The 56,552-nt window shown below is 72.7% G+C and carries 44 protein-coding genes and 8 pseudogenes (1 of these 52 running past the window's edge); 22 read left to right on the top strand and 30 right to left on the bottom strand.

Going from position 1 to position 56,552, the window contains the following annotated elements; all coding sequences use genetic code 11:
• The 6 genes and pseudogenes from ACIQWA_RS19240 to ACIQWA_RS19215 form a co-directional block, all read right to left on the bottom strand.
• Nucleotides 1–123, bottom strand: partial view of a ricin-type beta-trefoil lectin domain protein gene (locus ACIQWA_RS19240; RefSeq protein ID WP_402483942.1) — the beginning only. It extends 2,691 nt beyond the left edge of the window; 123 of the gene's 2,814 nt are visible here — the first part of the coding sequence; the start codon lies at nt 121–123; the stop codon falls past the left edge of the window.
• 465 nt (nt 124–588) lie between these two features.
• A complete protein-coding gene (locus tag ACIQWA_RS19235; protein WP_402483941.1) occupies nt 589–1,581 on the bottom strand; it encodes a phosphotransferase in 993 nt (330 codons plus the stop codon).
• Between the two features lie 325 nt (nt 1,582–1,906).
• Nucleotides 1,907–2,626 carry a hypothetical protein gene (locus ACIQWA_RS19230; protein WP_402483940.1) on the bottom strand — a complete coding sequence of 240 codons (720 nt, stop codon included), beginning with the start codon at nt 2,624–2,626 and terminating at the stop codon, nt 1,907–1,909.
• Nucleotides 2,623–3,807 (bottom strand): NAD(P)/FAD-dependent oxidoreductase, encoded by a 1,185-nt coding sequence (locus ACIQWA_RS19225; protein ID WP_402483938.1) that lies wholly within the window; start codon nt 3,805–3,807, stop codon nt 2,623–2,625. The genes ACIQWA_RS19230 and ACIQWA_RS19225 overlap by 4 nt, the downstream gene beginning before the upstream one ends.
• Nucleotides 3,807–5,747, bottom strand: a complete 1,941-nt coding sequence (locus ACIQWA_RS19220; RefSeq protein ID WP_402483937.1) for a LodA/GoxA family CTQ-dependent oxidase — start codon at nt 5,745–5,747, stop codon at nt 3,807–3,809. The genes ACIQWA_RS19225 and ACIQWA_RS19220 overlap by 1 nt, the downstream gene beginning before the upstream one ends.
• A gap of 186 nt (nt 5,748–5,933) precedes the next feature.
• A pseudogene (locus ACIQWA_RS19215) lies at nt 5,934–6,200 on the bottom strand (Lrp/AsnC family transcriptional regulator); the annotation flags it as partial.
• 147 nt (nt 6,201–6,347) lie between these two features.
• On the opposite strand from ACIQWA_RS19215, the gene ACIQWA_RS19210 reads away from it, so the two are divergent.
• The 3 genes and pseudogenes from ACIQWA_RS19210 to ACIQWA_RS19200 all read left to right on the top strand — a co-directional run.
• On the top strand, nt 6,348–6,839 hold the full coding sequence (locus ACIQWA_RS19210) for a DUF2975 domain-containing protein (RefSeq protein ID WP_402483935.1): 492 nt from the start codon (nt 6,348–6,350) through the stop codon (nt 6,837–6,839).
• Nucleotides 6,839–7,060, top strand: coding sequence for a helix-turn-helix domain-containing protein (locus tag ACIQWA_RS19205; protein ID WP_402483933.1), 222 nt, complete (start codon nt 6,839–6,841; stop codon nt 7,058–7,060). Before ACIQWA_RS19210 ends, ACIQWA_RS19205 begins: the two co-directional genes overlap by 1 nt.
• Nucleotides 7,061–7,094: 34 nt before the next feature.
• Nucleotides 7,095–7,727, top strand: a pseudogene (locus ACIQWA_RS19200) (nitric oxide synthase oxygenase); the annotation flags it as partial.
• A gap of 259 nt (nt 7,728–7,986) precedes the next feature.
• On the opposite strand, the gene ACIQWA_RS19195 reads toward ACIQWA_RS19200, so the two are convergent.
• The gene (locus ACIQWA_RS19195; RefSeq protein ID WP_402483932.1) at nt 7,987–9,726 is read right to left on the bottom strand and encodes an ABC transporter ATP-binding protein; all 1,740 of its coding nucleotides are present in this window, start codon (nt 9,724–9,726) and stop codon (nt 7,987–7,989) included.
• A complete protein-coding gene (locus tag ACIQWA_RS19190) occupies nt 9,723–11,507 on the bottom strand; it encodes an ABC transporter ATP-binding protein (RefSeq protein WP_402483930.1) in 1,785 nt (594 codons plus the stop codon). Before ACIQWA_RS19190 ends, ACIQWA_RS19195 begins: the two co-directional genes overlap by 4 nt.
• 274 nt (nt 11,508–11,781) lie before the next feature.
• Between ACIQWA_RS19190 and ACIQWA_RS19185 the strand changes: the two genes are divergently transcribed.
• The 9 genes and pseudogenes from ACIQWA_RS19185 to ACIQWA_RS19145 form a co-directional block, all read left to right on the top strand.
• The gene (locus tag ACIQWA_RS19185) at nt 11,782–11,940 is read left to right on the top strand and encodes a hypothetical protein (protein ID WP_360240007.1); all 159 of its coding nucleotides are present in this window, start codon (nt 11,782–11,784) and stop codon (nt 11,938–11,940) included.
• Nucleotides 11,941–12,056: 116 nt separating this feature from the next.
• On the top strand, nt 12,057–12,866 hold the full coding sequence (locus tag ACIQWA_RS19180; protein ID WP_360240004.1) for a hypothetical protein: 810 nt from the start codon (nt 12,057–12,059) through the stop codon (nt 12,864–12,866).
• A 52-nt stretch (nt 12,867–12,918) separates the two neighbouring features.
• Complete coding sequence (locus ACIQWA_RS19175; RefSeq protein WP_402483928.1) at nt 12,919–13,713, top strand: hypothetical protein; 795 nt, start codon at nt 12,919–12,921, stop codon at nt 13,711–13,713.
• A complete protein-coding gene (locus tag ACIQWA_RS19170) occupies nt 13,710–14,840 on the top strand; it encodes an insulinase family protein (RefSeq protein WP_402483926.1) in 1,131 nt (376 codons plus the stop codon). The genes ACIQWA_RS19175 and ACIQWA_RS19170 overlap by 4 nt, the downstream gene beginning before the upstream one ends.
• Complete coding sequence (locus tag ACIQWA_RS19165; RefSeq protein ID WP_402483924.1) at nt 14,831–16,033, top strand: hypothetical protein; 1,203 nt, start codon at nt 14,831–14,833, stop codon at nt 16,031–16,033. Before ACIQWA_RS19170 ends, ACIQWA_RS19165 begins: the two co-directional genes overlap by 10 nt.
• A 121-nt stretch (nt 16,034–16,154) precedes the next feature.
• A complete protein-coding gene (locus tag ACIQWA_RS19160; protein ID WP_402483922.1) occupies nt 16,155–17,375 on the top strand; it encodes a cytochrome P450 in 1,221 nt (406 codons plus the stop codon).
• A 1-nt stretch (nt 17,376) separates the two neighbouring features.
• Nucleotides 17,377–20,139 (top strand): class IV lanthionine synthetase LanL, encoded by a 2,763-nt coding sequence (gene lanL / locus ACIQWA_RS19155; protein ID WP_402483921.1) that lies wholly within the window; start codon nt 17,377–17,379, stop codon nt 20,137–20,139.
• An 8-nt stretch (nt 20,140–20,147) separates the two neighbouring features.
• Entirely contained in the window at nt 20,148–21,134 is a 987-nt protein-coding gene (locus tag ACIQWA_RS19150) for an LLM class flavin-dependent oxidoreductase (RefSeq protein ID WP_402483920.1), read from the top strand.
• Nucleotides 21,135–21,274: 140 nt separating this feature from the next.
• Nucleotides 21,275–21,643, top strand: a pseudogene (locus ACIQWA_RS19145) (tannase/feruloyl esterase family alpha/beta hydrolase); the annotation flags it as partial.
• Between the two features lie 78 nt (nt 21,644–21,721).
• On the opposite strand, the gene ACIQWA_RS19140 reads toward ACIQWA_RS19145, so the two are convergent.
• A complete protein-coding gene (locus ACIQWA_RS19140; protein WP_402483918.1) occupies nt 21,722–22,231 on the bottom strand; it encodes a hypothetical protein in 510 nt (169 codons plus the stop codon).
• 187 nt (nt 22,232–22,418) lie between these two features.
• Between ACIQWA_RS19140 and ACIQWA_RS19135 the strand changes: the two genes are divergently transcribed.
• Nucleotides 22,419–23,759, top strand: a complete 1,341-nt coding sequence (locus ACIQWA_RS19135; protein WP_402483916.1) for a GH1 family beta-glucosidase — start codon at nt 22,419–22,421, stop codon at nt 23,757–23,759.
• A gap of 217 nt (nt 23,760–23,976) precedes the next feature.
• On the opposite strand, the gene ACIQWA_RS19130 is transcribed toward ACIQWA_RS19135, so the two are convergent.
• The 7 genes and pseudogenes from ACIQWA_RS19130 to ACIQWA_RS19100 all read right to left on the bottom strand — a co-directional run.
• Nucleotides 23,977–24,249, bottom strand: coding sequence for a hypothetical protein (locus ACIQWA_RS19130; RefSeq protein WP_402484306.1), 273 nt, complete (start codon nt 24,247–24,249; stop codon nt 23,977–23,979).
• A 58-nt stretch (nt 24,250–24,307) separates the two neighbouring features.
• Nucleotides 24,308–24,469, bottom strand: a pseudogene (locus ACIQWA_RS19125) (histidine kinase); the annotation flags it as partial.
• A gap of 365 nt (nt 24,470–24,834) precedes the next feature.
• Nucleotides 24,835–26,031 (bottom strand): alpha/beta hydrolase family protein, encoded by a 1,197-nt coding sequence (locus tag ACIQWA_RS19120; protein WP_402483914.1) that lies wholly within the window; start codon nt 26,029–26,031, stop codon nt 24,835–24,837.
• Between the two features lie 70 nt (nt 26,032–26,101).
• Nucleotides 26,102–26,464 carry a hypothetical protein gene (locus ACIQWA_RS19115; protein WP_402483912.1) on the bottom strand — a complete coding sequence of 121 codons (363 nt, stop codon included), beginning with the start codon at nt 26,462–26,464 and terminating at the stop codon, nt 26,102–26,104.
• 171 nt (nt 26,465–26,635) lie between these two features.
• Nucleotides 26,636–27,568, bottom strand: a complete 933-nt coding sequence (locus ACIQWA_RS19110) for an amino acid ABC transporter permease (RefSeq protein WP_402483910.1) — start codon at nt 27,566–27,568, stop codon at nt 26,636–26,638.
• Nucleotides 27,565–28,230: an amino acid ABC transporter permease gene (locus tag ACIQWA_RS19105; RefSeq protein WP_402483908.1), complete on the bottom strand. Its 666-nt coding sequence runs from the start codon at nt 28,228–28,230 to the stop codon at nt 27,565–27,567. The genes ACIQWA_RS19110 and ACIQWA_RS19105 overlap by 4 nt, the downstream gene beginning before the upstream one ends.
• A 79-nt stretch (nt 28,231–28,309) precedes the next feature.
• Nucleotides 28,310–28,798 (bottom strand): annotated as a pseudogene (locus tag ACIQWA_RS19100) (transporter substrate-binding domain-containing protein); the annotation flags it as partial.
• Nucleotides 28,799–28,965: 167 nt separating this feature from the next.
• Here ACIQWA_RS19100 and ACIQWA_RS19095 point away from each other — a divergent pair.
• Complete coding sequence (locus ACIQWA_RS19095; protein WP_402483906.1) at nt 28,966–29,484, top strand: J domain-containing protein; 519 nt, start codon at nt 28,966–28,968, stop codon at nt 29,482–29,484.
• Nucleotides 29,485–29,634: 150 nt separating this feature from the next.
• On the opposite strand, the gene ACIQWA_RS19090 is transcribed toward ACIQWA_RS19095, so the two are convergent.
• Complete coding sequence (locus ACIQWA_RS19090; protein ID WP_402483904.1) at nt 29,635–31,110, bottom strand: NF041680 family putative transposase; 1,476 nt, start codon at nt 31,108–31,110, stop codon at nt 29,635–29,637.
• Nucleotides 31,111–31,293: 183 nt separating this feature from the next.
• On the bottom strand, nt 31,294–32,316 hold the full coding sequence (locus tag ACIQWA_RS19085) for a hypothetical protein (RefSeq protein WP_402483902.1): 1,023 nt from the start codon (nt 32,314–32,316) through the stop codon (nt 31,294–31,296).
• Nucleotides 32,317–33,023: 707 nt separating this feature from the next.
• On the opposite strand from ACIQWA_RS19085, the pseudogene ACIQWA_RS19080 reads away from it, so the two are divergent.
• From ACIQWA_RS19080 to ACIQWA_RS19070, 3 genes and pseudogenes are all read left to right on the top strand, one after another.
• Nucleotides 33,024–34,034 (top strand): annotated as a pseudogene (locus tag ACIQWA_RS19080) (DUF6192 family protein).
• A gap of 3 nt (nt 34,035–34,037) precedes the next feature.
• On the top strand, nt 34,038–34,466 hold the full coding sequence (locus tag ACIQWA_RS19075) for a RacP protein (RefSeq protein ID WP_402483900.1): 429 nt from the start codon (nt 34,038–34,040) through the stop codon (nt 34,464–34,466).
• An 81-nt stretch (nt 34,467–34,547) separates the two neighbouring features.
• Nucleotides 34,548–35,356, top strand: a pseudogene (locus ACIQWA_RS19070) (IS5 family transposase); the annotation flags it as partial.
• 452 nt (nt 35,357–35,808) lie between these two features.
• On the opposite strand, the gene ACIQWA_RS19065 reads toward ACIQWA_RS19070, so the two are convergent.
• The gene (locus ACIQWA_RS19065) at nt 35,809–36,927 is read right to left on the bottom strand and encodes an FAD-dependent oxidoreductase (protein WP_402483898.1); all 1,119 of its coding nucleotides are present in this window, start codon (nt 36,925–36,927) and stop codon (nt 35,809–35,811) included.
• 53 nt (nt 36,928–36,980) lie between these two features.
• Here ACIQWA_RS19065 and ACIQWA_RS19060 point away from each other — a divergent pair, with 53 nt between their 5' ends.
• Together ACIQWA_RS19060 and ACIQWA_RS19055 are read left to right on the top strand one after the other, a co-directional pair.
• Complete coding sequence (locus ACIQWA_RS19060; protein WP_402483896.1) at nt 36,981–37,673, top strand: TetR/AcrR family transcriptional regulator; 693 nt, start codon at nt 36,981–36,983, stop codon at nt 37,671–37,673.
• Nucleotides 37,674–38,047: 374 nt separating this feature from the next.
• Nucleotides 38,048–38,887, top strand: a complete 840-nt coding sequence (locus tag ACIQWA_RS19055; RefSeq protein ID WP_402483894.1) for an IS5 family transposase — start codon at nt 38,048–38,050, stop codon at nt 38,885–38,887.
• Between the two features lie 80 nt (nt 38,888–38,967).
• Here the strand turns inward: ACIQWA_RS19055 and ACIQWA_RS19050 are convergent, their stop codons facing one another.
• Nucleotides 38,968–39,399 carry a hypothetical protein gene (locus tag ACIQWA_RS19050; RefSeq protein WP_402483892.1) on the bottom strand — a complete coding sequence of 144 codons (432 nt, stop codon included), beginning with the start codon at nt 39,397–39,399 and terminating at the stop codon, nt 38,968–38,970.
• A gap of 97 nt (nt 39,400–39,496) precedes the next feature.
• Here ACIQWA_RS19050 and ACIQWA_RS19045 point away from each other — a divergent pair.
• Both ACIQWA_RS19045 and ACIQWA_RS19040 read left to right on the top strand, forming a co-directional pair.
• Nucleotides 39,497–39,601: pseudogene (locus ACIQWA_RS19045) on the top strand (Hsp20/alpha crystallin family protein); the annotation flags it as partial.
• A gap of 132 nt (nt 39,602–39,733) precedes the next feature.
• Nucleotides 39,734–40,291, top strand: a complete 558-nt coding sequence (locus ACIQWA_RS19040; RefSeq protein ID WP_402483890.1) for a GNAT family N-acetyltransferase — start codon at nt 39,734–39,736, stop codon at nt 40,289–40,291.
• A gap of 39 nt (nt 40,292–40,330) precedes the next feature.
• Here ACIQWA_RS19040 and ACIQWA_RS19035 read toward each other — a convergent pair whose 3' ends face one another.
• The 9 genes from ACIQWA_RS19035 to ACIQWA_RS18995 all read right to left on the bottom strand — a co-directional run bounded on the left by ACIQWA_RS19035 (nt 40,331) and on the right by ACIQWA_RS18995 (nt 54,445).
• Complete coding sequence (locus ACIQWA_RS19035; RefSeq protein ID WP_402484282.1) at nt 40,331–42,913, bottom strand: acyl-CoA reductase; 2,583 nt, start codon at nt 42,911–42,913, stop codon at nt 40,331–40,333.
• 11 nt (nt 42,914–42,924) lie between these two features.
• On the bottom strand, nt 42,925–44,091 hold the full coding sequence (locus ACIQWA_RS19030) for an acyl-protein synthase (protein ID WP_360240150.1): 1,167 nt from the start codon (nt 44,089–44,091) through the stop codon (nt 42,925–42,927).
• 71 nt (nt 44,092–44,162) lie between these two features.
• Complete coding sequence (locus ACIQWA_RS19025) at nt 44,163–45,308, bottom strand: GNAT family N-acetyltransferase (RefSeq protein ID WP_402483888.1); 1,146 nt, start codon at nt 45,306–45,308, stop codon at nt 44,163–44,165.
• The gene (locus ACIQWA_RS19020) at nt 45,305–46,759 is read right to left on the bottom strand and encodes an MFS transporter (RefSeq protein WP_402483886.1); all 1,455 of its coding nucleotides are present in this window, start codon (nt 46,757–46,759) and stop codon (nt 45,305–45,307) included. The genes ACIQWA_RS19025 and ACIQWA_RS19020 overlap by 4 nt, the downstream gene beginning before the upstream one ends.
• Nucleotides 46,756–48,018 carry a phenylacetate--CoA ligase family protein gene (locus tag ACIQWA_RS19015; protein WP_402483884.1) on the bottom strand — a complete coding sequence of 421 codons (1,263 nt, stop codon included), beginning with the start codon at nt 48,016–48,018 and terminating at the stop codon, nt 46,756–46,758. Before ACIQWA_RS19015 ends, ACIQWA_RS19020 begins: the two co-directional genes overlap by 4 nt.
• 572 nt (nt 48,019–48,590) lie before the next feature.
• Nucleotides 48,591–49,754: an alpha-hydroxy-acid oxidizing protein gene (locus tag ACIQWA_RS19010; RefSeq protein WP_402483882.1), complete on the bottom strand. Its 1,164-nt coding sequence runs from the start codon at nt 49,752–49,754 to the stop codon at nt 48,591–48,593.
• 277 nt (nt 49,755–50,031) lie between these two features.
• Nucleotides 50,032–52,224 carry a trehalose-6-phosphate synthase gene (locus ACIQWA_RS19005; protein WP_402483880.1) on the bottom strand — a complete coding sequence of 731 codons (2,193 nt, stop codon included), beginning with the start codon at nt 52,222–52,224 and terminating at the stop codon, nt 50,032–50,034.
• A 40-nt stretch (nt 52,225–52,264) separates the two neighbouring features.
• Nucleotides 52,265–53,242, bottom strand: a complete 978-nt coding sequence (locus tag ACIQWA_RS19000) for a carbohydrate kinase family protein (RefSeq protein WP_402483879.1) — start codon at nt 53,240–53,242, stop codon at nt 52,265–52,267.
• 75 nt (nt 53,243–53,317) lie between these two features.
• Nucleotides 53,318–54,445, bottom strand: coding sequence for an NADH:flavin oxidoreductase (locus ACIQWA_RS18995; protein WP_402483877.1), 1,128 nt, complete (start codon nt 54,443–54,445; stop codon nt 53,318–53,320).
• A gap of 219 nt (nt 54,446–54,664) precedes the next feature.
• Between ACIQWA_RS18995 and ACIQWA_RS18990 the strand changes: the two genes are divergently transcribed.
• A complete protein-coding gene (locus ACIQWA_RS18990; RefSeq protein ID WP_402483875.1) occupies nt 54,665–55,291 on the top strand; it encodes a hypothetical protein in 627 nt (208 codons plus the stop codon).
• Between the two features lie 34 nt (nt 55,292–55,325).
• Here ACIQWA_RS18990 and ACIQWA_RS18985 read toward each other — a convergent pair whose 3' ends face one another.
• Complete coding sequence (locus tag ACIQWA_RS18985) at nt 55,326–56,084, bottom strand: G1 family glutamic endopeptidase (protein WP_402483873.1); 759 nt, start codon at nt 56,082–56,084, stop codon at nt 55,326–55,328.
• Nucleotides 56,085–56,552 lie beyond the last annotated feature (468 nt).

The raw sequence follows: 56,552 nt of genomic DNA, 5'->3' as shown, positions 1-56,552 counted from the left end.
GCCGCCGGACCAGGCGGTGGTCGTGGTCGAGGAGGAGGCGGTTGCCGTGGTGGGTGACCAGGCGGCGGCGGTGGTACCAAGGGCCAGGGCGACTATCGCCCTGACCACCGGTGCACTTCGCATGGTGCGGCCCTTCGGTGGGGGTGGGTGGGGGAGCCATCAGTGGTCGTGCACAGACCGGAGTCCCGTCGTCCCGTTCTCGCGGTGGCTGCCGGTCAGTGATCGGATGTCCTGTGGGTCACGAGGACCATACGAGCCTGACATCTGACTGACAAGAGGGAGCCCCGGGTCATTCCCCACCGTGACGTCAGGTTTCCGCTCCCCATCACGGGTGGCGCGTGATACCCGGTCTGAGCCGCGTAATTGATGACTCGTCGGAGGGTGCGCGATCCGATGTGGCCGACAGCCGTCGGAGGACTTCTGGTGGCGGTGCGACTGGGGCTCGCATGGCCGGGTTTCACAGATTCATCCGATGTATTCGGCCAGTGAAGAGCCCAGGTCGCAGACCTATGACGGGGGTCAAGCCATGAAGCTACTGCGGATCGGACCGGCAGGAGAAGAGGTTCCGGCAGTCCTCGGAGAGCGGGGCTACACCGACGGCAGGAGCGCCAGCGCCTCTTTCGCGTTGTACTCGGCGATCTCCTGCATGAACGCCCGGTCGGGGAAGTCCCCATCGAGGAGGCGCAGCGGACCGGCCACCAGCGACAGGCGCATCGCGAGCATGTAGAGGTCGAGCCGCCGCGGATCGAGACCGGGCCGGGCCAGTGCGGCGTACCGCTCTCCGAAGCGGATCCGGAGGAACACGTGCTCCCACTCGACGTCGAAGTACATCAGCCCCTCGATGTCGATCAGGACGGGGCGCCCGTCGGCATCAACCAGGACGTGGTCGGGTCCGAGTTCTCCGTGGATCAGCCCGTAGGCGGTGCGAGGACTCACCCGATCGGCCAGCTCCCGCAGACGGTCGCGCAGTGCGGCATCGGCCGCCGCGATGCGACCGTCGCGCCCCGCCGCCTCCTCAAGGTCCCGCAGGGCACGGTCGAGGACCCGTCGCTCGCACGAGACCTCGGACACGGATCCGCCCCGCTCCAGCAGATCCACCCTGCCGTAGCGCTCGCCCTGGTGCCGGTGCATCACCTCGAGCATCCCGGCGAGGTCGCCCAGGGTTGCCGCAGCGCGCGTCGGATCGGTTTCGAAGAGTGCTTCGAGCGTACCGCCGGAGACGTCCTCGACCACGGCGACGTCCGCCGGATAGTGGCGCCGGCTGTCATCCGCCAGGAGTATCTGCGGAACCCGTGCCCCGAGGCTGTCCAAGCTCCGCTGCGCGGCCAGGAACGGGACCAGTCCGGAGGCGGGCGCGAACGGGTCAGCCGGATCGGCCTCTCGCGCGCCTGGCCAGAAGTTCTCGGCATCGGCCCAGCTGTAGACGATCACACTCGCCGTACGGGTTCCGTCAAGGCGGACCCGGTACACCCCTTTCTTGCTCCCCCCGCGCAACCGGTCCACCGCGACGACGCGGCATCCCGATCCGAGCGCGTCACGCACAAGCCCCGACAGGTCTTCGATCTCCGCGAATTGCCGCATCCGCGGAACCTACTGGAGGCGGCGCCGCGCGTGCCACGGGATATCTCCCTCAGCCCCGACTGCCGACGAACGAACGACGCACGTCCCAGCTGCCGCCAACCGCACCGAGGCAATGACGCCTGCCCTCGACGCACAACTTGCACGGACGGTCTCCGGAGCCCGGAAGTCCACGCCGGCGTTGGGGAGGCGCTGGTCCCGGTCCGCCGGATCGGGTGGTGGTGCCCGATCCGGCGGCCGGCAGTTCCACTGGGGAGTCAGCCGGTCAGGAGCGGGCGAGCACGTCGAGGAACCGGGACAGCGGATCGATGTGCACGGCCCTGCCTCGTCAGGCGTTGAGCGTGGTGATGTTCCACCAGCGTTCGTCACCGAGGTCGAGTGTGATCGGCGTGGGGGCCGCCTTGCCGCGGTGGAGCATGGCCGGGTAGCTGCCGTCGGGCAGCGGCCTGGTGGTCCACGGCCGGCCGTCGTGCCCGTTGTCGGGCACCGAGGGGATGGTGATCTCGACGGCGTTCGCCAGATCGTCGGCCGTGACGCCGTCGGGCACCTGCCGGAGGGTGAAGATCTGCTCGAAGTGGGGGCGCTGGACCAGGCGGTGGGCGATGTGAGCCTCTTTGCCCCGGCCGTAGAGCAGGTAGGTGAGGTGCGCGGGGAAGGGCTCCTCACTGAACCGGCGGAAGTTCAGCACCCGCTTGACCCGTGCGGTGAAGCCGCCCGAGATGGGCTCCCAGATCCGGTCCTCGCCGTTGCCGGTCTGGGTGACCCGGTCGAGCCGGGCCGGGTACTCGGTGACCGAGCCGTCGCCGATCGGGGGCAGCACCATGTCCTCGGTGTTGCGCACCGCGTGCCAGCTGGCCGGGCGGTCCGCCTGGTCCTTGAGGTAGATGTCGACGATGTCGGTGGGCAGGTCGTACTCGACCACGACCTGGTAGCGGTGCTCGGCCATGCCGAACATGGCCAGGTGGTAGCCGAAGACCGTGTCCCGGCCGGACAGGATGAAGGAGTGGACCGAAGGGTCCTCGTGATCGTGGTCGTGACGGGTGGTCATGCGAGCTCCTTCTGGACGCTGTGCTGTGGTGCGGAGGGATGCGGTAGGGACGTGTGCCGGCGCTGCCAGAAGACCCGGTCGCTCCAGCGGCCTTCCAGGCTGTACACCGCGTGGTGGTTGCGCCGGTAGGCGGTGAGGATCGCGGCGACCTGGGCGCGGTAGGCCTCCAGCGCCCGGTCGTCGCCGTCGAGGTGGGCGGCCAGGGCCGAGGCTCCGGTCATGCCGGTGTGCAGGGCGGTGAGGATGCCCTGGGAGGAGATCGGATCGAAGGCGGCGGCGGCGTCACCGACGGCGATCCAGCCGTCGCCGGTGGGAGTGTCGAGGTGCGAGGAGTGGGCGGGGGCCCGCCGAGGAGTCGCGTCGGTGGGCAGCGGGTGGGCGCCGGCCCGGACCGCGACGTGCCGGGTCTGCCGCAGCAGCCGGGCGAAGTCCGAGCGGGTGCGCGGTGCGGGCGGGGCGAGGTCGGCGTCGGTGAAGTAGGCCGCCAGGCGGCGGCCGGTGGGCAGCAGCGCGGTGTACCACCAGCCGTCCTGGGCGGATTCGACCAGCGAGCAGGTCTCGCCCGCTCGGCCCGTGGGGTCGGGTGCCAGGTCGAGGCAGGTGGCGACCAGCCCGTCCATGCGGTGAGCGGCGGCGCGGCCGACGGAGGCCACCGCCCGCCGGCGGCCGCTGGCGTCCACCAGCCAGGTGCACCGGACCATCCGCTGCTCGCTTGGTCCGCGCAGTGCGACCGCCCAACTTCCGTCTGCGGAACGGGACCTCGGGCGCGCCGTGGTGCGCTCCGCCACTTCGGCGCCGGCCGAGCCGGCCGCTTCGCGCAGGCACCGGTCGAATCGGGCCCGGTCCAGGTGCCAGCCGGGACCGTTCGGGTCGTTGATGAAGTCCGTGCGACGCAGGGCGGTCGATCCCCAGGCGGAGAGGTTGGCGTAGCAGGTCAGGTGGCCGGCCAGGACGGGCCGTTGACCGGCGCCCAGGTCGCCGAGCAGGACCTTGGCCACCGACGGCAGGGCCTCGCCCAGCCTGGGCGGGCCGTTCCCGGCGTCCGTGAGCAGGACGGTCCGGCCCGCGCGCGCCAGGGTCAGGGCGGCGGCGGCGCCCGCCGGGCCGCCGCCGGCGACCACCACGTCGTAGTGGTCGCCCGCGGCGGTGCGCCGACCGGTCATCAGGCGTCGACCGGTCATCAGGCGTTGTCGCGGAAGGGCGCGACCTTGTCGATGAAGCCGGCCGTCACCTCTTCGGCGGTGTAACCGCTGACCGAGATCGCCTGGTTGACCGCCACCGACGCGAGGGCCGGGTCTGCGGCCTGGGGCACGTGCAGCGTCACCAGGTTCTGGGTGAGCGGAACGCCTTCGAGGTCGATGGAGGGCCTGGACTCCACCTGGATCCGGTCGGGGAAGTCCTTGGCGCCCTCGCGCACTTCGACGATGCCGAGCCGGTACCAGTCGTCGATCATCTGGTTGAGCTGCTCGGTGTTCTGCCCGCGCAGCCCACGCAGCCACACGGCCCGCCGCTCGAACGCCTCGGTGCGTTCGGCCAGCGGCCGGGTCTCGTCCACGACCACCTGGTAGTCGTCCTCGGTGAGGACGTGGTTGGGGACCCGGGCCGGCCAGAACGTCGGCAGGTACGGGTCGTGGCGCGGACCGAGGGACAGCTCGTAGCCGGAACGGCAGCTGGCGGTGTCGCTCTGCCACGGGACGGCCATCCACCGGGAGAGGTCACCCGGCGCCTGGGCGTACAGCGGTCCGTTCACCGACAGCGCGGTCTCGGGAGTGAGGACCGTGCCGTACGAGGGCTCGGGCTGGTCGGCCGGGCGGTGGCGGATCCGGAACGGCGCCATGTACATCGAGGGGTGCCGGATCGGCCAGGTGACCTCGCAGCCGGGGTGGAAGGCGTCGGCGAGGCAGAAGTCCAGTGCGGCTCGGTCGAGCGCGGCCGGCTGCTCGGCGAGGCGCACCTCGGCAAGTGTCCGGGGCGGCGGGGTGGCCCCGAGGGTGCCCCAGTCGTCCTCGAAGTCACCGTCGGCCCAGTACTGGAACATCCGGTACTGGGTCGGGGAGAACGCCATGTGGTGCAGCGGCGAGCGCGGCGGGATGGCCATCGCATCCCCGTACAGCCAGGGCCAGGGGACGGGCGAGGCGTCGTCGCGCCCGAAGTCGCGCAGCGCGTTGAACACCTGCCGGCGCAGCGCGCGCCGGGTGGGGGCGTTGCTGCTGAGCCGGGCCAGCATCTGCGGGGTGGTGAACTGGCCGAGACCGTCGTGCCCGTAGTACCCGGCGAAGCCGTGGTTGACCCACTGATGATCGGTGAAGCGCTGGAGCACCGGTGCGATGTGGCGGGTGAAGGAGACCCTGTCCGGGAACGGCAGTGATCCGGCGCAGACGAACACGTCGTACAGCAGGTCGTAGAGGGTGCGGATGCCCTTCAGCGCGGGGGCGTAGTTGGGCGGGGCGACCAGGACCCAGGCGGGGTCGACCGGCAGAACGCGGCCGCCGACGGTGACGGTCGCCGTGACCGGGCCGTCGCCGATGTCGTCGTGCCAGCCGTCGTTGTTGGCGTAGGTGGTGATCGGCTTGCCGTTGTAGGAGGCTGACTGGCCGAAGCCGCCGAGCACCAGCAGGTGCCCGTCCTCGTCGGTGCGCAGTTCCCCGAGATAGACCTCCTTCCCCATGAACTTGCCCTCGCGGAAGTGGAAGTCGGGGCCTGAGAGGTTTCTCCCGCTGATGCCGATCGGGCCCGGGTCGATGATCAGGTCTTTTCGGAGGTCGCCGGTGATCTCCTTGTTGCGCAGCTCGGACGCTTTGGCGCTCGCCGCGTCGGGAATGTCGAGAGCGAGCTGGAACTGGTACCAGGCGGCCTTCTTGTTCGCCAGGTGCGCGCTCCAGCGGATGTCGGCGTTGTCCGCCGTCAGCTCGGTCACCACCTCGCCCAGGGCGTTGTACCCGTAGACCCGAAAGCGCGCCGCCTCGCGTTTGATCGCGCCGGCGGAGTCCTTGTAGAAGCCCGGGTCCTGCGGCGCGGGGTCGGGTACCTCGGGTGCGATGTAGTACTCATCGAGTGAGTTTCCGACTCTGGCGATTCCGATGGCAGGGTGGATCGCAGCACGGACGATCTCGTCGGTCATCTGGCTCGGTGCCTCCAATTCCGGGGATGCGGCTACGAGCTGACAGTTCGTTTGCAGAACACTATGGGGGGAGGATCTGCTCCGATTGGAGGGACACGCATGACCACTCGGGAGGGTGAGGCGGGAATCCTGTGCCGTCCGGAAACCGGTCGCTGCCGGTCAGGCCGCGTATGCGTACTCGTCGATGATCACGGCGTAGGGCGGGTGGTCGCCGGAGATCTGCGCCAGCCGCTGGACGTGGGGAAGGTCACGCAGCCGCTCCAGGACCGCCAGCGGGGTCTCGCCGGCGGTGTCCAGGAAGACGTGGACCGGCATCGCGGTGGAGTGCAGGCCCCAGTCCGCCTGCCCGACCACGCGCACCGTGCGGGCCTTGTGCAGCCGGTCGTAGCGGCGTTTGAGGGTGCCCGCGTCGGCGGACAGGATCGCGCCGATGTCGTCCCAGGTGGCCCGGGGGCCCGGGGACGCAGAAGACCATCGAGGTGCAGAGCCTGCTCAGCACATTCATCTGGACCCGCGGTGCGGGCGGTGCGGTGGAGAGAGACTTGCCCGCCCTATCGAGATTCGATAGATTCCCATCGCAACTCGATGGAAGGATGGGTCTTGGGGAAGCTGACAGTGCGCGCGCTGCGCGCCGTGCTCGCGGTGGTGCTCACCGGCAGCGTGCTCGTACAGGGCTTGATGGTGTGGGCGCTGGTCAGCGGGAAGGACCCGGAGGGCAGCACGCTCCCGCTGACCGCGCTGCGCGTGATCACGATCCTGGGCATCGGCGCCGTCCAGGTCGCCATGGGCTGCGTCTGGCGGCTGGTGACGATGGTGCGACGCGGAACCGTGTTCTCCCACGCCGCCTTCCGCTACGTGGACGGCATCATCGGCGCCGTCGTCGCGGCCGCGCTCGCCTGGTTCGCGGTCACCGCCGTGAACGCGCCCGGCCAGCGCGACGACCCGGGCGTCACCGGCATCATGGCCGGGATCGGCCTGGCCATCCTGGGCGTCGCGCTCATCGTGCTGGTGCTGCGCACCCTGCTCGCCCAGGCCGTCGCCCGCGACGGCGAGGCGACCCGGATGCGGGCCGAGCTGGACGAGGTGATCTGATGCCGATCGCCGTCGACATCGACGTGATGCTGGCCCGGCGGAAGATGTCGGTGGGCGAACTCGCCGACCGGGTGGGGATCACTCCCGCCAACCTCGCGGTGCTCAAGAACGGCCGCGCCAAGGCGGTGCGCTTCACGACGCTCGCCGCGCTGTGCGAGGTGCTGGACTGCCAACCCGGCGACCTGCTGCGCTGGGAGGCCGAGGACGCCGCGGGCGCATGAACCGCGGCTGCCGACAGGTCATCGCCGACCCCGCTTGTTCGAAGCCCTGGTGGAGCACCTGCGGTTGGCCTGGAACGGTGGCAAGGTGCGGCTGCTGCTGAGCGTGTTCGCCCCGAGCCGGCCCGATCGACCCGGCCCGCGGGTCTGGAACGGCCAGCTCATCCGCTACGCCGGTTACCTGCAGCACGACGGGTCCGTCGTCGGTGACCCCCAGTCGGTGCGGCTCACCGAGGCCGTTCTGCGGCTCGGCTGGCGTGGCCGGGGCACCCCGTACGACGTGCTGCCCCTGGTTGTCCAGTGGCCGGGACGTGAACCGCGGTGGTTCGAGCTGCCGCCGGATGCGGTCCCCGAGGTTCGGATCAGTCACTTCGACCACCCGTGGTTCGAACGGCTGGGCTTGCGTTGGCACGCCTTTCCCACCATCTCCGACCAGGTGCTGGAACTGGGCGGGCTCCGCTATCCGCTCGCGCCGTTCAGCGCCTGGTACACCTGCACTGAGATCGGTGCCCGCAACCTCTCGGACATCAACCGGTACGACCAACTTCCCAAGGTTGCACGGGGGATGGGCCTGGACACCGGGCGGGACCGCACCCTGTGGCGGGACCGGGCGCTGCTGGAACTCACCGCGGCGGTCCTGCACTCCTACGACCAGGCCGGAGTCCACAGCGTCTTCCACGGCGCGACCTACCTGGGCGCAGCCGAACGCACCGACGCGTACGACTTCCTGCGCGCCCCGGACAAGGCCGACGGGGACCAAATTGGCGGCCCCCTGGGTTCGAACATGGGACACGCTGCTGCGCCTGGCGGGAAAGCCGTCTGGTCCATCACAGGGAGCACCTGTTCCGTCAGAGCTGCTTGCCAGCCGGGGCCTTTCCACACCACCGCGCGACCTCGCCGACGACCAGGAGAGCGGCGGGCCGGACCGGTCACGGCGACGGGTGGGCGAGGTGGAGACGGGCGTAGGCGCCGTCGGCGGCGAGGAGTTCCTCATGGGTGCCCTGTTCCGCGATGCTCCCGTTCCGCAGGACGAGGATGGTGTCGGCGTCACGGACGGAGCCGAGGCGGTGGGCGATCACGAAGGTGGTCCGCCCGCTCCGCAGTGCCGTCAGGGCCTCGCGGACGAGTTCCTCGGTCCGGGCGTCCAGTGCGCTGGTGGCCTCGTCCAGCACGAGGACGGCCGGGTCGGCGAGGAAGGCGCGGGCGATGGTGATCAGCTGCCGTTCACCGGCGCTGAGGCCCGGCTCCCCGTCGTCCCCGCCGATCACCGTCCGGTAGCCGAGGGGCAGGGTGCGCACGAAGTGGTCGGCTCGGGCGGTACGGGCCGCCGCCTCCACCTGGGCCGGGCTGGCGCCGGGGCGACCGTAGGCGATGTTCTCCTCGATCGTGCCGTGGAACAGCCACGGGTCCTGGAGCACCAGGCCGACCCGGGAGCGCAGGTCTGCGCGGGTCATCGCCGCGGTGTCCACGCCGTCCAGGAGGATGCGGCCCGCGCTCGGCTCGTGGAAGCGCAGCAGCAGGTCCGCCAGGGTGCTCTTCCCGGCGCCGGTGGGGCCGACCACGGCCACCGTCCGCCCGGGCCGCACCTCCAGCGACAGCTCCTCGATCAGCGGGCGGTCCGGGGCGTAGGAGAAGCAGACCCGCTCGAACGCGACGGCGCCGCGCGACGCGGCGGGCCGTTCGGGCCGGGGCGGGTCGGGCGGCTGCTCCTCGGTGTCGAGGAGGTCGACGATCCGCGTCCCGGCCGCGATTCCGGCCTGGACCAGGGCGGTGAGCCCCGCGAGCTGGGCCATCGGCTGGTTGAACTGGCGGACGTACTGGACGAACGCCTGCACCTCGCCGACGGTCATGCTCCCGGAGGCGATCCTCAGGCCGCCGACCACGGCGACCAGGACGTAGCCGAGGCCGCCGAGGAACACCGTCACCGGTTCGACGGAACCGGCGAGCAGCTGGGCACCGGCGGCGGCGTCGCGCAGATCGGCGTTGTGGCGGTCGAAGTCCCGGGTGGCGGACTGTCCCCGGCCGAAGGCCCGGAGTTCGGCGTGGCCGGTGTACATCTCCTCGACGTGGGCGGTGAGAGCCCCGGCCGCCGTCGCCTGGGCGGTGAAGCGCCGCCGCGCCCGTCGGGTGATCGCCCGGGTGGCGAGGGCCGTGACCGGGACGAGGGCGAGGGTGAGCAGGGTCAGTTCGGGGGAGAGCAGGCACGTCATCACGAGGACGCCGGTGATGGTCACCAGCGAGTTGACGGTCTGTCCGACGACCTGGTGCGCGGTCTGGGCGACGGTGTCGAGGTCGTTGGTGGCCCGGCTGAGCACCTCCCCGCGCGGTTGGGCGTCGAGGAAGCCGAACGGGAGCCGGGCGATCTTGGTCTGGAGCCGCTCGCGCAGCCGGGCGACGGCACGTTCGACGGCCAGGACCGCGAGCCGGACGCCGAGCAGGTTGAGCAGCGCGGCGGCGGCGTGAACGGCGAGGACCAGCAGCAGGAGGCGGCCGAGGGCGGTGAAGTCGAAGGGGCCGGGGGTGTCGGCGAGGAGCAGGTCCGTCGCCCTGCCGAGCAGCAGCGGGCCCGACACCGCGAGGGCGGCCCCGGTGGCGCAGACGGCGAGCGCGGCGGCGAGGGTCAGGCGCTCCTCGTGGAAGAGGGCGGCCAGCCTCCGGACGGCGGTCATGCGCCGCCTCCGACGGGCGCGGTGCGGTCGGCGGCGGCGTCGGATGGCGGCGCGTCGCCGTCGACGGACGGTCGACTGCGCGCCAGTGCCCGGTAGGTGGCATTGCCGGCGAGCAGCTGGGCGTGCGTGCCGGTGCCCACCACCCGCCCGGCTTCCAGTACCACGATGCGGTCGGCGTCGCGAACGGCGTCGGCCCGCCGGCCGGTCAGCAGAACGGTGCGGGCCGTGTTCGCCCGTGCCAGCGCGGCCAGCAGGGCGGCGGCGGTGGCCTGGTCCAGAGCGGAGGCCGGGTCGTCCAGGAGCAGGACGGCGGGGTCCGCGACCAGGGCGCGGGCGATCGCCAGCCGCTGGCGCTGCCCGCCGGACAGGTTGGCGCCGCCCTGCCGGACCGGCGCCAGCAGGGCGCCGTCCAGGTCCTCGACGAACGCGCGGGCCTGTGCGGTCTCCAGGGCCCGCCACAGCTCGTCCTCGGTCGCGCCGGGGCGGCCGAGCCGCAGGTTGTCGGCGATCGTGCCGGAGAAGAGCGTGGGCCGTTGGGGCACGACGGAGACGGTCCCGGTGAGGGCGGCCGGGGCGAGGTCGCGGATGTCGACGCCGTCGATCCGGACGGTCCCGGTGGTGGTGTCGTGCAGCCGCAGGACCAGGTTCAGCAGGGTGGACTTGCCGCTTCCGGTGGGGCCGACCACGGCGACCGTCTCGCCGGGCGCGGCGGTGAGGCCGACCCCGGTCAGCACCGGGTCCTCGGCGTCGGGGTGGCGGAAGCCCGCGTCGCGGATCTCCAGGCGTCCGCCGCGCAGGGGCGCGCGCACCGGCTTCCGGGGCTGCGGGACGGAGGCCGCGGTGTCCAGGACTTCGAGGATCCGTTCCGCGCTCACCTCCGCCCTCGGCAGCGCCACGAACAGATAGGCGGTGAGGGCGACGGCGCTCAGCACCTGGGAGAGGTAGCCGAGGAAGGCGATCAGCGCGCCGGCGCTCAGCCCGCCCCCGGTGATCCGGTGGCCTCCGATCCACAGCACGGCCACCCCGGCACAGTTCAGGACCAGGCCCGACAGCGGCGACATCAGGGCCATCAGCCGACCCGTGCGCAGGGACAGGGACAGCAGCTCGCCGTTGTGGACCGCGAAGCGGCGTGCCTCGTCCTCCTCGCGGGAGAAGGAGCGCACCACCCGCTGACCGCCGATCTGCTCGCGCAGCACCCGTGCTGCCTCGTCCAGCGCCGTCCGGCCGCCGCGCAGAAGGGGGCGCATCCGCCGCACCGCGAATGCCGTCGGCACTCCGAGCGCGGGGACGACCAGCACCAGCAGCGCGGTCAGCGCGGGGTCCTGGCCGTACGCGAGGACCACCCCGCACACCAGGGTCAGCGGTGCGGCGACGGTGACCACCAGGACCAGCAGCACCAGGGCCTGGACCTGCTGGACGTCGCCGACGGTCCTGGTGACGAGCGAGGCGGCGCCGAAGCGGGCGACCTCCCGCGGGCCGAGCGACCGCACGTGCCGGAACACCGAGGCCCGCAGGTCGTGCGCGATCGCGGCCGCGACCCTGCTGCCGATCAGCAGGACGCCGCCGGTGCAGGCGATCTGAACGGCGCTCAGCCCGAGCATGGCCCCACCGAGGCGCAGGATCGCGCCGGTGCCGCCGGAGGCGACGCCCTGGTCGACGATCGCGGCGTTCAACCGGGGCAGCGCCACAGCCGCTGCGGTCTGGACGAGCTGGAGCAGCAGCAGGAGTCCGACCGGCCGTAGGTGCGGGCGCACACGGGTGCGCAGGAGCCTGAGCAGCATGACGCACTCCTCATTCGTGGCCGGTATCCGGCGGACGACGGGGGGATCCCCGGAACCGCCGTCCGGACCAGGTGAGTTCCCCCCTCTCTATTCGTTTCAACGGGCACGTACCGCCACCGGGTTCAATACGCCCCGGAGAAGTTGGTCACACACCATGAGACTTGTTTTCGGAGCTGCCCCGAGGACACGATCTAGTCGCGGCCGGGAATCGGAATCGGAATCTCGGCCACACACCGCAGTACGTCATCTCACCCTTCTGAACGGAGAAATGAGCATGGACAAGGATCTGCAGAACGAGAACCTCCGCGTGGACGCCATCGTCGACAGCCTCCGGGCCATCGACGCCACCGTGGACGGCGAGGAGAGCCTCGCCGCGGCGCAGGCGGGCGCCACCTGGCCCGACGGCGGCACCTCGATGCGCACCACCATCTGAGACCGCTCCTGACGCCGTGACCGGGCCGGTTCGTCAGGACCGGCCCGGTCACGGCGGGGTCGTCGCGGCCCCGCCCCGACCGTCGTCCAGCTCCCGGAGTGTCGAAAGCGAGCGCCATGAGTGCCGGAACCAGCGAACGGACCGAAGCCGGCCGACGGCCCGGAACCGGCGCGGCGGGCGGAAGCGCCCCCCTCGACTGCGGTGCCATCCTCCGCCGTTACCGGGACCTGGCCGCGGCCATGGGCGACCGTTACGGAGCCGGATCGCAAGCGGTGGTGTTCGTCCGTTACGAGGAACTGCTCACCGTCCGCTCGATGCTGTTGTCACGGCGTGGCGACCCGGTCCTCGAATCCCGGCTCGACGAATTGCGCACCCTGGTGCAGGAACTCTATACCGCGAGCGCGCCGTCGAATTCCGTGGAAACTCCCTGGAGAACCCTGGTGAGCGAATCGCCGCCCGTGGTGGAATACAGCCGGGCCCATTTCGACAGCCGTTACCGGGCGGTGTCCGGACGGGTCATGGCGGACACCGTGACGGTGACCGGCGCGCGGCAGGCCTTCGAGCGCCTCGCCCCTCGGACCTGCTTCATGTTCGCCGTCACCGACGAGGGCGAACTCCGCGTCTGGAACCGGGCGTTCGAACTGCACGACCTCGCCTTCGGCCGCAACCGCGCCACCGTGGACGGCGTGCCGGTCGCCCACCCGATGCTCGTCCCGGAACGGCTGCGGGTCCGCGCGGCCGGAGAGGTCCTCCTCCTCGGCCGCGACCGGGTGGAGATGGTCGTGGCGAACACCAAGTCCGGGCACTTCCGCCCGCCGCCGCAATCGGCGGCGGTGATGCGCGAGGTGTGCCGCTCGGTGCTCGGCCTCGCCGACCGGGACATCGACGTCTTCACCCTCTTCACCTCGGCCGACACCAACCGATGAGCCGACGGCCTGCACCGCCCGAGGACCCGACGACCGGCAGAGGAGACAGCCAGTGACCGAGGCGACCAGCGGCGCCGCCGCCGTGACTCGCGTGCCGCCCGCCGTCCGGCGGTCCGTCGGCACCGAGTACGAGTTCAAATGGCGCCTGGACCCCGCCGAGGCACGGTCCGCGCCCCTGGACCTCCTGACGGACGGCCTCTTCGACCGCCACCTGACCTCCTGCTCACCGCCGGTGACGGTCACCCAGTCGACCATGTACGCCGACGACGCCGACTTCGGCCTGACCCGCGCCGGGCACTCCCTGGGCTGCGTGGTCAACTCGGGCCGGGCATCCTCGGTCGCCTGGCTGCGCCTGAAGCAGACCGTCCTGTGGGACGGGCGCCGGGACTGCCTGGAGGTCAGCGAGAAGGTCGACCCCGCCCGGGTCGGCGCCCTGCTGAACGACCCCGCCGTACTGCCCGTCGGCCACCTGCGCCGGTACGGCATGGCCCGAGGGCGCCTCGCCCCCGTCGGCGTGCTGACCCAGGTGCGGCACAAGCGCACCGGCGCCTTCCGGGAGATCCCGGCCTGGCTGGCCTACAGCGTCGACCTGGTGGAGTTCCGCTCCCCGCAGGACGGCGTCGCCCCGCTGGGCCGGTACGCGTGCCTGGAAGTGGAGGTCAACGACTCCACACCGGACGTGCTCGCCCTGCTGGACGAACTGGCCGCCGGACTGGACGGGCTCCTCGGCGGCCGCCGGGAACGGCTCACCAAGGGGCAGCTCGCCGCCCTGGCCGCGAACCCGGGCCGCTTGACGGTCCAGGACCTCGCCCCCGGGCCCGGCACGGCCCCGGAGCACCGCTCGTGAGCGCCGCCCCGGACACGGGCCGAGCGGTGATCGTCGACCTGCCGCACGGCCCGGCCGACGACCCGCAGGACCGCGCGGGCCTGGCGGCGCTCGCGGCACGCCACCTGATGGACCCCCGGGCGGGCGGTCCCGGCACCCTGGCCCGCGCGAGGGTCTGGCACACCCGCCACCAACTGGCCCCGCACTGCTCCTCGTTCGCCTTCTGGTCCGGCTTGGACGACGACCTCGCGGAGGTCGGGACGGCATTCGCCCTGGCCGTGCCGCCCGGGGCCGACCGCCTCCGCGAACTCGTCGCCGCCCAGCTGCGCCTGGCGACCGCGTACCGCGACGACCCGTACACCCGGCTGCTGGACCTCCTGGAGGCCACCGCCACGGGCGCCCCCGACCGGCCCGCGCTCGGGACGGAGCAGAGCCTGGCCGCGATCGGACCGCAGGACGTGCGGGCGTACCTCGCCGCCAACTGCGGCGACCGGGCCGTGACCCACCGCAGCGCGGGCGACGACGCGCCCGCGCCCGCGCCGGGGGCCGTGCGACAGCCGCGACCGCGGCACTGGCGCGGCGGCCGGCGCACGGTCCCGCTGCCCGGCGCCGTCGTCCGGGTCGCCCTCGCGCTGCCGGTGGACCCGCCCGCGCCCGGCGCGCTCGAGCTGGCCGTGGAACTCCTCGGCAGCCACGGCCTCGGCGGACGCCTCGCCCGTGCGCTGCGCGGCGAACGCCCGCTGGCCTACGGGCTCGGCGCCTTCCGGCTCGGCGGACCGGACGGCCGGGGCACCGCGGCGCTCGCCGTCCAGGCCCAGGTCGCGCCCGACCACGCGCGCGAGGCGCTGCACCTGCTGCGGGAGACCGTCCACTCGGTGCTCTCCGGACCCGTCCCGGAGGCCGAACGGCGGGACGCCTCCGCACGGCTGCGCACCGCCCTGCTGTCCCAGGTCGACCAGCCGTTCGGCGCCGTGGACGAACGGCGCCGCCGACTGCGCGGCGAGCCCGAACTGACCGCGCTCGCGGCGGCGGTGGGGGAACGGGCCCTCGACGGTCTGCTCCCGTCCGTGGCGCCAGGGCTGACACCGGCGACGGTGGCACTCGGCGCGGTACCGGAGGACTTCCTGGAGAGTGGGACATGGGCATGACCTCGGTGGACCTCGGCGGACTGCGCGTCCGCCTGCTGGAACGGCCGGGAGCACGGACCACCGGCGCGGTCCTGCTGGTGCGCGCCGGCTCGGCCGACGACCGCCCGGCGGCCCTCGGCGCCGCACACCTCGCGGAGCACCTCCGCATCGCCGCCGGGCCGCCGGGGCCGGCTTCGATGCCGCCGGTGCGCGGAGTCACCGACAACACCACCACCCGGTTCAGCGCCGTCAGCCTGCCCGAGGACGCCCCTGCGCTCGCGGCCCGCCTCGCCGGCCTGCTGGGCACCTCCGACCTGGCCGACACCGTCTTCGAGGCCGAGCGGCAGGCCGTCCTGGTGGAACACCGCCAGGCGGCCGCCAACCCCCTGCTCGCCCTCGGTCCCGCCGTCGCCGACGCCGCCCTCCCCGGCCACGGCCTGGCCGCCACCCGGTGGGCCGACGCGGACGCGCTCGCCCGGCTCACCCCGGCTGACACGGCCGCCTTCACGGACCGGCACTACCGGCGGGCCGTGGCGGGCCTCGCCCTGACCGGGCCATCGCTGGACCCGGACCGGATCCTGGCGGCGATCGACGCGGCGGCCCGACCGTCGCCGCCGGCGGCCCAGGGGGCCTACGAGGCCTACGCCGAATCCGACGCGGCCGACGCGGCCGACGCGGCCGACGGACCGTCCGAGGACCGGGGGCGGCGGGGCGGACACCCTCTCGCGCTCTCCCCCGAACTGGACGGACTGGTCCTCCTCTCCCTGACCTGCGACCCCGCCGCCACCGACCACCTCACCGCCCTGCTCGGCCCCGAGGGCACCGCCCAGGCGGCGGCCCTGCGGCACGGCCACCCGGTGCTGGGCCGCACCTCCCTCACCGGTCGCAGCCCGTCCGGGCGGGCCGTGGCCGTCCACGTCCTCTGCTGGAGGGCCGGAGCGGACGCGGACCGGCTCGCCGACAGCCTGGCCGCCGGGGCCCCCGCGTACCGGGCCGCCGCCACCGCCCCTGAGGCCCTGGCCAGGGCCTCGCTGCGCCGTCGACAGGAGGACGCCCACGCGGCGCGGACCCCGCTCGGTGCCGCCGCCGCCCTGCTGGGGGAAGCCCCCGACGGGCCTGCGTCCCCGGCTCCGCCCGTCCGGCAGGCCCCGCCCGTCCCCGAAGGCCTCGCCCTGTGGCGGGTCGACCGCGGGGTCCTGCGCCGCCACGTCTGAGGACCGGCCCGGCCACCGCCACGCCCTGACCCGCCGCCCTGACCCGCCGCCCTGACCCGCCGCCCTGCCCCGCCGCCCTGACCAGCCGACCGGCTCAGCCCAGAAGGAAGGCCCCACCCGCATGTCCACCGGAACCGACCAGCACCCCGTCGTCGACCTGGGCCCCCGGCGCCGCACCCTCGCCACCGACCCGTACGCGGTCCTCGAGGAGCTGCGCGCCCAGGGGCCGGTCCACTGGGTCCGGCTGCCCGACGGCAGCGTGACCTGGCTGATCGTCGGCTACCAGGAGGTGCTGGCCGCCCTCAAGGACCCGACCCTGAGCAAGAACTGGTACCGGGCGACCGGACAGCTCGGTCCGAACGTCATCGGAACCAACATGCTCACCGCTGACCCGCCGGACCACACCCGGCTGCGCCGGCTGGTCTCGCGAGAGTTCTCGGCCCGGCGCATCGAGTCGCTGCGCCCGCACGTCGAGGCCGCCGCCGCCGAGCTGATCGACGGCTTCCAGCACGCCGGATCGGTCGAACTCGTCGAGGACTTCGCCATGCCGCTCTCCCTCGGCGTGATCACCGACCTCCTCGGTGTGCCGTTCCTCGACCGCGAGGCCTTCCGCGCCTGGACCGCCGACATCATCGTCCCGCCCGAGGACCCCGCCCGCGAGGGGCAGGTGCTGGAGGAGATCACCGCCTACCTCGACCAGCTGATCGAGACCAAGCGCCGACAGCCCGGCGAGGACCTGCTGAGCGCGCTGATCCGCACCATGGACGAGGACCACGACCGGCTCGGCCACGAGGAGCTGAGGGCCACCGCCTTCCTCCTCCTGCTCGCCGGTCACGAGACCACCCTCAACCTGATCGCCAACGGCGTGTACGCGCTGCTGAGCCACCCCGCCGAACTCGCGGCCCTGCGCGCGGACTGGTCGCTGATCGACCAGGCCGTGGACGAGGTGCTGCGCTGGGAGGGCTCGTTGACCTTCGCGACCAACCGGTTCACCACCGAGCCCTACCGGGTGGGGGAGACCGTCATCCCCGGCCGGGGCGCCAGAGTCCTGATCGCGCTGGGCTCCGCCAGCCGGGACCCGGAGCAGTTCCCCGATCCGGACCGCTTCGACATCAACCGCCCGCCCCGGGCACACCTCGCCTTCGGCCACGGCATCCACCACTGCCTCGGTACGCCCCTGGCCCGGCTGGAGGGCGCGGTGGCGATCCGAGCCCTGCTGGAGAGGTTCCCCGACCTCTCCCTGGAGATCGAACACCCCACGTGGCGGCCCAGCATGATGGGGCGGGGGATGTCCGTCCTGCCGCTGGCGTTCAGCCCGCTCACCCGGGCCGGGAGCCGCTGAGATGGACTACGACGACCTGGTGCGGGGCCTGCTGGCGACCGACCCGGCGGGCTGCTGGCAGCTCGTGCCGGGCGACTACTGGTGCCGCGTCAGCCCCTCCCGCTCCCACACCCGGGCCCAGGGCTGGAAGATCCACGTCTCCGCGGTGCCCGCTGACGCTGAGGAGGTCCTGCGCAGGACGGGCGGCGCACTGGTCGCCCGGTCCGTCCCGTTCAAGTACGTCGGCACGGCCGAACTGCTGCGCGCGTCACTGGGGCGGCAGAACGACCCGTCGGCGAGCGGCAAGTTCCTCACCGTCTACCCGGCCACCGACGAGCAGTTCACCCGGCTGCTGGACGAGCTGCACAGCCTGCTCGCCGGACTGCGCGGCCCCCGCATCCTCTCCGACCGGCAGTACCGGGGCGGGCTCGTGCACTACCGGTACGGCGCGTTCACCGGCCACAGCCGACTCGACGACCACGGGGTGCGCCAGGAGCTGATCCTCGCGCCGGACGGCTCCCTGACACCCGATCTGCGGCGGGGCTGGTACACCCCGCCCGCATGGGCCCGCGACCCGGTGGCCCGCCGCCTCGAGGAGGCACCGCCGGCGGAGGCACCGGCCCAGCTGGCGCGGCAAGTGCAGCAGGCCCAGCAGGCGGACACGACGGACGAGGAGATGGCCCACCAGCCGACCGGCACCGACGAGGCCACGATCGGAGGCCGGTACCGGGTGACCGCCACCATCCGCCACACCAACCGGGGCGGCGTCCACCGCGCGGTGGACACCCGCACCGGCCGTCCGGTGGTGATCAAACACTGCCGGGCCTGGGTCGAGCCGCAGCCCGACGGCACCGACACCCGCGACCTGATGCGGCACGAGGCCGCGATGCTGGCCCGCCTCGCCGGAGCCGTCCCCGTGCCCGAACTCGTCGACCTCCTCGAACTGGGCGACAACCTCTTCCTGGTGGAGAGCGAACTGCCCGGCCGCCCACTGCGCGAACTGCTCTTCCCGGCCGAGGACGACGCCGAACCGCTCGCCGAGGAATCGGTCGTCGAGCTCGCCGTACAGCTGATCGAACTCCTGCGGGCCGCCCATCGCCACGGCGTCGTCATCGGCGACGTCACGCCCGACAACTTCCTCGTCGCCCCCGACGGCCGGCTCCGGCTGATCGACCTGGAAGGCGCCGCCGAGACCGGGACACCCATCGCCCGCCTCACCACCAAGGGCTACGCGCCGCCGGAGAAGCTCACCGCCGACCCCCGGGGCGTCCTCCTCGCCGACGAGGCGATGGACCGCTACGCCGCCGGCGCCATCCTGGAATCGCTCGGCCTCCAGCGGCCCCGGGCCGCGGGCACGGGCGAGCGGCCCACGGGCGCGCCGAGCGCGCTGGACCTGCTGGCCGGCCGCTCCCGGGCGGCGCGGCGGCTCGCCCCGGCGGTCCGGGGGCTGACCGCGGCCGATCCTGCACGGCGGTGGAGCTGGGAGCACGCCCTACGGTGCCTGCGCCCGGCACCCGGCACCGGCGCTCGCGCACTCCCCGCCGACGCCCCCGGGCCGTCCGGCGCGCCCCCCGGCCTCGACGGGGACCGGCTCGTCCACGACGCCCTGCTCTCCGTGCTGAACGCCCTGCGGCCCCGGGAGGCGGCCCTGACCGAACCGCGCGGCTCCAACGGCCGCTACGACCCGCGCTCCGTCCAGGCCGGAGCGGCCGGGGTCACCGGCGTCCTGCTCCAGGCCCGGCGCGCCCTGCCCCGGATGCCGCAGGACCGGGCCGAGGCCCTCGCCGGCCCGCTGGACGACGCGCTGGTCCAGGTCGACCGCTGGTGGGACCGCAATCTCGGCGCCCCCGGCCGCCGCCTGCTGCCCGGTCTGTACAACGGCTTCGCCGGGGCCTGCTGGGCCGCCGCCGACGCCGCCCTCGCCACCGACGACCCCATCACCCTCCGGCACGCGCTGGACCTCAGCGAACAACTCCCCACCCGCTGGCACGTCCCGACCATCGCCCACGGCGTCGCGGGCACCGGGGCCACCCTGCTGCACCTGTGGCGCTCCACCGGCGAGACCGCCCTGCGCGACCGCGCCCGGGAATGCGCCCTGCACCTGGCCGAGACCGCGCTGCCCGACGGCTCCGGCGGCCTCCACTGGCCGGGTGGCGCCGGCGGACCCACCGCGTACCACGGCTTCGCCGTCGGCACGGCCGGGATCGGCTGGTTCCTGCTGACAGCCGCCGACGCCCTCGGGGAGCCGGAGCTGACGGCCGTCGCCCGCCGGGTCGGCGACGGACTCGTCGCCGCGGCGCTCACCCGCGCGGTGCCGGGCGACCCGTCCGACGCCCCCGCCCTCGCCGCCTGGTGGCCCGAAGGACCGGACGGAGGCCCCCGGCGCCACGGCTGGTGGGCCGGCCCGGCCGGAATCGGCGCCTTCCTCCTGGAACTCGGCCGACGCACCGGTGAACAGAGCCACGCCGACACCGCCCGCGCCGCAGCCGTCGCGGTCGCGCACTCCGCCGCCCGAGCCCCCCTCGGCGCCTTCTGGGGCCTGGCCGGGGACGGCCAGTTCCTGCTCGACGCGGGCGCGGACCGCGCGGCCGACCTGTGCACCGCACTGATCGGCTCACACGCCGGACTCGACGAGCGGGGAGCCCTGACCCTCGGAGACAAGCACGACTTCGCCGCGGGCGTGCCGGGCCTCCTCGCCCACCTGCTGCGCCACCGCTACGGCACCCCGGCGCCCTGGCTGCTGCCCTCCCCCGCGCTGCCGTCCTCCCCGGCCGGGGAGCGGTGACCGCCACCATGACCGAATACTCCGTCTTCGTCCCCTTCGACCCCCAGCGCGGCGATCAGATCCTGCCCTTCGCCGCCCTCACCCAGTGGAGCACCGCGCACCGCCTGTGGCAGGGACAGGGCAGCGGCGGCGACCCGTACCAGATCTTCGCCGTCGCCGCGGCCCACGGCTTCCGCACGCCCTGCGGCACCGGCGTCGCCCTGATGCCCTCCCGGCACCCCTTCGACGCCGCCCTCCAGGCCCGCACCCTCGCCCTCACCACCGGTCACCCCGTCACCGCCTGCTTCGGACCCGGCTCCCGCGCCCTGCAGCGCCGCATGCTCGGCGCCCCGTACGCGAGCCCGCTGACCGCCGCCCGCGAATACCTGACCATCGTCCGGGACCTCCTCCACCGGGGCAGCGCCGACCTGCACGGCGAGTACTTCGCCTGCGACGCCGAACTCGCCCCGGTCCCCGGCCCGCCGGTCGAACTCGGCCTCGGTGTGCTGCGCCCGGCCATGGCGGAACTGGCCGGAGCCGTCGCCGACGTGGCGGTCACCTGGATGACCCCGGCGGCCTACCTCGCCGGGACGGTCGTGCCCGCCCTGCGGGCCGGCGCCGCCGCAGCCGGACGCCCCGCGCCCCGGCTCACCGCGATCGTCCCGCTCGCGCTGGAGCGTCCCGGCCGCCGCGCCGCCGACCTCGCCCTCGCGGGCAGCGGCCACCACCTGCGCGCCCCGCACTACACCGCCATGCTCCGCCGCGCGGGCGTCACGCTCCCGGCAGAACCGGGCGATCCCTCCGCCGCCGCGGCGGCACTGGTCCGGGGCGGCGGCTTCCTGTACGGGAGCGGTGCGGAACTCGCCGACCAGCTGGCCGGGTTCGAACGTGCGAGCGTGGACGAGATCGTTCTCAATGTGACCGGGGTCGCCACCGCTTACGGCCGCCGGGCAGCACTCGACGAACTGCGGGACATCCTGGTGGCCCTCACGGCACCACGGCACCACCGTCCGTAGCCCGCCCCGAAGCCCGAACGCCTACCCGGGCACGCCGCGGGTCAGACCCGCTCGTAGTGCGCGAGGTACTCCGCGAGCCCGTCGTCCGTGCACTCGTCGCTTCAGCCCGCGGTTCCGCGACCTGGACGACCAGGTTCCGCGGCAAGCTGATCACCTGGCACGGCGACGCCGACCAGCTGATCCCCACCGCGGGCACGGTCGACTACCGCAAGCGCGTGGACGAGGAGATGACCGGCACGAGGAAGGTCGACGACTTCTACCGGCTCTTCCTGGCACCGGGCGTCTCGCACTGCGGCCTGGACGGTGGCAAGGTCGACGACCTGGCGTCACTGACCGCCTGGGTCGAGCACGGCAAGGCACCGGCGGTCCTGCACGCCGCCCTGACCACCGCCACTGGTGAGACCGTCGCCCGTGACCTGTGCCGCTACCCGATGGTCTCCCGCTACACCGGCCACGGTGACCCGAACGTCGCGAGCAGCTTCCGCTGCGTTCGCCCCTCGCGCGGCTGAGACCTGCGGTACAACAGGTTCGGGTCCGTCCCCCGGGCGGGGACGGACCCGAACTCTGTCGTACGTGACCCGCTGCGCTCAGAGAGCCAGATCCGCCGCCAGACAGGCGAACCTGACCGCCAGCGCGTCGGGGTCGTGGGCGTCCACCGCCCGGTACGCCGACGGCACCGCCTTCTCCTCCGGGAAGCGGGCGGCGTCCGGGTGGGACTCGGCCCGGACGAACATCTCGGCGGCCTCCCGCTCGTCCTCGGCGGTCATCGCCAGCGCGCCGTAGGTGATCAGCGCCAGGCGGGGCGACACGGACGGCAGACCGGCGTCGCGGGCGGCAAGGGCGTGCGCCCGGGCCTGCTCGATCTCGGCCGAGACCTGGCGGTGCGTGGAACGGACGTCCCCGTCCTGGTAGAGCGCCCGGTAGGCGGCCGCCAGCACTGAGGCCGGCGACTCCGTCGAGCCGGGCGCGAGGTCCGCCTGGACCAGCCGGTGCGCCTGGCCGAGGCGGGCGGCGTGACCGGCGACGAAGGCCGCGTCCGTCAGGCGCCGGGACCGGTCGGTGTGGTTCTCGCTGAGCTCGGCGGCCCGGACCACCACGTGGCCCTCCTGCTCCGCCAGCGCGACGGCGTGGCCCAGCAGCGAGCTCTTGCCTCAAATGACTGGGGGTCAAGGGGGCTCCGGGGGCCGGTTGTGGAGTCTCCGGCACGTGGGCGACGGTCCTCTGGCGTTCTGAGGCCACGTCGATAACATGAGGCCTCCTCGCATTTCTTGTCAGGAGGCTGTCATGCCGGATCGCTACGACCTACCGGCGGGGTTCCGCTGGGGCGCCGCCACCGCCGCCTACCAGATCGAGGGGGCGGTCGACGAGGACGGCCGAGGCCCCTCCGTCTGGGACACGTTCACCGCCCGCCCCGGGGTCATTCGCGACGGGCACACGGGGGCGGTGGCCTGTGACCACTACCACCGGTACCCCGAGGACATCGCCCTGATGAAGGGCCTGGGGCTGGACGGCTACCGCTTCTCCGTCTCCTGGTCCCGGGTCCTGCCCACCGGCGCGGGCGCCGTCAACCCGGCCGGACTCGCCTTCTACGACCGACTCGTGGACGCACTGCTGGAGGCGGGCATCACCCCGCTGCCCACCCTCTTCCACTGGGACCTCCCGCAGGCCCTGGAGGACACCGGCGGCTGGCTCGACCGCGACACCGCGTACCGCTTCGCCGACTACGCCGCCGTCGTCACCGACCGCCTCGGCGACCGCATCCCCGCCTGGATCACCCTCAACGAGCCCTTCGTCCACACCGTCTTCGGCTACGCCCTGGGCACCCACGCCCCCGGCCGCACCCTGATGTTCCAGGCCCTGCCGGCCGCCCACCACCAGCTGCTCGGCCACGGCCTGGCCGCCGCGATCCTCCACGACCGCGGCCTGGAGGTGATGCTCTCCAACAACCTCACCCCCGTCGAACCGGCCTCCGACTCCGCCGCCGACCAGGCCGCCGCCGAGGCCTACGACGCCCTCCACAACCGGCTGTTCACCGACCCCCTCCTCCTCGGCCGCTACCCAGACCTCTCCGCCCTCGGCGTCCCCGACGACATCTACGGCGCCGTGCACGACGGCGACCTCGACCTCATCCACACCCCCGGCCTCGACGCCCTCGGCCTCAACTTCTACAACCCCACCCGCGTCGCCGCCCCCACCACCCCGGACCTCCCCTTCGACCTCGTCGACATCCCCGAAGCCCCCCACACCGCCTTCGGCTGGCCCGTCGTCCCCGACGCCCTCACCCGCCTCCTCCTCCACCTCCGCGACACCTATGGCAAGGCCCTCCCGCCCATCACCATCACCGAGAACGGCTGCTCCGTCACCGAGGAGACCGTCCCCGACCAGCCCCGCATCGACTACCTGGCCGCCCACCTCGACGCCCTCGCCCAGGCCACCGCCCAAGGTCTCGACATCCGCGGCTACTACACCTGGTCCCTCCTCGACAACTTCGAATGGGCCGAGGGCTACCATCAGCGCTTCGGCCTCGTCCACGTCGACTTCGAGACGCAGGAGCGGACCCCGAAGGCCTCGTACGCCTGGTACCGCGACCTGATCGCCACTCATCCAGCCAGGCGCTCAATGTAGTTGGTCCTCAGTTGCTGCGGGATGTGCGGCCCCTCGGCGTTGGCCGAGAGGCCCTCTGGACGGCGCGGCCCGCAGCAGCTGAGCCCCGGACTCAAGGCAGAGGACAGGGTGTTCGACAAGTCCGTAGCCCGTCCCCAGTGATTCAGCTGCGGGTCGGTTGTGTAGGGAAGGGCGGCCTTGCGACTTCAGGCCCTCACCTCGCGTGCGGCGAGCCCGGTCAGACCGCTGCCGAGGGTTGGGTCCGCGCCGCGCATCCGTCATCCGTGACCTCCAGGACGAGCAGGTCCGCGTGGTATCGGCCGGACACCTTGGCGGTCTCGGCGCCACTGTGGCGTGCGATGTTGGTCATGGCCTCGCTGATCAGGTAGTAGACGTTGGTCTCCACCTGCCGGGGCAGTCGCCCGGGCAGGTCCAGGTCCACCTCGACCGGGAGAGGGAACCGGCTTGCCTGCTCCCGTATCGCGGCGGCCAGCCCGTGGTCCGCCAGCACGGGGGGGCAGGCCGCGGACCAGGATGCGCAACTCCTCGTGTGCGGCAAACAGTTGCTTCTGTGCTTCGGTCAGCTGCCCACTCAGCGGCGATCCCGGCGGGACGTCCAGGTGCATCAGTCCGAGCGTCATCCCCAGGCAGATGAGCCGCTGCTGCGCGCCGTCGTGCAGGTCCCGCTCGAGCCGTACCCGTTCGGCGTCGAATGCGTCCGTCAGCCGCACCCGGGACGCGTGCACCTCCCGCAGCGCGCTGCCGAGTTCCTCGTCGCGCGGGGCGCGCAGGGTACGCGCGAGCGCGGCGCGGGCACCGGCCCAGGAGGTCACCGTGTACGGCGAGGCCAGCAGCACGAAGGACCCGAAGACGGCCCACGGCCAGGTGTCGCCGTCGACGGCCTCGAAGCAGAGCGCCGGCACCCCGAAGGAGAAGAACAGCACGAGCAGGTCCAGCCACCACAACGCGGCCGCCGACACCAGCGTGAAGCCCAGTTCGCGGCGGGCACCCGGGCGGAGGCGGGAGCGCACGAGAGGACGAACGCGGAGGACGAGACGGTTGAAGCCCCTGGCACGCCAGAGGTGTCGGTCCGGTTTCACTGCCAGAGCTGGTCGAAGGTGTGGATGGCCTGCTGGGCCGCCGGGGCGAGGGTGTTGGTGGTGGGGGGCGACCCGGCCGGCTGGAGGAGGTGGGTGACGTCGGGGAGGGTGACCAGGCCGGGCCCGCCGGTGCCGGCCGTCTTGAGGGCGCTGACCAGCGGGCCGGTGGTCGAGCACGGAATCTGGGTGTCGGCGGTGCCGCAGGTCACCATCACCTTGGTGCTGGAGGGCAGCTTGGCCGCCAGGTCCGGCGGGTACACGGCGTCGTCGGTGCGAGCGAAGGCGAGGTTGGCGTTGAGGCTCTGGAACACCGTCGCGATCGCCCCGGGCATGCCCGTGGTGTCGGCGGGGTTGCCGGCCCGGATGCTCGACACCCCGTTGGTCACGGCGGTCTTGACGGTGGTGGCCTCGGCGGAGCCGAGCTGCCCGGCCGAGACGGCGGCGTCCACCTGCTGATCCACCTGAAGAGTGACGAGGTCGAGCAGTCGCTCGTCCTGGGGCTCCAGCAGCGCCAGTCCGGCCACGGCCGGTTTCGCGGCCTGCTGGACCTCCAGGGCGATCATCGCGCCCTCGCTGTGGCCGGCGATGAGCAGCCGCTGTGGGTCGGCGCCGGGCTGGCCGGCGAGGAACTGGTAGGCGGCGGTGGCCTGTTGGACGAAGGAGTTCAGGTCGAGGCCGCCCGGGTTGCCCGCGTAGGTGCCGAGGCCGGTCTGGCCGGTGCCGTACTTGTCGTATCGCAGGGTCATGATGCCGTCGTCGCCCATCTGCTGGGCGATGTCGGCGAGGGTGTCGGGCATCAACTGCGGGGGCTGGTTGCCGTTGCGGTCCGTGGGCCCACTGCCGGGCAGCAACAGCGCGGCCGGCATCTTCGCTCCGGTCGCGTTCGGCGGGATGTGCAGGGTGCCGTAGGTGGTGGTGCCGTTGACGACGAAGGACACCTGTTGGTCGCCCGGGGCCGTGGGCGACCCGGGCGCGGACGGGGAGGCCGAGGCGGCCGCCGGGGTCGCCTCGACCTGGGCGGCGGCGCTGACGACGGCGCTGGCGGCGGCGCTGGCGGCGGCCCGGCCGCCGGCCGGCGTGGGCTCGGGCTTGTCGCCGGAGCCGCAGCCAGCGGTCAGGCCCAGCGCGGTGAGCAGAGCGATCGCCGAGGCCAGTCGGACGGCCGGACGGTTCGAGGGCGCGGACGGAGACACGGGTTCACTCCTGTACATGGGTTCACTCCTGGGACAGAGATCAAGCGGTTGACGGCGGACAGTCGCGTCCTCAGAGGCCCGCAGCCGCCCGGACCTGCGCGACCACGGCCTCCGGGTCCGGGACGGCCACCAGGAGCACGTCGAAGTCGCCGCCGTCCTCCGCCAGTTCGATGCGTACGGCCCGTCGGCCCCGACTCGCCAGGACGAACTGTCGTCCCTCGGTCGAACTTCGCCAGGTCCCGGCCTTGACGACGCCCGGAACGCTGGTTCCCGGCGCGCGCAGGCCGTGTGCCGCCGTCAGCGGCTGATCCTCCACCGACACCGAGCGGATGGCGGTCAGCGGCACGGCGATGTCGCTGTGCATCGCCTCGATCCGCTCCCACGCCGTCAGGCGCACCACCAGTCGGCCCGCCTCGGTCACGATCTCCGCCATGCTCGTACCTCCGCCGCATTGTCAGGGGATCCAGGGATTACCACCCCGGTGGCCCCGGGTGCGCCACCGACACCACGCGACCACCCCGGTCCACCGCTGAACGGGTGGATGGCGAAACCGCCGGTCTGCCGGCGCCCACGGCCTCGGCTTCGGCTTCGGATCCGCGCGTACTCATCTGCCGGAGGCGCCGCCCGCTCCGCCGAGTTCGTCGGGGCCCAGGTGCTCGCCCGGTGTCGCCAGATCCTCGACCGCGTGCGCGCCGACCACCGCGCCGGTGGACCTCCTGCCGTGTCGGAGCCTGCCCTCCAGCCGGCCGGCGAAGGTCGTGAGCGTGAGGTTCACGAGGACGAAGACCACCGCGACGACGGAGAAGGCGGCGATGGTGTTCGCGCCGTAGTTCGCGCTCAGCGGGCGGACCGACGCCAGCAGCTCGGAGAAGCCGAGCAGTGCGCCGCCCAGCGCGGTGTCCTTCACGATGACGACCAGCTGACTGACGATCGCCGGCAGCATCGCCGTGACCGCCTGCGGCAGCAGCACGTGGCGCATGACCTGGTTCTTGCGCATGCCGAGCGCCATGGCCGCGTCGCTCTGGCCCTGGGGGAGGGCCAGGATTCCGGCCCGGACGATCTCCGCGAGCACCGAGGCGTTGTAGAGGACGAGACCGGTGACCACGGCGTACAGCGGTCGGCTGTCCGAGCCGACGTTGGTGTACTGGGCGTACGCCGCGTTCGCGAAGAGCATCAGGATCAGCACCGGGATGGCGCGGAAGAACTCCACGACGGTCCCGGCCGCACCCCGCACCCACCGGTGGTCGGAGAGCCGGGCGATGCCGAACAGAGCTCCGAGCGGCAGCGCGATGACCATGGCGAGCGATGCGGCGATGACGGTGTTCTGGTGCCCCGGCAGCAGGTACGTACCCCAGGCGCGGGAGTCCGTGAAGAAGGGCCGCCACTTGACCCATTCGAGCTGGTTCTTGTCGGCGAGGCTCTGGACCACCCACCAGGCCAGAGCGGCCAGGGCGACCAGGAACAGCACCGTCGACACCGCGTTGCGCCGTCTGGCTCGCGGCCCCGGCGCGTCGTACAGGACGGACGACGGACTCATCGCCGGACCGACACCGTCTTGCTCACCCAGCCGAGGATCAGCCCGGTCGGGAGGGTGAGGCAGCTGAACCCGAACGCGAAGATGGCGGAGATGAGCAGGAGTTGGGCCTCGTTCTCGATCATCTCCCGCATCAGCGCCGCGGCCTCGGCGACGCCGATGGCGGCGGCCACCGTCGTGTTCTTGGTCAGGGCGATCAGGACGTTCGCCAGGGGGCCCACCACGGAACGGAAGGCCTGCGGAAGGACGATGAGCGTCAGCACCTGGGGGAAGGTCAGGCCGAGGGCGCGCGCCGCCTCGGTCTGACCGATCGGCACCGTGTTGATGCCCGAGCGCAGGGCCTCGCAGACGAACGCGGAGGTGTAGGTGATCAGGCCGAGCACGGCGAGCCGGAAGTCGATCGTCTTGAAGTTGCCGGCGCCGAGCGTGACGCCGAGCGTCTGGAACAGGCCGAGTGAGGTGAAGACGATGATCACGGTGAGGGGGATGTTCCGGACTGTGTTGACGTAGGCGGTGCCGAAGCCACGCATCAGCGGGACCGGGCTCACCCGCATGGCCGCGAGCACGGTTCCCCAGACCAGGGCCCCGATGGCGGAGTAGAAGGTGAGCTGCACCGTCACCCAGAAGGCCCCCAACAGGTCATAGCGGTTGAGAAAGTCGAACACGTTCTGTGACTCCCGGCCTGCTGGGTGCGGGAAGGGCGAGGCGCGCCGCTTCGAGCGCGGCGCGCCGTGGGTAGCGGCCTCAGCTGACGATGACGCCGATCTTCGGCGCGGGCTCGTTGTGGTAGTCGGCCGGACCGAAGTTCTTCTTGACGAACGCGTCCCAGGAGCCGTCCTGGACCATCTTCTCCAGGGCGGTGTTGATCTTCGCCTTGAGATCGCTGCCCTTCTGGACGCCGATGCCGTAGTTCTCGTTGCTCATCTTGAAGCCGCCGAGCTTGAACTTGCCCTTGAAGTCGGCCTGCGCGGCGTAACCGGCGAGGATCGAGTCATCGGTGGTGAGGGCGTCGATGACCTTGTTCTCCAGACCGGTGAGGCACTCCGAGTAGCCGCCGTACTCCTGCAGCTGGGCGTTCGGCGCGATCCTCGTCTTCACGTTCTGCGCCGAGGTGGAGCCGGTGACCGAGCAGAGCTTCTTGCTGTTCAGGTCCTCCGGCTTCTTGATGGAGTCGTCGTCCGCCCGGATCAGTACGTCCTGGTGCGCCAGCAGGTAGGGGCCGGCGAAGTCGACTGCGGAGGCGGTCGCCCACCAGCGAACATGCCCCTCCTGGGCAGCGCCTTGACAAGCGTCCGCCGAGATTTTATCCAGGTCAATGAGGAGGGATTTGTCCTGCGGATCGGGTCCGCACTCCCAGGTGGGGCGCGGACTCACCGGCACACGGGAGGAGGGCGGCTGCGATGACCAGCGGGCGACCCCAGCGGGATCACTACGCGGTGCTTGATCACTACGCGGTCCTCGGCGTCGAGCCCTCGGCGTCCGCGCGGCAGGTCACCTCGGCCTACCGCGGCCTGGTACGCCTGCTGCACCCCGATGCCGGCGCCGACCGGCCCGGATCGGCCGAGCGGCTGCGCGAGGTGGTCGCCGCCTACCAGGTCCTGCATGATCCCGAGCGGCGCGCCGCCTATGACGCCGAGCACGGCAGCAACCGTGCAGGTCGTGCGGCCGGGAGCAGGCGGGTGGAAGTGCGCGTCGTCCCGGCGGCCGGCAGCGCAACAGCGGCCGCCGCCCCGTTCCCGCGAGGCGGGAGCCGACCGGGCCGGCCGTCCGGCCCGGCGGTCCGGGCCGGGCCGGTGCGGTTCGGGCCGGTGCGGTTCGCACCGTCCGAATCCCCGCTCGCCCGGAGCGACCCCGGAGACCCGACCCCCCGAGACCTTCTGGCCTGGATGCTGCGCCGGCTGTGGGAGGTGGAACCATGACCGCGAAGGAAGGTCGGCCTCCCTTCAAGCAGTGACGCACCCTGCGACCGGGAGCACGGCCGGTGGTGCGATGCCGCTGCCCTGCACTGCCCCCGAACTGCCCGGGTCCGGCCCGGAACCTTCCTGTGCCGCCAGCTCTGAGCTTGTGATTTATCCAGTACGGCGTGGTTTGGTGCCGACTTTGTGGTGAGCCGGTCGGCGGTAGGACTCGCCGGTGGCCAAGAGCAGGCCCACGTCGTAGCGGTTCGCGGGGCGGCGGTTCTTGGAGCCGGGCGGCCGTCCGGGGCCGGGACAGGTGGGTTTCGGCACAGCGGCTGGCGTTGAGGTTCTGGCGTGCAGGTGTCGGAACCCGCGTCGGACCCGGGCGGGGGTGAGCTTGTTCGGTTCGGCGGGTTTCTCCCAGGGCCGTCGCAGGTCGACGGCCAGGGGGCGGGCGAGGCGGAGTTGGGTGTGCGCGACCGCGATCAGCCAGGTCCAGCGGTCCGCCGCCTCGGCTTCCCGCAGTCTCGGGGCGGTCCAGCCGAGCGTCTGCTTGATCATCCTGAAGAAGTGCTCGATGTCGAACCTGCGCAGGAATGCCCGCCAGGCCAGGTCGGCCTCCGCGGGTCCGGCCGTGGGCCGTGACCACCACAGCCATAGCGGCTTGGGGTCGCCGCCGCTGGGCAAGTGGTCAACTTGGAGTCGGATGACGGTGCCCTCGATGACCGGGAGCTGGCCGGGGTGGTCGCGCCAGGCGGCGCGCCCTTGCAGCTCCGGGTGGAGCCGGTCCCAGCTCTGGGCGTGGGCGGTGCCGTAGCGGGTGGTCTCCGCCTTCGTCTCCGCGTCCGGGGCGCACCAGGTCCTGGCGTCTTTGAAGATGAACTCGCTGCCGTGCTTGGGTGGCCGCCCGCCGGCCGGGTTGGCAAGGGCGAACTCCGCACGGGTCGGCGCCGGGCGGCGCATCACTCGGTCCGAGCGCAGACGGCCCAGAATCTCCACAGGCAGGTCGTGCAGCAGGTAGGCCAGCCGCATCACGTCGTAGCCGGCGTCGGCCACGATCAGCATCAACGGGTCGCCCGGGCTCCACTGGCCGACGCTGACCAGGCGCTCGACCAAGGCCCGCAGCTGTGCGGCGGTGACGGCGGCGAGGTCGTCGCCGGGCCGCAGCCGCACTGCGTCCAGCGGGGCGACCCATGAGGTCCGGCCTGACTCCAGGGCAACGACCCACGAGTAGGGCCAGCCCGGGATCATCTGATGCCTGGCATCGCCCCGGCCGTAGGTGTGGCAGAACGAACGGGCGTCGCTCGTGTCGGCGTCGGGCCGCCGCCACGGCGAGACGTCCACCGCGAGCACCAGGCGGCCGTCGGCGGCGCGGGGCAGCGGCAGGCCAGCCAGCTCGGCCCGCAGCCGCTCGACGTCCAGGCGGCCCCGGTTCAGCGCACCGTACAGGGCGCCGTGTCCGCGCCGGTGCTCGGGAGCCAGCGCCAGGCCGACCAGGGTCTTCACCGGTCCGTCGGTGCACAGCACCGCGTCGGCCAGCTCGAACAGCGCATCGCGCCGTCCGGTCAGGCAGTCGTAGAAGACCTCCCGGAAGCGTGACAGTTCCGCGAACGGCTCGCCCTGCACACCCTGCTCCACCACACTCACCACTACGACCTTCGCGTCAAATCCATTATCTCTTGGTCGAGTTCAGGATCACGCGAAGGCAGTGCTGCCGTCTCGGCAACACTCGGACGAGTGATCACCGGGCCCCTTGTTCGAAGCCGGACGCGAGAAGCCAAGCTCGGATCGCCGCAACCGGTTGGCAGCGATGGTGGCTTGCTACCGCCATCAGTGGCCTGGGGCCCACGGGTCGTTGAACTCCACCGGATCGGGCCTTTCGGGGTGGAGCATCTCTCGGACACAGCGCTGCAGCCCTGTCTCGCCGGATCCGCCGGCGGCGACCATCCAGGGCAGGGCTTCCATGGCGTGGGCGCGATCGTCAGTGGCGAGGTCGTCGACTGCGACGCGCAGGGCCTTGGGAGCGGGTTCGTCGGCGAGGCAGAGCCAACCGATCGCGGCAGCCAGCCGGACCTCGGGTGCCTGCGTCCGGTCCTGCAGCTGATCGCTCATCCACTGGGCGGTCAGCACATGGGGGTGGGCCCGGGTGGCCTCGGCGATGGCGAGGACCAAGGCGGCGCGGACGATCGGGTCCTGCTCGATGGCGAACCGGGCGCGAAGAGCTGAGCGGACGGTCCGGCGGGGGTCGGCCGCGGTAGCCAGTGCGTAGGCGGCGTGGATACGGATCGTCGAATCGGGATCGTCGAGAAGGGGCTGCAACAGGACCGTGTCGACGGTGATCGCGGACCGGGCGGCGGCGACCGACCAGCCCGCCGGGTAGCCGGTCACCTCGACACCGTAGTCGTCGTAGAGGTCGTCGGTAGCGGAGCGGTGGAGCAGCAGTTCATCGCGGGAGGCGACGCCGAAGTGCCGTGCGCGGGCCGGCGAGGAGAGCTCGGCAAGCGTGTCGACCCGATGGGGGTGGCGGGTGTCGGCGGCGATGCGCACCATGAATGGCACAGCGAGCGCGGCGGCGGCCCTCATGTCGTTGGCGCACATGCCGCCCACGACGCCCGTGCCGACGCGAACGGGCGCGCCGACACGCAGCAGCTGGACGGCTTCCCTGACACGATCCCCCTGCGGGAGGTTCTCCCAGGGGACCTCGTCGAGCAGGAAGCCGTCCTTGGCCTCGGGTGAGATGGCGGCCACCACTGCGCGCACGTCGAACGGACCGCCCGCGAAGGAGGCCAGTTCCGCGCCATCCACCAGTGCTCGACACATCGCGAAGGTCGGATCGGTCCGCCAATCGCCCACACCACACCACCCCACCGCTGAGTCTGATCAGAGCCGATCATGCCCGAGCGGACCGACAACCGTGCAGACAGACCACCCTCGCGCCGTTGGGCGGGACTCTGCCCTTCTCGACCCAGGCCGCAGACCCGTGATCGTCAGGACCGCGTGTTCGACGCCGGACGTTAAACGTCAAGCTGAGTACCTGTGTCTGAACCCCCGTTTTGGGTAGCCTGGAGCCCTAATCTGGGCTGGTGTCCGAGGGCAGCGGGCCGGTTGGCGAGCGGAAGTGCGAGGGCTGCGGCGTACGGCTGAGGCCGGAATCGCGGCCCGACGCGGTGTACTGCTCGGCGGCGTGTCGTGCCAGGCAGTGGCGGGTGGACCAGCGGCTGCGGAAGCGGGTGGCGGCCGAGCTGCGCGGTGCCGGCCGAGTGGAGTGCCCGGAGTGCGACGCCTGGTGGGTGGCCGGGGTGGATCGGCGTTCGAACGCCGTCTACTGCTCGCGGCGGTGCGTGATGAGGGCCTGGCGGGCCCGGAAGGAATCGTTCGGCGAACGGTCACAGTGACCGTTGAGCGAACGGCACAGTTGGCCTTAATCGGTCAAGTCCGTTCATCCGCAAGGTTGTTGTTGTGATCATCACATCTTGGGCCGGACTCTGCTGCGCGGAAGCGGGCCGGTCCCGTCGCGGCCAACGGCCGCGCCCAGCCTGCGAGTTGGTGGTGTGATCCACATGGCTCAGGAGATCGAGAAGGCGGAGAAGGTCGGCAGCGTCAGCGCCAGCCGATACGAGGAGATCGTCGCCGAGCTGCGGAAGCTCGTGGAGACGTCCCGACAGGTGCAGTTCTCGCTCGGCGACTACGCGCTGGAGATCGAGCCGATGCGTGAGCCGGGCGGCTCCGAGCCGGCGGAGGAGATGTTCACCGTCAAGGCGTCGCTGGCCAGGGTGGCCGACGACATCGGGCTGACCTACTCGCTGGTCAGGCGCGCGAGGTGGACCGCGTCGCGGTGGCCGAAGGAGCGCCGGCAGAGCGGAGTCTCCTTCACAGTCCACGAGATCCTGGCGGGGATCACGGACGAAGCGGAGCGGTTCGAAGCGATCCTCAACCCTCCGAAGCCCCGGGGCCGGTGGACGCCGGACGAGGCCAAGCGCAAGCTCGGCTGGCAGGTCGAGCGCCCCATCTCGCCGGAGGAGAAGGTCCGCGCGATCCACACCCTGGCCACGTCGGAGGAGGTCGCGGCGAAGGTGACCGGCGACCTGCTGCGACGGCCCGAGGTGATGGCGCACGTCCAGCCGAAGGACAAGGTGAGGGCGGTCGAGGAGCTGACCCGCGACGACCACGTCGCGGCGGAGGTGACCACCGGCCTGCTGCGGCGCCCGGACGTCGCGGCCCGGGCGATGGCCGACGACACCGCCCGCCACCAGGTCAACCACGCGCAGGTCGAGCGGGGCAGGTAGGCCCGCGAGCACTTCGAGCAGAACAGCCCGATCGCGCCGGCGATCCGGCAGATCGACCGGACGGTGGAGTTCCTGGACCTGGTGGCCGCCTGCCACGCCTTCGTCGCCGCGGCCGGCCGGGTCGTCCCCGGCCTGCGGGACCGGCAGCTCGGCGAGGACGAGCAGGCGGTGATCCGGGAGAACTGCGCGCGGATGCGGGCGACGCTCGACTGGGTGGAGACCGCGGTGGACACCGGCAAGGTGGACATGGACAGCGAGCTGGCCCGTCTCCTCCAAGGCGAGTAGGCGATGCCACGCGCTTCCCAGCGCAGGTCGCCGGCCGCCGAACGGCACGCCGACACCGTCCGCAAGGTCCTGTTCGAGGCCCGCCCGGCGGGCCTAGTCTTCGACCAGCTGAGTCGGGCTTCGGCGTTGAGCCCGAGCCAGGTCAGGTCGGGGCTGGCCTGCCTGCGCGACACCATCGCCGAGCGGGGCTGGCCGCCGCTGATCTGGAGTCGGGCGGACGGCTACAAGTTCTGCTCCGACCCCGCCGAACTCCAGGCCTATGAGGTCGCGGTGATCCGCGAGAAGCTCACCGAGATCCGCCGGTTCATCACCGGCGTCGTCGCCCCGCACGCCGTCCTGCAGCCCAAGGGCCGCTGGATCAAGCACCTGAACACCCAGCTCAGCTCGGTGGAGTCCACGCTCGACGTGATCGCCGACTACATCGACGCCTGACCCTCACCGATCCTCCGGGCCCGGCCGCCGCAGACGGCCGGGCCCGCCAACTGCCTGTCTCTGAACCGGAAAGGAAAGTCCGTGCGCTACCGCTGCTATCCGTCGGACACCTTCGACGACGAGTGGGCCCTGATCGAACCGCTGTTGCCCACCCCGGCCTGCGAGACGAAGTCCGGCGGGCGCCCGGAGAAGCACCCGCGGCGCGAGATCGTGGACGCGATCCGCTACGTCGTCGACGCCGGCTGCAAGTGGCGCGCGCTCCCAAAGGACTTCCCACCCTGGCGGACCTGCTACGGATTCATGGCCCGCTGGGCAGCGGCCGGTGTGATCGGGCGGATCCGCGACCAGCTGCGCGAGCGGGTCCGCCGCGACATGGGCCGAGCCCCCGGCGCGGTCGCCACCATCATCGACTCCCAGTCGGTGAAGGCCGCCGAGACCGTCGGCCGCGACTCGCGCGGCTACGACGCGGCCAAGAAGATCAACGGCAGGAAGCGGCACCTGGTCGTGGACACCAAAGGCCTGCCGCTGTTCGTCATGGTCACCCCGGCCGACATGACCGACCGCGACGCGGCGAAGGAAGTGCTGTTCCGGCTGCGGCTGATGCACCCCGAGATCACCATCGTCTGGGCCGACTCCGCCTACGCCGGACAGCTCGTGACCTGGGCGAAGAAGTACCTGAACCTCACGATCAAGACGGTCAGCCGGCCCAAGGACGCGAAGGGGTTCGTCGTCCTGCCCCGGCGCTGGGTGGTCGAGCGGTCCCACGCCTGGATCATGCACGCCCGCCGACACGCCCGCGACTACGAACGCCTCATCCAGCACTCCGAATTGCTGATCACCTGGGCCGCGATCACCATCATGACCAGACGCATCACCCAGAGGCAGTCCCGGCGGAAGGGCCAGCCGGAGCCCCGCGAAGCCCAGCGGGACTGATCGTTCTCGGAGTCGGTCCACCGGCCGACCCCCTGACCAGTCGAACGAACCGGTCAAACCTACTCTCCCACGGCCTCCGACGACCCGTCAGCGGATTCGCCAGCGTCGCGGCCGACGCCCGGCTGACGATTCACCGCCCCGGCGGCCTGACCTGGTTCGACGGCGAGTTCGCCGCCACCCGCGAGTGGCACAGCCAGGTCCGCGAGCACCGCGCTCTGCTGCTGATCACCGCTCCGGCCCGCCAGTGATGGCGCTGGTTGAAAACGACCACCCCTTGCTGGGGCATGGGACAGACCTGCCGGCCTCGATTCCCCACCCACAGCACGCTGGAGCCAAGTCCAGGGGCGGGGGAGCAGTCCAGGGTAGGCGAAGCCCAGCGCGCAGTGCCGCAGCGAGGTGCCCTCGGCCGTCAGGATGGCTGGACTTGGTCGAAGTGGGCGAGGGCTTCGGCGGGGTCCGGGCTCACGAGGCGTTCCAGACCGGCCGTCGTGATCTTCGCCCACCTGCCGGCCCGTGCCCACATCTGTTCCTCGAAGGCGCGGACGGTTTCGTCCAGATCTCCAGGGCCGGTAGCGATGGACTCGGCGAGTTCGGCACCTTCCAGCATCGCGAGGTTCGCGCCCACCCCCAATGGAGGCATCAGATGGGCGGCGTCGCCCAGGAGCGTCACCCCGGGGACGTGGGTCCAGGTGTGGGACACGGGCAGGACGTAGAGGGGGCGGTGGACGAAAGCGGGGCCGTGGCGGAGGAGTTCGAGGACGGGAGCGGCCCAGCCGTCGAACAGAGCCAGCAGGCTCGATCGCACCGCCTCGGCGTCGGCCAGGTCCAGGTCCGCGTGCCAGTCCAGCGGCGCGCGAAACCGGGCGTACACCTTGACGTGGCCGCCGCTGTTGCGCTGGGCGACGAGAGATCGGTTCACGCCGTACACAGCCACGGAACCGTCGCCGATCAACCGGGCAAGGTCGGGGTGGCGGGTGTCGACGTCGTCGAGGGAGGTCTCGACCGAGGTGATGCCGGTGTAGTGCGGCGTCACCGACGAGACTGCCGGGCGGACCCGGGACCAGGCACCGTCCGCGCCGACCACGAGGTCGAACGTCTCCTGTCGCCCGTCCGCGAAATGGACCAGTACGCCATCCCGGGTCCCCGGCACCACCTGCGTCACGCCCCGGCCCCACTGGACGTCGAGAGGGCCGAGCAGCAGGTCACGGAGTTGCCCGCGGTCGATCTCGGGATTGGCCAAGTCATCTGGACGGGGTCGCCAGTCGCGCAGGACGGTCCCGTCCGTGTCCAGGATGCGCATGGCCTGCCCCTCGGGGCGAGACAGTGCCTGGAACTCCGCCAGCAGCCCCGCCTTGTCCAGCGCGAGCTGGCCGAGCCCTTCGTGCAGGTCCAGCGTGCCGCCCGGGGGGCGGGCGTCGGGGGCGGGATCGCGTTCGAGGACGGCGACGGGGTACCCATGGTGGTGCAGGACACGGGCGAAGGTAAGGCCGCCAGGGCCGCTCCCAACCACAGCGATACGTTGTCTCATATCGATACACTGTATTTCCCCAATACGATGCATCGCAACAGAACGGTGTGACCATGACTGTGTGGGACCGGTCGGAGCCGTCGGCTCGCCCCGTGCCGCTCGACCGGGAGCGGATCGTCGCCGCCGCCATCGCGCTGGCTGACGAGGGCGGGCTGGAGGCGGTGTCGTTGCGCAAGGTCGCCGCCCAGCTGAACGCCGGCCCGATGCGGCTGTACGGATACATCTCCACCAAGGAGGAACTGTTCGACCTCATGGTGGACGAGGTCCAGGCCGAGATTCTCCCCGAGGAGCAGCCTGGTGGCTGGCGGGAGGCGCTGTGCATCCTCGCCCACCGCACCAGGCAGGCCGCTCTCCGTCACGAATGGTTGGCCGACCTGCTGGGCGGCCGCCCGACCCTGGGCCCGAACGGCCTCGCCGTGACCGAGGCCAAGCTGGCCGCCCTGGACGGCCTCGCCGACATCGACACCGTCATGCGCGCTGTGGAGACTGTCAGCGCCTACTTCACTGGCGCGATCAGGCGCGAGATCGCGAACCTGCGGGCCGAGCGCGCCACTGGCCTGTCCAAGCGCGACTGGCAACGCGCCTCCGGCCCGCATGTGACGAGGATGTTGGCCACGGGCCGCTTCCCGGCGCTGACTAAGGCCGTATATGACGGCACGGACGTGGACGCCGAGACATCCTTCGCGACCGGCCTGGAATGGGTCCTCGACGCCGTGGCCGCCAAGCTCACCCCGCCGCCGGCGTGACGTGCATACTCCCCGAGCGGGCGGCCTCGCCCTTCGTTGACGACGGCAACGCCCAGCCTCATCACCAGCGACATCTGACCTGAGGCCTGTTCGATTCCCGGCTTGGGCGAACGCTTCGCACACCTTCAGAAACAGGTACTGAGTGGGCGTTTCAGCTAGGAACATGCCAGTTGATCCCGGCTCTTGGGAAGATCTGCGGGCCCGTCCGGCGCGACTCCCGAGGCCGGGGTGGCTGGAGTGCCGCTGGTGCTGGATAGCCTGTCCGAACCGTGTGGCTCGTCCTGTCTCGTCCCAGGAGGCCGGGCCCGATGGCACTTGTCCCGCGACTGCCGCGGCCTCTGGCCAGAGCAGCGATCCCGCAGTATTCCGTCATCATGACGGCCCGCCGACCGTATCCGAGCGACCTGTCCGACGCCCGCTGGGCCCTGGTCGAACCCACCCTCACCGCCTGGCGCGAGGAACGTGCCGCACGGGCCCTGGCCTTCGGGCGACCACCCGAGCACGAGCTGCGTGACCTGCTGGACGCGATCCTCTACGTCGACCGCACCGGCATCCCCTGGCGCTACCTCCCGCACGACTACCCGCCGCACCAGACCGTCTACGCCTACTTCGCCCGCTGGCAGCGCGACGGGGTGTTCGAGCAGCTCAACGGCCTGCTCCGGCGCCTCGTCCGCACGGCCGAGGGCCGCAGCCCGGACCCGACGGCCTGCATCCTCGACTCCCAGAGCGTGAAGACCGCAACCACGGTCCCCGCCGCGACCCAGGGCATCGACGTCGGGAAGAAGATCGTCGGCAGGAAGCGGAGCATCGTCACCGACACCCTCGGCCTCCTGCGCGCCGTGCTGGTCACCGCCGCGAGCGTGCACGACGGCACGGCCGGCCGGCAGCTGCTGACCCGGGTGGCCACCGACCACCCCACCGTTCACAAGGCCTGGGCCGACATGGGCTACAAGAACGCCGTCATCGAACACGGCGCAACCCTCGGCATCGACGTCGAGATCGTCCTCCGCGACCCCACGACCAGGGGATTCTCCGTCCAGCCCCGCCGCTGGGTCGTCGAACGCACCCTGGGCTGGCTGATGAACCACCGTCGCCTGGCCCGCGACTACGAAGCCCTCCCCGTGCGCTCCGAAGCCATGATCCACGTCGCGATGATCAGCCTCATGACCCGCCGCCTCACCGGCGAATCCACCCCGACCTGGCGCGGAACCTGACCTCGACAAGCAGGAACGAAACGCCCACTGACCGGCTCGTTGCCGTGCGTAGCTCGGCCACCGTCAGCCGCGCCGTCACCTCACGCCTCCTCCGCGCGGGCGCCGCGAGCCCCTGCGGGGTCGCCACTGCCATCAGGCTGTTGGTCCGGGGGGCCGAGCTGCTCCGGCTGCGCGTGGGCCCGTGCGCCGAGCACGGGTGCGCCGTGCCGCTCCGGCCGGTGACCCGCGGCGTCGGCGATGCGCTGACGTGGCGTTTCGAGCGCTCCCGGCGGCACCGGGATCAGCCGGCGCGCGGCGACGCGCCCCACCCAGTGGCGTCCGCACTCAGGGCACGGCGGCGCCCCGGCAGGGGTGTACGGCGAGTCCACCGGCATGCCGTCCCGGGAGAAGTACTCCCAGTCCCGGCCCTCGTCATCGCGGTAGTGCTGGACGTCGTAGTCGATGCTCCACTGGTGCCAGCAGTGGCCGCAGGTGAACTCCACGCGTTCCAGGGCCAATTCCGTGATGATCACTGTCGACACCTCCTCCGCCGAGGCGATGCACTGCGCAGGCTCCTCCGAGGTGCGGGCCGGCCACAGGGCAGCCCCCACCAGTCCGTATACCTCCAAAGACGCGGGGGTGCTGACCCTGCGGATCCCGATCTCCGAACACGCCGAGCCGCGCAAGATCGAGATCACCCGGAGTGACGAGGGCCGCAAGCAGATCCGCTCCTGACAGCCCGCCGACCGTTCCGCCCGGCCCCGGGCGGAACGGCCCCGATCGGTGTGCGGGCCTCGGCCCGCAACCAGGGCGTATCGAAGGGGCGCGACCAGGGGCGCTCGGTCGGGCTTGGTTAGGCTGCCGGGCATGGGCCAGAACGTGAGTGTTGCCGCGAGTGCGGGAGAGCTTGTGATCGTCGATGCGGCAGCGGTGGGTGGGGAGTTCGCGGGGGCGGGGCACCGGATCCTGGCGGAGTTGGTGGCGGGGGGCGCTGCGCTGGGGTGGGTGGAGCCGCCGTCGGGGGAGGAGGTGGCGGCGCTGGTCGAGGAGGTGGTGGCGCGGTCGCGGGTCGGGGACGGGGCGCTGCGGGTGGCGTACCTGGGCGGTCGGCCGGTCGGGTTCGGTTACTGGCTGCGACACCAGCGGCCGACCCACCGTCCGCACGCGGAGCTGGAGAAGCTCGCGGTGTCCGCCGCCGCCCAGGGGCGGGGCATCGGGCGGGCGCTGACCACGGCGCTGATCGCGGACGCGACGGCCGCGGGCATCGAGGTGCTCACCCTGGACGCCCGCGGCGACAACGCCGACGCGCTGCACCTGTACCACTCGCTCGGCTTCACCGAGTACGGGCGACTGCCGGACTACGTCGCCGTCGGGGAGCGCCGGTACGACAAGGTGTTCGCCATGCTGGACCTGCGCCGGGCCTGAACCCGCCCGGGGGCGGCGCGAGCCCGGCGCAGGGCGGTGTCACGGTGTGGGCTGCCGCCGGTCGACCACCGTCCGGAGCTTGCCGCTGGTGGGTGTCCGTTCGAAGGCCGCGGAGCCGACGGTCTCGACCGTGAGATCGAGCAGGCCCTCGGCGACGGCCGAGCCCAGTTCCGGGACGGCGGTCAGGAACGCGGCGCGGGCGGCGGCCGCGGGCGGGGCGTAGCGCTCGTCGAGGCGGACGGTGGCGTGCTCGCGGGCCGCGCCCGGGTCCAGCAGCAGTTGGAGTTCGCCCTGGTAGCCGAACTCCTCCTGCGCCACCGCGATCAGGCGTCGGACGTTGAGGAAGTACGTGCCGACCCGGACGACGTCCCCGTAGCGGCCGAGGAGTTCGATGCGGGGGGTGTGGCTGCCGCAGGGGCAGACGCCCTCGACGGCGCGGCCGAGGTCGCCGATCTGGTACCGCTCCAGGCGCTGCCCGGCCCGGGTGCGGCTGGTGAAGACCAGGCGGCCCGGCTGTCCGGGGGGTGCCGGGCGGTCGGCCTCCGGGGCCAGGACCTCCAGGGTGTGGAGGTCGGTCAGGACGTGGTGTACCGAGCCCTCGGAGTGGGTGCACTGGTAGCCGAGCGGCCCCAGATCGGTGCTGCCGTACGCCGCCGAGCGGATCACCTCGACGCCGAACTCCTCGGTGAGCACCCGGCGTTGTTCCGCCGTGAAGTGCTCGCCGCCGTAGAAGACCTTGCGGATCCCGCCGTACGCGCGCAGCGCGGCGCCCTGGTCGTGGAACAGCTGCCAGAGGTACGAGGGCATGCCGAACACGGTGTCCGCCCGGTGCGTCACCAGGGCCTCGGCGGTGGCGGCGTGGTCGGGGCCGGCGGCGATCGGGAGCTGGGTGGCGTTGAGGCGCTCCAGGATCGAGAAGAAGCTGATGAAGCTGCCGTACATGCCGCCGCAGTAGAACAGGTTGGCGGCGCGGTCCCGGGCCGGGTCGAACCCGGCGGCGAGCAGGCCGTCGGCGCAGGCCCGCATCTGGGTGTCGTAGTCGGCGTTGGTGAACACCGACAGGGCCGGGGCGCCGGAGCTGCCGCCGCTGCGGAAGTGGAGGTGGGCGTGCTCGGGCGCGAGGGTGCGCAGCTGCTCCTGGACCCCGGCCTTGTCCAGCAGCGGGCCGTCCGGCGCGGCGGGGACGAAGGCGGGGGCCGCCAGGTCGTCCAGGCAGGCGGCGGTGGCGAAGGCCCCGTCGGCGCGGACGCTGACCCGGCGGCTGTAGCGCTGGAGCGCGTACACGCCGTCGTGGGGCTCGCCGTGGTAGCTGTCGAGCATCCCGCCGACCGGGGTGACCCGCAGGACGCCGGCGGCGAGCACCGCCTGCGACAGCCGGGCGACGTCGGCCCGGCTGCCGCCGATCGCGGCGGTCTGCAGGTAGCGGCGCATCGGACGCAGCACCGCCATCACGGAGCCGCGGGGCAGCGGCTTGACCCAGACGCTGCGGTGGAGCGGCGAGGCGGCCAGGGCGGGGCGGGTGTCGGCGAGGACGCGCCAGGAGCCGTCCTCGGCGGCTACGACCCTGGTGAGGCCGAGGTGTTCCTCCAGCCGGGCGATCAGCTCGGTGGTGGTGACCTCGGCGTGCTCGGCCGGTTCGAGTTCGGGGCGGGGCAGCCGGGCGGAGGCCTCAGCGAGGTGGGTGGCGAAGCGCTCGGCGAAGGCGAAGACCTCGGTGGTGTCGGCGGCTGCGTCGGCGGTGGCGTCGGAACCGTCGGTGGTGCCCTCGGTGTCGAGGTAGATCACCTGGGGGCTGGAGCAGGCCTGTTGCTCGAAGCGGCAGACGTCGGCGGCGAGCGCGTCCAGGGTCGTCCGGTCCGACCAGGCGTCACGGGTCAGGTAGGCGAAGGAGATCCGGTGGCCCCACTCGACCAGGCGGCAGCCGGGCGGGACCAGTTCGGCGACCGAGCGGACGGCGTCCTCGCCGCCCCACACCGCCACCGCGTCGGCGGGCTCGCACAGCAGGCGCAGCCACTCGGCGCGGGCGGAGGGGAAGCGCAGCACGACGATCCGGCGGGCCAGGGCGCCGGTCGGGTCGGCGGCGGCCAGCTCGGCGAGCAGGTGCTGGGGGAGCAGCGTGTCGTTGCTGCTGGTCTTGAGCACGTTGAGGTTGCCGGTGAGCAGGCCCTCGATCACGCTCAGCGGGGCCACGGCGGCGGCGTTGCCGGGGGCGATGTGGACCAGCAGCCCGACCGGTGCCCACGCCTCGAAGGTGGTCTCCCGGGCATCGGGTCGGGTGAGCCGCTCGGGGCGCAGTCCGCCGAGTTCGCGCCGGAGCTTGAGTTCCAGGGCCGGGCGGGCGATCGCACCGGCGATCTCGGCGAGTGTCGCGGCCGCTTCGTCCGCCTCGACACCGCCGGTGGCGAGTTCGGCGAGGAGCCGGGTGCGGACCGGGCTGCCCGCCGTGGCGAGGGAGTCGGCGAGGCGTTGGCAGGCGCTCAACACCAGTTCGGTGGGCAGGGGTTCGGCGAGGACGCGGGCGGCGAGCGCCGGGAGCTCGGCGAGCCGGCGGGCGGCCTCGTCGTCGTCGATGAACGAGCCCTGCCAGAAGTGGGGCGCGGCCGTGGCGAGTTCGGTGGTCATGGGTTCGGTGGTCACGACATCCCCTTCAGGAGTTCGGCGGCGGCCGCCGCGCAGTTGCGGTTCCGGCTGACCCCGGCGCGGCCGTGGATGGTGAACCACGGGGTGGGCAGCGGGCAGGGGCACTCCTGCCCGGGGTGCAGCGAGGCGAGGTCGCCCATGACGACGCTCTGCGCCGGCACCGAGGTGATGTACGGGGAGACGAGGTGGAGGAAGCCGCGTTCGCCGTACGGCAGCGGCTCCAGGGTGCGGGTGTCGCGCACCGCCGCCCGCGACCAGACCGGGACGTGCAGCCGGTGGTGCCCGCACTCGATGTACGGCACGCAGTGCTCGACCGAGCCGAAGGTGTCGCGGATGCGGTCCGAGGGAATGCCCAGCTGCTCCGTGACCCCGGCGTAGAACTGCTCCTTGCCGATCTGCCGGTCGGTGTGCCCCTTCCAGCCGCCGCCGAGCAGGACCAGGGAGTCGGCCGGGAGTCGCAGCGGCGGGAGGCCGAGGGCGCGCATGCGCTCCAGGGTGAAGTGCAGGAAGGAGGGGAAGCCCAGGATCCGTACCGGCAGGCCCTCCTCGGCATAGCGTTGCAGGGCCTCGATGCAGCCGTGGACGTCGAACTCGTGGCCGCTGCCGGTGTGCCGCAGCGCGTGGGTGGTGTGGTTCGCCGGGGCGAAGTCGCAGAGGTAGTTGTCGGTGAACGAGGTGCCGAGTTTCAGCTGCGGGGCCGGCTCGTAGCTGTACAGCAGGTAGTTGACCGGCTGGTCGGGGGTGATCCAGCCGTAGTGGTCGAAGATGCGGGCCACCATGCGCTGCGCGGAGCGGATCGTCCAGGTGTCGAAGAACATCTGCGACTTCTGGCCGGTGGTGCCGGAGGAGGTGAGGTGGAGGAACACCTCCTCCCGGGGGATGGAGAGCACCTCGTGCCGCTTGAAGAAGTTGGCGTGCACCAGGGGCGTGCGGATCCCCTCGCCGACGGTCGGTGCCGGGGTCTCCGCAGGGCCGTCCAGCAGTGAGCGGAGGAACGGCGAGCGCTCGGCGTGCCACGCGTGGGACTCGGCCATGGCGGCGGCGAACAGGGCGTCGGTCTCCGGCCCGGCCGCGTACGGGGCGGCCAGGTCGCAGAGCCGCTGGACGTGCGGGAGCGCGGCCGGGTCGGGCACCGCGACCGGCGCGAGATGGGCGTTCACGGGTTGGTCGGCCGTGTGGTCGGTCAGGTGGTCGGTGAGGTGGTCAGTGAGGTGGTCGGCCAGGTGGTCAGTCATCGTGAGACCTCGGGAATGGGTAGGTAGGTCGACGTCCAGGCGGTCAGGTAGGCCAGCAGGTACGGCTGGAGCGGACTGCTGACGGCCGCCGCCCGGAAGTCGATCTGACGGCTGGTGCGGGAGAGCACCACGTAGTCGTGGAACCGGTCGCCGATCCGGCGCATCGCCGGGTAGACGGCGCTCGGGATGAACCCGGCGGCCAGGAAGGCGTCGAGCCCGGCGGTGTCGGCCAGCGGCAGCAGCGTCTCGACGTAGTCGGCGCCGGCCCGGGTGACGGCGGCCATCAGCGGCTCCAGCGCCCCGGTGACGGCCGCCGGGGACGGGTGCACAGCGATCAGCGAGCAGCTCGCCGCGGCCCGGTCCAGGTCGGCGTACGCCTCGAACGCGCCGTCCGGCGGGGTGAGTACGGCGTTCGGGACGTGCAGCGGGAAGAAGCGCTCCCCCGGATCGGGGAAGAGTTCGAGGAAGCGGCGGCGGACGAAGCCGGGTGCGGTGATCAGCTCCATCGGCGCCGTGACGGGCGCGGCCCGCCCGGCGGCCGGGGCGGGGGCGTCCGTCGGGCGGGGGCGGCCGTAGTCGACGCCGGTGCTCTGCCGGGCCGCCTCCAGCAGCGGGACCAGGGCCTGCGGCACCGCGCCGACGCTCTCCCGGCGGGCCAGGACGCCGTCGGCGTGCCGGGCGAACAGGGCGAGGCTCTCGCACCCGGCCACCTCGACGGCGTTGGGCATCAGGCCGAGGGCCTGGAAGCCGTTGCGGGCGAAGACCTGCTGGGGGCCGGGGGTGACCACGCGGACGGTCGCGTAGACCGAGTCCAGCGTGCCGGCGGCGAAGGCGTCCGTGCAGACGGAGGCGGTCAGCCGGGCGGCGAGGCCCCCGCCGCGCTGCTCCGGGTGGACCGCCAGGCCCACCAGCTTGCCGATCCGGCTGCCGGGGTCGGTCTGCACCGCCACCGAACCCGCCAGGCGGCCCGCGCCCTCGGGGCGGGCGGTCAGCCAGTGGGTGTGCGGGTCGTCGATCAGGCGGCGCATCTCGGCGGGGTCGCTGCCGAGCGCGACCGGGTAGCCGTGGCCGTAGACGTCGAAGTAGAGCTGCCGCAGCTGGGCGACGTCCTGCGGTACCGCCGGGGCGATCGTCACGGTCATCGCGGATCCCCGTTCGGCTGCGCGGCGGTGGCGGTGGTCGGCGAGATGGCGGTGGCCGGGGCCGGGGCCGGTTCGCGTCGGCCGGTCCACCACAGCGCGGCGGCGACCGGCAGCACGCCGACGGCCTGGACCAGGCACAGGGTCCGCGCCGGGAGGTGGTCGCCGAGCAGGCCGAACGCCAGCGAGGACACCGGGAAGGTCGCCCCGAGCAGCGCCTGCATGACGGCGAAGAAACCGGGCCGGTCCTCGGCCGGCACCAGCCGCTGGAACAGCGCCACGAACCGTACGCCGATCACGCCGACGCACCAGCCGGCGACCGCCATCGCCCCGACGGCCGGAGCCTGCCCCACGGCCAGGCCGGGCAGACCGAGCGCGGCGGCCATCAGGCCCAGACAGCCGGCGCCGATCGCGGTCGGCGAGCCCGGGAGCCGGCCGCCCGTGAAGGAGCCCACCAGGGTGCCGACGCCGAGGGCCGCCTCCAGGGCGGCGACGGTCGAGCCGTCGGCGTGCAGCACCGTCCGGGTGTACAGCGGCATGACCACGAACACCGCCGTGGTGAACACGTTCGCGGCGGTGAAGCAGAGGAGCACCCGGCGGATGAACGGGAGTTCGGCCAGGATGCGGCGCAGCGGACGCCGCGCGGTGGGCGACGGGCCGTCCTCGCCCGGGGCTTCCGGCGCGGTGGCGGGCGGGGCGGCGGGGAAGCGGGTCGCGCCGACCAGCGCGGCCGCCAGCAGGTAGGCCCCGGCGCACCCGGCGACGATGCCGGGCAGGCCCGCGCCGTCGACCACCAGCGGGCCCAACAGCCCGCCGGCGAGGCCGGCCAGCGACTGGGTGGCGAGCTCGAAGCCGGTCGCGGCCTCGATGTCGGCGTCCCGGACCAGCTCGGGGACGGACGTGGTCAGGCAGGGGTCGAAGACCGCCTGACAGCCCGCCAGCAGCAGTGCGGCACCGTACATGACCGCCATCGGCGGTGTCGCGGTGTACGTCCAGCAGGCCGTGCCGAGCGCGACCAGGGCGGCGACGGCCGCCGAGGCGGCCAGCACCGTGCGGTGCGGGCGGCGGGCGATGAGCGCGGCCACCAGCGGGGCCAGCGCCACCGCGGGCAGGGTGCTGACGGCGAGGAAGGCGCCCGAGGCGAGGCCCCGGTCCGGGCCTGCGGCGTAGCCGATCAGCCACCACACCGCACCGACCTGGAACATCCGTCCGGCGGCCTGGGTGAGGACCTGCGCGCCCCAGACGGCGGCGAAGCGCCGGTTGCGCAGGACGAGCGGCAGGCGGCGGGCGGCTGCGTCGGCCAGGTCGGCTGCGCCGGCCAGGTCGGCTTCGTCAGTCGCCTCGACCGCCTCGACCGCCTCGACCGCCTGAGCCGCCTCGACCGACTCGACCGACTGAGCCGTCTCGACCGCTTCGACCGTCCGGGCGGCCCGGGAAGCCCGGCCCCCCGTCATGAGTGCGGCCGTTCGTCGAGGACGCGGATCAGCTTGCCGGTCCGCGGGTTGACGGCGAGTTCGTGCGGACGCACCCACGTGACGGACAGCGCGTGGACGTACCCGGCGGCGACCGCCTCCGGGTACAGCGGCCGCGCCGTGTGGACGGCGGTCGTGACGGCGGCGGCCAGTTCGGGGAGCCCGGTGGGGTCCCCGTCGCAGGCCAGCCGCAGGACCAGCCCGTCCCGGCCGTCCCAGCGGCGCACCACCAACTGCACGCCGATCACCCGGCCGGCCGGGTCGGCGGCCCGGACGAGGTCGAGCACGTCCTGGGTGTACAGCGACACCGGCCCCACCCGTACGCCCTCCTGGGCCCGGCCGAGGATGCGGAACTGCCCGGTGGCGACGTCGGTCCACTCCGCGCGGTCCCCGACGGGGTAGCGCAGTACGGGCATCAGCCGTCGCCGCAGGTCGGTCACCACGACCCGGCCGGGTACGCCCTCGGTGTCGATCGGCTCGCCGGTGTGGTCGTCGAGGATCTCCACCACCGTCTCCGGGGTGAACGCCCGGTGCACCCGGGTGTCCGGCCCCGGTACCGGGCGGCCGAGCAGTCCGGCATCGACGGCGGCGTAACCGATCGACGAGACGCGGGCGTTGGGGAACACCTTGTGCAGCAGCGGCTGCTGGTCCTGGTACAGGCCCTCGCCACCGAACAACAGCAGTTCCACGGAGGGGAGTTCGCGACCGGAGGCCAGGAGGTGGTCGGCCAGTGCGCACAGCGTGGTCGGGGTGCCGGCCACCACCTCGACCTGGAACTGCTCCAGGGTCTGCGCGGTCGACTCCAGGGGCGCCGCCCCGCCGATCGGCAGCCGGACGTTGCCGACGGGCGAGCGGTGCAGCGAGTCGAGGATGAAGGTGTAACTGGCGTACAGGTCACCCGCGTAGAAGAGGTCGGCGACCCGGTGCCCCGGTCGCAGTCCGGCGTCGACCAGCCCGGCACCGAAGGAAGTGGTGAACTCCCGCCACTCCTCCCGGCTGTAGAACGAGAACTTCGGCGAACCGGTGGTGCCACCGCTCTTGAAGACGACCGCCTCCTCCAGCGGACCGGTCAGCAGCCGGTTGTCGCGGGGCGTGTTGGCCTGCCAGAACTCGGCCTGCGGGACGACCGGGAGGTCGGTCAGCAGCGTGGCCGAGTCGGGCAGACCGGCGTACAACTCGGCGTAGAAGGGGGAGTTGTGGCGGGCGAAGCGTATGAGTTCCGCTATCGGTTGAACGGGCATCAATTCCTGCTTTTGGGCGTGCGAGGGCGGAGCGAGGTCGTGAGGTGCACGACTTCGCCCTACGGGTCGGAGGCGATCTTTGAGCCGGCGGTCGGTGGAATTCGATTCCGGTGCGACTCGGCGGGCAACGGGTTCGGGAAACGGACCGGGCGTGCGCACTGAGGTTCAGCGGTGCGCGGATGGTTCGTCAGCTGATGCGAGATCGGGGTCTGTGGGGTCACCCGCTCGCAGAAAGAAAGGCTATCACTCGGATATGCCTTCGGAACCCTGGTTGGGCTGCCGTCAGATGGTATGGATACGACCTGAGGCTTCATTGCCGCCGTGTTGCGGCGGCATGACCAGCGGAGGGTGAGGTGGATCTCCCGGAAACCGGATCGGGTGGGTGTTCCGCGCCCTCGTCGGCCGTATCCGCAATTCAGTTAGTTGAATTGATGACATTTCATGTTCGGGTTGTCTGATTACGGCTCGGATGTCGGAATTGCCACGCCGCTTCCCAGGGGGGTGCGGCCGGCCGCGGCCCGCTCGGCGAGCCGCGCCGCATCCGTCACACAGGAGGAGGACGGCTACCTGTGTCAGAGCCGTACCAGCGCCTCCGGGGTCAGGTCGGCCAGTGCGGGGTAGCCGTCGACGGCCATGAGCAGGTCGGCCTCGGCGAGCAGGGAGCGCAGGACGTGGACGATGCCGTCGGTGCCCTCCAGCGCCAGCCCGTAGGCGTACGGGCGGCCGATGCCGACCGCCGTGGCGCCGAGGGCGAGCGCCTTGATCACGTCGGTGCCGGTGCGCACCCCGGAGTCGAACAGGACGGGCAGGCCGTCGGCGGCCGCCACGACCCCGGGGAGGGCGTCGAGTGCGGGCAGGCCGCCGTTGGCCTGTCGGCCGCCGTGGTTGGAACAGTAGATGCCGTCGACCCCGCCGTCCCTGGCCCGGCGGACGTCCTCCGGGTGGCAGAGGCCCTTGAGGATGATCGGCAGGTCGGTGAGCGAGCGCAGCCAGGGCAGGTCGTCCCAGGTCAGCGGGTTGCCGAAGATCCGGATCCACTCCAGGACGGCCGCGCCCGGATCCTCCTCCGGGGCCTTGGCGAGGCGGGCGCGGAACACCGGGTCCGAGGTGTAGTTCGCGAGGCAGTGGCCGCGCAGCTGGGGGAAGTTGGAGGCGGCCAGGTCGCGCGGGCGCCAGCCGGTGACCCAGGTGTCCAGGGTGACGACGATGCCCTTGAACCCGGCGGCCTCGGCGCGGTGGACCAGGCTGGCGGCGAGGTCGCGGTCGGTGGGGGTGTAGAGCTGGAAGAAGCCCGGGGTGTCGCCGAATTCGGCCGCGACCTGCTCCAGCGGGTCGACGGTGAGGGTGGAGGCGACCATCGGCACGCCGGTCCGGGCGGCGGCCCGGGCGGTGGCGAGATCCCCGTGGCCGTCCTGCGCGCACAGGCCGATCACCCCGACCGGCGCCATGAACAGGGGCGAGGGCAACCGCAGCCCGAAGAGGTCCACGGACAGGTCCCGCTCCTTCGCGCCGACCATCATCCGCGGGTAGAGCCCCCAGCGCCCGAAGGCGGCGACGTTCGCCAGCTGGGTGGACTCGTCCCCGGCCCCGCCCGCGACGTACGAGACCACCGACGGCGGCAACGCGGCCTGCGCCCGCGCCTCCAACTCCGCGAAGGCCATCGGCATCGTCGGCAGCACACCGCCGAGCCCGTTGAGGTAGATCTCGTTCTGGTAGTCACCGAAATGCTGCGCCATGGTTCGCGGGGCCTTCCTGTCGGTGTCGGGACGGCGGTGGCCGGGTGGTCGGGTCGCCGGGTCGGCGCTCGTAGTGCTGCTGGCACTCGATCACGCCCCGCGATCCGTGTCGCGAAGGTACCCCGGCCGTACCGTCCGTGGGGCGAGTGGTGGCGGCGGGCGTACGTCGTCCTGGCCGGAGCGGCCGGAGCGGCCGGAGCGGCCGGGCGGGACGGCGGGATCCGCTTCCAGCCGTGACCCCCGGCCCGGCAGCTCCCGGGCCGGGGCTCACGGCGCGTCACACGGCCGGGCTCCGGTGGACGCCGCTCCGGATGGCGCGCAGGATCTCGTGGGCCCAGTCGGCGGGACGGCTGTTCCCGAGGAGGGCGGAGAGCCGGGCCATCCGGGCGCGGCGCTCGGCCGGGGCGAGGTCGAGGGCGTGGGCGAGCACGGCGGTGAGGTCCTCGGGGGAGTGCGGATCGGTGAGCAGGGCGGCCTCGCCGAGTTCGGCCGCGGCGCCGGTGTGGCGGGACAGAACGAGGACCCCAGGGTCGGCCCGGTGCTCGGGGTGCTCGGGGAGCGCGGCGCGGGCGGCGACGAACTCCTTGGCGGTGAGGTTCATGCCGTCCTGGAGGGAGGTGATCCAGAGGACGTCCGCGCTGAGGTACTGGTCGATCACCTCGGTGGTGGACAGGCGCCGCGGCAGGTAGTCGACCGGTTGCCAGGCCCCGTACCGCCAGCGGGAGTTGGTCTCGGCGATGCGTCGCTCCAGGTGCCGGCGGGTGCTCTCGTACGCGGTGATCCCGGGCTCGGGCGGCGGGCAGACGAGGCGGAAGGCGAGCCGGCCGCGCAGGTCGGGGCGGCGGGCGAGCAGGCGGTCGACGGCGTCGACCTTCTGGACCGGGGCCTTGGCGTAGTCGAGGCGTTCGACGGAGAGCACCACGCGCTGGGTGCCCGGGCGGCGGTGCGGGGCGCGCAGGCGGGCGAGCCGCTCGACGGCCGGCCGGTCGATGCCCAGCGGGTGGACGGTGGTGCGCGGCGGGTCAGGGAAGCCGGCGAGGGTCCGGCGGAACCGGTCGGCGAAGGCCTCGGTGTGGAAGCCGGCCCAGTCGAGGCAGGCGAGCGAGGAGCGCAGTTCGGCGGCGACGGGGAGGCCGGCGAAGGTCTCCGGGGCCGGGAACGGGGTGTGGTGGAAGAGCCCCGTTCTCAGGTCGGGGCGGGACCGGCGGAGCAGGCCCGGGACGAGCCAGAGGTTGTAGTCGTGCAGCCAGACGGTGGCGCCGGGGGCGGCCTGGGCGCTGATGTGCCGGGCGAAGCGGGCGTTGACGGTGCGGTAGTCGGCCCAGGAGCGTTCGTCGAAGACGGCCCGGTCGGGTTCGGACATCAGGACCGGCCAGAGCGTCTCCTTGCAGGCGCGGTGGAAGTAGCCGCTCCAGGTGGCCGGGTCGACGGGGACGGCGGCCAGGGGCGGGGCGGAGGCCGGGGGCGGGAGCGGCGCCTGCCGGTCACGGCCGGTGCGGGCGGCGACCCAGACGCCGGGCAGGTCGTCGGCGAAGGCGCTGCTCAGGGTGGGCAGGATGCCGTTGGGGCTGCTGGGCGGCTGCCAGCTCTCGCCGTTCCAGTGCAGCGGCGGACGGTGGTATGCGACCACCAGGGAGTGCCGGCCGACGGGTGTTTCGGCACCGGCGTCGGCGTCGGCACCGGGCTCGGCCTCGGCGGCGGACTCGTGGCCGGACTTGTGGCCGGGCCCGTCGTCGGACTCGTGGTCGGCGGTGCGGGAGGTCCAGCCGAGCGTGCGGAGCGCCGCGTGGATGCCCGCCGCACCGGGCCGGCCCGGGCGCTGGACCAGCGGGTTCCCGGCGAGCGCGGTGAGCAGGGCGGGTTCGGCCCCGTCGACGACCACCGCGTGGGTGCCGGCGCGGAACAGCGAGAGGTCGTTGAGGGAGTCGCCGGCGACCAGGATCCCGTCGGACTCCCAGCCCAGCTTCGCGGCCAGGGCCCGCAGGGCGTTGCCCTTGGAGGCGTTGGGCGGCAGGACGTCGAAGTAGCGGTCCGCCGAGTACTCCCAGGTGCAGCCGAGGGCCTCGACGGCCGCGGTCAGTTCCGCGGTGAGCCCGTCCGGGGGGAGGTGGTAGGAGCATCGCCCGTTCTGGTGGACGCCGTGCTGGTAGGCGAGTGCGGGGAAGCGGAGCAGCGCGGCGCGGATCCGGTCCGGGCCCGGCCAGCCGGCCCGCAGCTGTTCCTGGACGGGGTCGACGGGGGTGAGGTCGGTGCCGTCCAGGACGGTGGCGCCGACGTCGGCGATGATCCACCGGGGGTGCGGGACGAGCGGGTCGCGGAGCACTTCGCGGATCGAGGCCAGGCCGCGTCCGGTGGCGAAGACCGTGACCACCTCGGGGTGGCGGGCCAGGGCGTCCCGTAATCGACGCCGGTCGTCCGGGGTGCCGCCGAGCAGGGTGCCGTCCAGATCGGTGACCAGAATCCTCGACATCCGACGGACGCTAACACGATCACGCCGGGTGGTGAAGTGTTCATCTCATGCTGCTACGAGCGGAGTTCGGCGGAGCGAGCGGCCGCGTGCGCTGGCCGAGGAGCCGATCGAGCTCCTCGGCGCGCAGGGCCGAGCCGGAGCCGGGGCCGGTGGTCGCCGCGGCCCCGCACAGCGACGCGGCGGCGAGGCAGTCGGGCAGGTCCCAGCCGCCGAGGAGCCCGTGCACCAGGCCCGCGTTGAAGCAGTCGCCCGCCGCCGTCGGGTCGACGGCGGCGGCCCCGGTGGCGGTCCGGGCGGCCGGGACGTCGTGGCGCTCGCCCGCCCGGACGGCCGTGGCACCCTGCGCGCCCCGGGTGACCACCACGGTGGGCACCAGGCGGCCGAGGAGGTCGACCGCCTCGTCCAGGCCGCCGGCACCGGTCAGGCGCAGGGCCTCACCGTCGTTCGGGGTGAGGACGTCGACCAGGGCGAGGACGGTGCGGACGGCCGGGTCGTCGAGGCTCGCGGGCGTGTCGTGGCAGTCCATCACCACCAGCGTGCCCAGCTCCCGCGCGGCCCGGCACGCCGCCACGGTCCCGTCGTCCCAGCGCAGTTGGGGCAGCAGCAGGACCTTCGGACGGAACCGCCGCAGCAGCGGGACGAGCGGAGCCGGGTCGACCCGGTCCTGGAAGCTGACCATCGCGCGGTCGCCCTCGGTCGCCAGGGCGACGGTCAGGCTGCGCACCGGGAACGGGTGCCGCCGGAACGCGGCCCCGTCCAGGCCCTCCCGCCGGGCGCAGGCCAGGACGTGGGCGCTGAACGGGTCCGTGCCGAAGTCCGCGCTCCACACCACCCGCCGGCCGAGCCGGTGCAGTGCCATCGCCGGGGTGTACGCGCCGCCCGGCACCAGGCCGAAGCCGTCCGCGAACACCTCCGTGCCCGGCCGCACCGGCCGGTCCAGGCCGTGGAACACCAGATCGGTGAAGTACGGCCCCGCAACCAGGACTTCGCACGGAGGTAAGGACCCGTTCGTCTCCATCCGGCGAGCATACGGCGCGGGCCGCGCACCGGTGGCGGGATCGGCCGATCCCGCCACCGGTGCCACCGCTGCCGGTCAGCTCAGGGTGCGGACGGCGGCGGCGTCGTAGGGGCGGAGCTCGGAGAAGCGTCCGTCGAGGACCTTGGCGGCCCACTCCGGGTCCTGGAGCAGGGCGCGGCCGACGGCGACGAGGTCGAACTCGTCGCGCTCCAGGCGGTCGAGGAGGTTGTCGATGCTCCGGGTGTCGGAGCCCTCGCCGGCGAAGGAGGCGATGACGTCGCCGGCCAGGCCGACGGAGCCCACGGTGATGGTGGGGCGGCCGGTGAGCTTCCTGGTCCAGCCGGCCAGGTTGAGGTCGGAGCCGTCGAACTCGGGGACCCAGTAGCGGCGGGTCGAGGCGTGGAAGGCGTCCACACCGGCCTCGGCGAGCGGGGCCAGGATCGACTCCAGCTCCTGCGGGGTCTCGGCGAGCCGGGCGTCGTAGTTGTCCGACTTCCACTGCGAGTAGCGGAAGATCACCGGGAACTCGGGGGAGACGGCGGCGCGCACGGCCGCGACGAGTTCGGCGGTGAACTTCGTCCGGGCGACCGCGTCCCCGCCGTAGGCGTCGGTGCGGCGGTTGGTGCCGGCCCACAGGAACTGGTCGAGGAGGTAACCGTGGGCGCCGTGCAGCTCGACGCCGTCGAAGCCGATCCGCTCGGCGGCCGCGGCGGCCTCGGCGAAGGCGCCTATGACGGCGTCCAGGTCGGTCCGGGTCATCGCCCGGCCGGTGCCCTCGGTGCCGTCGAGCCGGATGCCGGACGGGCCGACGGCCGGGGCGTCGGCGACCGGCGGGTCGCCCTGCTTGCGCACCATCCCGATGTGCCAGAGCTGCGGCACGATGGTGCCGCCCGCCGCGTGGACGTCCGCGGCCACGCGGGCCCACCCGGCGAGCTGCTCCTCGCCGTGGAAGCGCGGAATGCTGTCGCTCTGCCCGGCGGACTCGTGGTTGACGTACGTGCCCTCGGTGACGATCAGGCCGACGCCCGCGGCGGCCCGGCGGGCGTAGTAGGAGCTCACATTTTCGCCGGGCACGCCGCCCGGGGAGAACTGGCGCGTCATCGGCGCCATGACGATGCGGTTGGGCACGGTCAGCCCGTTGATCGTGACGGGCCGGGAGAGGATCTCGGCCGCGCGGGAGGAGGACGGCTCGGTGACGGTCATGGGGGCTTCCTCGCGGGTAGCGGTGGGGTGCGCTGGGGCAGCGGTGATCGCCGGTGCCAACCACCGCGGCGGCCTCCGCATTTCACCGACGGGCCGGAACCCGGCGTGATCCACGCCACTGTGCGGCGGGGGAGGCGCGGGGCGGCACGGGGAGGCGCGGGGCGGACCCGTTCACGAGGTGGCTGGGCGCGGGGCCGCGTTGTGGGGGACCATGCGGGCATGGACGGTGAGACGGTGGCACGGACCCCTCGCTCCCTGCACGCGGTGGCCGAGCTGGTACTGGCCGGACCGCAGTACCGGGCGAGCGGGACGATCCGGTTGCGGGCCTGCCCGGGCGGGTTCGGGACCGTGGCCGAGCCGTGGTTGCGGGTGGTGGGCGCGGAGCTGGTGGGGCGCGGGCGGGCGGTCTCGCTCGAACGGACCAGCTGCGTCGCGCTCGGCGCGGCCCTCGGGCTCGGCGTCGGCGCTCCGGAGGGGGTGTACCGGGACGGTCCGGGCGTCGCCGCCGACCGGCCGATCGAGGTGGACCCGGCCGCGGCCCGGTGGCTCGCGCACTGCTTCGCGCTCGGCGAGGCGGCGCTGCGGGGGCTGTTCCCCGAGGCGGAGCCGGTCATCCGGCCCGAGCACTTCGACATCGGGGTGACCGTCGGCGCGGTGAACTACGGGCTCTCGCCCGGGGACGCGTTCCTCGCGGAGCCGTACGCCTATGTCGGCCCGCACGAGCTGCGGCAGGGGGAGTTCTGGAACGCGCCGTTCGGCGCCGCCCGTCCGGTCCGCGAGCTCGGCGGCGCCGGCGGGCTGATGGCCTTCCTGGAGCAGGGGCGCCGGCTGACGGGCGACGCCTGACGGCCGTGGACGTCAGGCGTCGCCGGGGGACCGGTCAGCTGTGGTGCCAGGTCACCGAGAAGTCGGTGCCGGCGTTGATCCCGGAGGTAGTCGCCTTGGTGACGCCGTCCTTCGTGGCCATGTCGATGACCGACGGGTTCGAGGCGTCCAGGTTCTTGCCGTTCACCCTGGCGTTGGTGAACCCGATCGTGCCGAAGTCGGCGAGCGGTAGGACGCCGGTGAGGCTCGACGGGGCCTCGGCGATCACCTCGGCGGAGGCCAGGGTGGCGCTCTTCAGCGTCTTCGCGATGCTGTGGCTCCAGCCGAGCGTGGTGTTGCGGAGGGTCAGGGTGAAGGAGCCGCTGCCGTTGGTGGTGACGCTCGCGGTGAAGTGGTCGCCGGGGCGGACGGCGTTGCCGAAGTTCGTCGGGTAGGCCGGGTACATCTCGTACCAGGAGGAGTACACCGGCTTACCGCGCGAACAGTCGGCCTCGGTGCCGATCTGTTCGACCGTCTCGCTGCCGTCGCCGTCGAGGCCCACCCAGAAGGCGGACCAGGCGTCGACGTTGGTGCAGGAGACGGCCGGCTGGATCCACTCGGCGCTGACGCTGGTGAACTTCCCGCCGGTCGCCGCGTAGCCGGACCAGTTGCTGCTGGTGCCGTACCGCAGGGCACTGTCGTGGTGGTGCCCGGCGATCGGGGCCCGGACGGTGGCCTGGGTGGCGGCCTGGGCGGGGAGGGCTGGAGCAGCGGTGGAGAGCAGCGCCAGCAGGGTGGTCGCGGCGTGGAGGGCATGCCGACGGGCTTTGGACATGGCTGGTCCCTGGGGGTGGGGAGGAGGGTACGGAGTTGACCAAGCGTCGACAAAGCTAGTGGCCGCACTCCGGCCTGGGCGGGCAAGGAGTGACGGCGCATCCCGGAATCCCCTGGTCGGCCCAGCGCGGGCGGACGGCCCGGGCCTGACGAGCCGAGTTTGTCCCCGGGGTCTGACGAGGGGTACTGTCTCCCAGTCGCTCGGCAGGGAGCACCGGACACGCATCGGCGCGGACGGTCCCGGGGCGGCCAATCTCTTGAAACACCACGTCAGGTCCGCGCCTGCCGTTTCGCTGCATTGCGTCTCGGGCCGGTGCTTATGTGGCATGTGCGTTTTATCGGATTGCGGCTGGATTCGCTTTTCGGAGCGGGGCTCGGCTAGAGTTTGAAACGTCGGACGGGGCGTCAAGCCGCAGAAGACACCGGCGAGTTGGATGACGAAGCCCCGGAAAACGGAGCGGAAAACATC

Origin of the sequence: Kitasatospora sp. NPDC098652 (assembly GCF_044760155.1) — a bacterium.
GTDB lineage: Bacteria > Actinomycetota > Actinomycetes > Streptomycetales > Streptomycetaceae > Kitasatospora.
The sequence above is the reverse complement of the archived record's forward strand: the minus strand, read 5'-3'. Positions and strand labels throughout refer to the sequence as shown.

What these genes read in the sequence shown, in the direction of transcription:
- ACIQWA_RS19060 (WP_402483896.1), top strand. Translation starts at nt 36,981, where the DNA reads ATGACTGTGTGGGACCGGTCGGAGCCGTCGGCTCGCCCCGTGCCGCTC.
- ACIQWA_RS19205 (WP_402483933.1), top strand. Translation starts at nt 6,839, where the DNA reads ATGCCGATCGCCGTCGACATCGACGTGATGCTGGCCCGGCGGAAGATG.
- ACIQWA_RS19220 (WP_402483937.1), bottom strand. Translation starts at nt 5,747, where the DNA reads ATGACCGACGAGATCGTCCGTGCTGCGATCCACCCTGCCATCGGAATC.
- ACIQWA_RS19065 (WP_402483898.1), bottom strand. Translation starts at nt 36,927, where the DNA reads ATGAGACAACGTATCGCTGTGGTTGGGAGCGGCCCTGGCGGCCTTACC.
- ACIQWA_RS19165 (WP_402483924.1), top strand. Translation starts at nt 14,831, where the DNA reads ATGGGCATGACCTCGGTGGACCTCGGCGGACTGCGCGTCCGCCTGCTG.
- ACIQWA_RS18995 (WP_402483877.1), bottom strand. Translation starts at nt 54,445, where the DNA reads ATGACCGTCACCGAGCCGTCCTCCTCCCGCGCGGCCGAGATCCTCTCC.
- ACIQWA_RS19005 (WP_402483880.1), bottom strand. Translation starts at nt 52,224, where the DNA reads ATGTCGAGGATTCTGGTCACCGATCTGGACGGCACCCTGCTCGGCGGC.
- ACIQWA_RS19095 (WP_402483906.1), top strand. Translation starts at nt 28,966, where the DNA reads ATGACCAGCGGGCGACCCCAGCGGGATCACTACGCGGTGCTTGATCAC.
- ACIQWA_RS19115 (WP_402483912.1), bottom strand. Translation starts at nt 26,464, where the DNA reads ATGGCGGAGATCGTGACCGAGGCGGGCCGACTGGTGGTGCGCCTGACG.
- ACIQWA_RS18990 (WP_402483875.1), top strand. Translation starts at nt 54,665, where the DNA reads ATGGACGGTGAGACGGTGGCACGGACCCCTCGCTCCCTGCACGCGGTG.
- ACIQWA_RS19190 (WP_402483930.1), bottom strand. Translation starts at nt 11,507, where the DNA reads ATGCTGCTCAGGCTCCTGCGCACCCGTGTGCGCCCGCACCTACGGCCG.
- ACIQWA_RS19040 (WP_402483890.1), top strand. Translation starts at nt 39,734, where the DNA reads ATGGGCCAGAACGTGAGTGTTGCCGCGAGTGCGGGAGAGCTTGTGATC.
- ACIQWA_RS19150 (WP_402483920.1), top strand. Translation starts at nt 20,148, where the DNA reads ATGACCGAATACTCCGTCTTCGTCCCCTTCGACCCCCAGCGCGGCGAT.
- ACIQWA_RS18985 (WP_402483873.1), bottom strand. Translation starts at nt 56,084, where the DNA reads ATGTCCAAAGCCCGTCGGCATGCCCTCCACGCCGCGACCACCCTGCTG.
- ACIQWA_RS19075 (WP_402483900.1), top strand. Translation starts at nt 34,038, where the DNA reads ATGCCACGCGCTTCCCAGCGCAGGTCGCCGGCCGCCGAACGGCACGCC.
- ACIQWA_RS19110 (WP_402483910.1), bottom strand. Translation starts at nt 27,568, where the DNA reads ATGAGTCCGTCGTCCGTCCTGTACGACGCGCCGGGGCCGCGAGCCAGA.
- ACIQWA_RS19000 (WP_402483879.1), bottom strand. Translation starts at nt 53,242, where the DNA reads ATGGAGACGAACGGGTCCTTACCTCCGTGCGAAGTCCTGGTTGCGGGG.
- ACIQWA_RS19225 (WP_402483938.1), bottom strand. Translation starts at nt 3,807, where the DNA reads ATGACCGGTCGACGCCTGATGACCGGTCGGCGCACCGCCGCGGGCGAC.
- ACIQWA_RS19230 (WP_402483940.1), bottom strand. Translation starts at nt 2,626, where the DNA reads ATGACCACCCGTCACGACCACGATCACGAGGACCCTTCGGTCCACTCC.
- ACIQWA_RS19235 (WP_402483941.1), bottom strand. Translation starts at nt 1,581, where the DNA reads ATGCGGCAATTCGCGGAGATCGAAGACCTGTCGGGGCTTGTGCGTGAC.
- ACIQWA_RS19035 (WP_402484282.1), bottom strand. Translation starts at nt 42,913, where the DNA reads ATGACCACCGAACTCGCCACGGCCGCGCCCCACTTCTGGCAGGGCTCG.
- ACIQWA_RS19185 (WP_360240007.1), top strand. Translation starts at nt 11,782, where the DNA reads ATGGACAAGGATCTGCAGAACGAGAACCTCCGCGTGGACGCCATCGTC.
- ACIQWA_RS19015 (WP_402483884.1), bottom strand. Translation starts at nt 48,018, where the DNA reads ATGCCCGTTCAACCGATAGCGGAACTCATACGCTTCGCCCGCCACAAC.
- ACIQWA_RS19020 (WP_402483886.1), bottom strand. Translation starts at nt 46,759, where the DNA reads ATGACGGGGGGCCGGGCTTCCCGGGCCGCCCGGACGGTCGAAGCGGTC.
- ACIQWA_RS19135 (WP_402483916.1), top strand. Translation starts at nt 22,419, where the DNA reads ATGCCGGATCGCTACGACCTACCGGCGGGGTTCCGCTGGGGCGCCGCC.
- ACIQWA_RS19180 (WP_360240004.1), top strand. Translation starts at nt 12,057, where the DNA reads ATGAGTGCCGGAACCAGCGAACGGACCGAAGCCGGCCGACGGCCCGGA.
- ACIQWA_RS19025 (WP_402483888.1), bottom strand. Translation starts at nt 45,308, where the DNA reads ATGACCGTGACGATCGCCCCGGCGGTACCGCAGGACGTCGCCCAGCTG.
- ACIQWA_RS19010 (WP_402483882.1), bottom strand. Translation starts at nt 49,754, where the DNA reads ATGGCGCAGCATTTCGGTGACTACCAGAACGAGATCTACCTCAACGGG.
- ACIQWA_RS19055 (WP_402483894.1), top strand. Translation starts at nt 38,048, where the DNA reads ATGACGGCCCGCCGACCGTATCCGAGCGACCTGTCCGACGCCCGCTGG.
- ACIQWA_RS19160 (WP_402483922.1), top strand. Translation starts at nt 16,155, where the DNA reads ATGTCCACCGGAACCGACCAGCACCCCGTCGTCGACCTGGGCCCCCGG.
- lanL (WP_402483921.1), top strand. Translation starts at nt 17,377, where the DNA reads ATGGACTACGACGACCTGGTGCGGGGCCTGCTGGCGACCGACCCGGCG.
- ACIQWA_RS19195 (WP_402483932.1), bottom strand. Translation starts at nt 9,726, where the DNA reads ATGACCGCCGTCCGGAGGCTGGCCGCCCTCTTCCACGAGGAGCGCCTG.